The sequence below is a fragment of the Bradyrhizobium manausense genome (assembly GCF_018129685.1).
Classification (GTDB): Bacteria; Pseudomonadota; Alphaproteobacteria; order Rhizobiales; family Xanthobacteraceae; genus Bradyrhizobium; species Bradyrhizobium manausense_D.
Genome location: NZ_JAFCLG010000001.1, coordinates 1,515,746 through 1,572,256, shown reverse-complemented (window position 1 = coordinate 1,572,256; position 56,511 = coordinate 1,515,746). Strand labels below are relative to the sequence as shown.

Below are 56,511 nucleotides of genomic sequence, written 5' to 3'. Positions count from 1 at the left end.
GTCGACCATGGCAAATCGACGCTGGTCGGCCGCCTCTTGCACGAAACCGGCAGCCTGCCTGACGGCAAGCTTGAGATGCTGAAGGCCGTCAGCGCACGGCGCGGCATGCCGTTCGAATGGTCGTTCCTGCTGGATGCGCTCCAGACCGAGCGCGACCAGGGCATCACCATCGACACCACGCAGATCCGCTTCCGCACCAATTCGCGCGACATCGTCCTGATCGACGCCCCGGGCCACGCCGAATTCCTGCGCAACATGATCACAGGCGCCTCGCAGGCCGACGGCGCGGTGCTGATCATCGACGCGCTGGAGGGCGTGCGTGACCAGACCCGCCGTCACGGCTATCTCCTGCATCTGCTCGGCGTGAAACAGGTCGCGGTCGTCGTCAACAAGATGGACCGCGTCGATTTCTCGGAGCTGCGCTTCAAGGAAATCAGCGACGAGATCTCCGCCCGTCTGAGCGGCCTCGGCGTGACACCGACCGCGATCATCCCGATCTCGGCGCGCGACGGTGACGGCGTTGCCGAACGCACCGACCGCATCGGCTGGTACAAGGGTCCGACGGTGGTCGGGGCACTTGATCGGCTCGAGCCGGCGCGACCGCTGGAAGCGCTGGCGCTGCGCCTGCCGGTGCAGGCCATCTACAAGTTCGACGACCGCCGCATCGTCGCGGGCCGCATCGAATCCGGCAGCCTGATTGCCGGCGACGAGATCGTGATCATGCCGGCCGGCAAGATCGCCAAGATCAAGACGGTCGAGAGCTGGCCGGTGACGCCGGTCGCAACGCGTCAGGGCGCGGGCCGCTCGGTCGGCATCACGCTCGACCGCGAATTGTTCGTCGAGCGCGGCGACATCATCGCGCATGCGAGCGCCGCCCCGCGTGAGACGCGGCGGCTCCGCGCGCGGATATTCTGGTTGCACGACAAGCCGCTCGCCAAGGGCGACCAGATCCTGGTCCGCTCGGGGCCGAAGGAAAGCCGCGCCACCGTGGTGGCGATCGAGAAGGCGGTCGACCCCGGCGAGCTCGAGAGCCGCGAGAACAAGGCGATCGGCCGCAACCATGTCGGCGAGATCGACATCTCCCTGTCGAGCCCGATTGCTGCCGATCCCTATACGGAGAATCCGCGCACCGGCCGCCTCGTGATCGAGGTGTCCGGGCGCATCGCCGGTGGCGGCCTGGTGCTGTCGGTCGATGCCGGCCAGCGTGCCGTGCCTGTTGACATCGTACCCGTGGAATCGGCGCTGCGCCTAGATGAGCGCTCCGCGCGCTATCGCCACAACGGCGCCGTGGTCTGGCTCACCGGTCTGCCCGCCTCCGGCAAGTCCACGCTGGCGAAGGCGCTGGAGCGGCGTCTCTTCACCAATGGCGGCTCGCCGATCCTGCTCGACGGCGACACGGTGCGTGCCGGCCTCAACAGCGATCTCGGCTTCTCGGCCGCCGACCGCAGCGAGAACATCCGCCGTCTTGCGGAAGTCGCCACCCATCTCGCCCGCAACGGCCATATCGCCATCGTCGCCGCGGTCTCGCCCGCCCGCGAGGATCGCGCCATCGCGCGCCGTATCGCCGACACGGCGTTCCGCGAAATCCATGTCGCGACACCGGCGGCCGTGTGCGAGGAGCGTGACCCCAAGGGCCATTACAAGAAAGCCCGCGCCGGCGCGCTTGCCTCCTTTACGGGCATCGGCAACGACTACGAGGCACCGCAGGCAGCAGAGCTCGTGATCGACACGTCGACGCGCACGGTCGCCGAGGCGGCGGACGAGATCGAGCAGATGCTGAAGGCATCAGGCGTACTGTTCGACGAAGTCGTGGACCTCGCCGCGAATATTTGAGGCGAGCCCAGCCCCGCTGTCGTCGCCCGGCTTGACCGGGCGACCCGGTATTCCAGAGACAGCGATCGGATACGGAGAAGCCGCGGCGTACCGGATTCCCTGCTTTCGCGGGGAATGACAGCGGTGCGCTAGCCGCCCCCAACTCTCCTTGACATTTTGACAAACCTTTGGGGGTCTTCTCACCGCCCCGATTTTGAGGCTAATAGGTCTCGAGAGCCGCCCCGCGTGGGCGCATTTTGCTGCTGTCGGGTCAAAAGCAGCCAAAAACAGCCATTTCCAACAAGAAAGACCATCATGAAACGCGTTGACGCCCACGGATTGAAGATCGCCCCCGTCCTTTTCGATTTCATCGCCAAGGAAGCCGCCCCGAAAACGGGGATCGCGCCGGATGCGTTCTGGGCCGGGGTGGCCGCTCTCATCAAGGAACTGGGGCCGAAGAACCGGTCGCTGCTCGCCGTCCGTGATCAGCTGCAGGCCAAGATCGACGACTGGCACCGCGCCAATAAGGGCAAGGCGTTCGACCTCGACGCCTACACCGCTTTTCTGAAGGAGATCGGCTATCTCGTCCCCGAGCCGGCGACGCAGACAGTCGAGACCGCCAATGTCGACGAGGAGATCGGCAAGATCTGCGGACCGCAGCTCGTCGTGCCGCTGACCAATGCGCGCTACGCCCTGAACGCGGCGAATGCGCGCTGGGGCTCGCTCTACGACGCGTTCTACGGCACCGACGCGATCCCGCATGATCCCTCGGAAAGCGGCAAGGGCTACAACAAGCCGCGCGGCGACAAGGTGATCGCGAAAGCCAAGGCGTTCCTGGATGCCGCCGTGCCGCTTGCGACCGGCAGCCACACCGATGTCACCGCCTACAGCGTCGTCGCCGGCCAGCTCGCCGTGAAACTCAAGAGCGGCAACGCCACCGCGCTGAAGAACGCCGCACAATTCGCCGGCTTCGTGGGCGATGCCAGCGCGCCGAGCGCTGTGCTGCTCGTCAACAACGGCCTGCATGTCGAGGTGACGATCAACCGCAACAGCGCGATCGGCAAGGACGATCCGGCCGGCGTCGCCGACATGGTGGTGGAAGCCGCGGTCTCGACCATCCTCGACATGGAAGATTCGGTTGCCGCGGTCGATGCCGAAGACAAAGTGCTGGTCTATCGCAACACCCTCGGCCTGATGAACGGCACGCTGTCGGCGGACTTCGAAAAGGGCGGCAAGACGCTGACGCGTTCGCTCAACGCCGACCGCTCCTACAAGACGCCGGACGGCAAGGGTGAGGTGAAGCTGCACGGCCGCAGCTTGCTGCTGATGCGCAATTGCGGCCACCACATGTTCACCGATGCCGTGCTGGACGAAGCCGGCGAGGAGGTGCCTGAGGGGCTGCTCGATGCCGCCGTCTCCGGCCTTCTCGCGATCCACGACCTCAAGGGCAACTCGAAGGTCAAGAACAGCCGCACCGGCTCGGCCTATATCGTCAAGCCGAAGATGCACGGTCCGGACGAAGTCTCGTTCACCTGCGAGATCTTCGACCGCGTCGAGAAGATGCTGGGCCTGCCGGAGAATACGCTCAAGGTCGGCATCATGGATGAGGAGCGCCGCACCACCGTCAACCTCAAGGCCTGCATCCAGCGCGCCTCCAAGCGCATCATGTTCATCAACACCGGCTTTCTCGACCGCACCGGCGACGAGATCCACACCTCGATGGAAGCGGGTCCGATGATCCGCAAGAACGAGATGAAGGCGCAGGCCTGGATCAAGGCCTATGAGGACTGGAACGTCGACATGGGCCTGACCTGTGGCCTGCCCGGGCACGCCCAGATTGGCAAAGGCATGTGGGCCGCGCCGGACAAGATGGCAGACATGCTTCAACAGAAGCTTGCCCATCCGCAGGCCGGCGCCACCACCGCATGGGTGCCTTCGCCGACGGCTGCGACACTGCACGCCCTGCACTATCACCAGGTCAACGTCGTCGCGCGTCAGCAGGAGCTGACCAAAGGCGGTCCGCGCGCAAAACTCTCGGACATCCTCACCATTCCGGTGTCGAAGTCCAACTGGGCTCCTGATGACGTCAAGCAGGAGATCGACAACAACTGCCAGGGCATTCTCGGCTACGTCGTGCGCTGGATCGACCAGGGCGTGGGCTGCTCCAAGGTGCCTGACATCCACGATGTCGGCCTGATGGAAGACCGCGCCACCTTGCGCATTTCCAGCCAGCATCTCGCCAACTGGCTGCACCAGGGCGTGATCACCGAGTCGCAGGTGATGGAATCGCTCAAACGCATGGCCGTGGTCGTCGACAAGCAGAATGCAGGCGATGCGATCTACAAGCCGATGGCGCCCGCCTTCGACGGCGTCGCCTTCAAGGCCGCCTGCGACCTCATCTTCAAGGGCCGCGAGCAGCCGAACGGCTACACCGAATACATTCTCACCGCGCGCCGCCGCGAAGCCAAGGCCCTCGGTTGAAGCTGCAATTCGAACATCAAAAGCCCCGGCTCGCGCCGGGGCTTTTTGTTTGAGACTTTGCGGTCCGGCTAGAACACCGCCAGATATTTCAGCAGCGAGACGATGCCGATGATGATGACGACGACGCGCGCGATCTGCTTGGCGCGACCGTCCATGGGCAGCATGTTGATGAGATAAAGAACGAGAATGATGACGAGAAAGGTGACGAGTACGCCGACGATCATCGCAGGGCCCCTTCAGGCGAATTGCTAATGATGTCCTAACGTCCGTCTCGCGAGTCGGTTCCACCAACGCAACCCGTTGCAACTTCTAGTAAATGCGTACTTCTACCGGCAAACCCCTGCCTAAAACTTTACCCTTTTCGTTTCAGATACCGAAACAGTTCGCTCCTCGCTGCGAGCGGTATGCGATTGCCGATCCTGTCACGCCCCATTCTTCTGGATTTTGCCGGGGCGCTACTGCCGAACTTTGAAATGGGAATTGGGGGACCTCGATGTTGAATCGCCTGAGCGTATCCACGCTTTTGAAGGCCGTGATCGCGATCACATCGGTCTGCGTGGTGATCGCGCTGTCGCTCACCGCCTGGGACTCATGGGACCGCCTCAAGACCGCCAGCCGCATTTCCCAGATCGCGGACGCCTCCGCCGATCTGTTCAAGGCCATGCACAATCTGCGCACCGACCGCTCGACGACCTCGCGTCTTCTGAACGCGACCGAACCGATGGATCCCGAGATCGAGAAGTATCTTCGTGCGCTCCGTGATGCGCAGATGCCGGCAATGGCACGGGCGCTCGAGCTGCTCCCGAACATCGATTTCCCGCGAGCCGGCACGCTGGTGCCGGAGCTCGCGCGTCTCAACAAGCTGCTGATCGAGGAGCAGAAGGAATTCTGGGATAACGTCGCCAAGCCCCGAGATCAGCGCCGTGCGGGCCTGTCCAAGGACTATATGGACACGACGCAGGGCCTGCTCGACGTGCTCGACAATCTTTCGAACACGCTGGCCGCCACCGTCAACCATCAGGACGCCGAGATCGACCAGCTGCTGTCGATCAAGCAGAACGCCTGGCTCTTGCGCAATACCGCGGGCGAGGCATCGCTGATCGTTTCGATGGGGCTTGCAGCCGGCAAGATCACCCCGGAAGCACGCTACAATTACACGCAATATGTCGGCGGTACGAGCGCGATGTGGAAGGCGCTGGAGCTGTCGACTTCGGGCATGCAATTGCCGCCGGCGCTCGCCTCCGCCATGGCCGGCGCCAAGACCGGCTATTTCGAACCGCAATATCTGGCCTTGCGCGACCGTCTCGCGGACGCCCTGGTCAAAGGCGAGAAAGTCGAGATGACCGCAAACCAGTGGAGCCCGATCACGGTCGGCCGCATGGCGAGCGCGGTCGCGGTGGCCGAAGCCGCCCTCGATGCCGCCAGGACGCACACCCTCGACCAACGCGCCGCGGCGCAGCGCGCGCTGACCGTGCAGCTGGTGCTGCTGGCGCTCGCCATCGGCCTTGCCGTCGGCGCCAATCTGCTGGTGAGCCGCCGCGTCATCAATCCGCTCAAGACCATCCGCGACGCGATGCTGAAGGTGGCGGGCGGAGATCTTGCCGTCGACAGCGGCTATCTCGACCGCAAGGACGAGATCGGTGCACTCGCCGGTGCGCTCGAGACGTTCAAGCGGCAGGCCGTCGACAAGCTCAAGGCCGAGCAGCACGAGCGCGAGCTCAACGCCGACGCCGCCGCACGCCAGCGCGCGGTCGAAGCCTATGTCGGCGAGTTCGAGGGCGCGGTGCGCAAGACGCTGGGCGAACTGAACGATGCGTCGGGGCAGATGCGCAAGACGTCGGGCGATCTCTCTGCCGTTTCGCGCCAGACCAACGACCGTGTCCAGGTCGCCAGCAAGGCCTCCAATGAGGCTTCGATGAGCGTCGACAGCGTCGCGGCGGCAGCCGAAGAGCTTTCGGCCTCGATCAATGACATCAGCCAGCAGGCCGCCCATGCCGCAGGCATCGCCGGCCGTGCCGTCAACCAGGCGCGCGACACCGACGGCACGGTGCAGGGCCTGCAGAAGTCGGCGGCCCGCATCGGCGAGGTCGTCGGCCTCATCAACACCATCGCGGCGCAGACCAATCTGCTCGCGCTCAACGCCACAATCGAAGCGGCGCGCGCGGGCGAGGCGGGGCGTGGTTTTGCCGTCGTCGCCTCCGAAGTGAAATCGCTGGCGAGCCAGACGGCCAAGGCGACGGAAGAGATTTCCGAACAGATCGCCGACATCCAGAAGGTCGCGGGTGATGCCATTCACGCGATCCAGACCATCGGCGGCATCATCGGCGAGGTCAACGAGGTCGCGACCGCGATTGCGGCGGCGGTGCAGGAGCAAGGCGCGGCCACGCAGGAGATCACCCGCAGCACCCAATATGCCGCGCAGGGCACAAGAAACGTCTCGGACAATATCACCGGCGTGAAAGCCGATGCTGATGCCGCTGCGGCTGCCGCCGACAACGTGAAGAGCGCCTCCGAGATGCTCGAGGCCCAGAGCAGCCAGCTCGGCCACGAGGTCTCCGACTTCCTCGGCAAGATCCGCGCGGCTTAGGGTACGGTCGCGCTACACTCTCAGTGTCATTCCGGCGAAGGCCGGGATCCATAATCCCGGGGAGTAATTGTAGCGCGAGCCCGGTCACTCCGAGTGTTCGCCAAACCACGTCCTGTGGTGATGGGCCCGGCCTTCGCCGAGGCGACGATGAGGGCGAGACGTGCCCCAAACACCGCCTGCGCTGCAGCTAACTCTTAACACCCGCGCAACTTTGTGACAGCGCTGCTGTCTAAGTTTTTACCCTTTTCGGGCTAAATGCACGTAGCGGCTGCTGAGTGCAGGCGTGTCCAGCGCGCATCCCATTGGTTTCGAAGTTCGTGGGGGCTGCCGTGCAGGGGCCACGAACTTCGAAACGCGTACCGGGGTGTGCAATGCTCAATCGCTTGACCGTATCCACGCTGCTGAAAGCGGTGATCCTCTCCACCGCATTCGTCGTCGTCATCGGCTTCTCGGTCAGCGCATGGAATTCCTGGGCCCGGCTGCAGCAGGCCAACCGGATCGTCGCTGTCTCGGCAGCCTCGGCCGATGTCTTCAAGGCCATGGCCAACATCCGGGCCGACCGTTCCACCACCAACCGGCAATTGACCAGCGACATCAGGGTCGATGCCGACATCGAAAAATACATTCGCGGTATTCGCGACGAATTGATGCCGGCGCTGGCGCGCGCCATCGACATCCTGCCCTCGATCGACCTGCCGCAGCGCGATTCGATCGTGACCGATCTTGTCAGGCTCAACAAGGCGCTGCTGGCGCAGCAGACCGAATTCTGGACCGAAGTCGCCAAGCCCAAGGCCTCGCGCCGTGCGGCGCTCGCCACCGAATATCTCGAGAGCGAGGACGGGCTGATGGCGATCCTCGAAAAGCTCGCGCCGGTGCTGGCCGCCAGCGTCAACCACCAGGACGCCACCATCGACCAGTTGCTGATGATCAAGCAGATGGCCTGGCTGCTGCGCCAGAACGCCGGCGAATCCTCGCTCATCGTCGGCAATGCGCTGGCCAGTGGCAAGATTGCGCCCGAAACTCAGGCCGCCTTCACCAAATTCGTCGGCGCCACCGACGCCGCCTGGAGTGCGGTCGGGCTTGCCGCCACCGGCATGCAAATGCCCCCCGCGCTGTCGGCCGCGATGAGCGAGACCAAATCGATGTATTTCGATCCGCAATACACCACGACGCGCGACGGTATCATCGCGGCCATCGCCAGGGGCGAGAAGCCGTCGATGACAGCCAATCAGTGGAGCCCCTTCTCGGTCGGCCGCATGGCGATCGTCGTCAAGCTCGCCGACACCGCGCTTGCCGCCGCCAAGGATCATGCCGCCAACCAACGTGCAAGCGCGCTGCAATCCCTCCTCGTCCAGCTGGCGCTTCTGGTCACGGCCATCATCCTGACCGGCGCCGCGATGCTGGCGGTGAGCCGCCGCGTGATCACGCCGCTGCACCGGATTCGCGACGCCATGCTGAAGGTCGCTGGCGGCGACCTCGGCGTCGACAGCGGCTATCTCGACCGCAAGGACGAGATCGGCGCACTGGCCGGCGCGCTCGAGACTTTCAAGCAGCAGGCGATCGACAAGCTCAAGATCGAAGAACAGGAGCGCGAGCGCAATGCCGGCGCGGCCGCCCGGCAGCGGGCCATGGAGACCTATGTCGGCGAGTTCGAAGGCGTGGTGCGCAAGTCGCTCGGTGAGCTGAGCGATGCCTCGGCCGAGATGCGCAAGACTTCGGGCGATCTCTCCGCCGTGGCGCGCCAGACCAATGAACGCGTCGAGGTCGCGGGCAAGGCCTCCAACGACGCATCGACCAGCGTCGAGAGCGTCGCCGCAGCAGCCGAAGAGCTCTCGGCCTCGATCAACGACATTAGCCAGCAGGCTGCCCATGCCGCTGGCATCGCCAGCCGCGCGGTCAACCAGGCGCGCGACACAGACGGCACCGTTCAGGGCCTGGCACAATCCGCCGGCCGGATCGGTGAGGTGGTCGGCCTCATCAACACCATCGCGGCGCAGACCAATCTGCTCGCGCTCAACGCCACCATCGAAGCCGCCCGCGCCGGCGAAGCGGGCCGCGGCTTCGCGGTGGTGGCCTCCGAAGTGAAGTCGCTGGCGAGCCAGACCGCCAAGGCGACCGAGGAAATCTCGGAACAGATCGCCGACATCCAGAGGGTCGCGGGCGATGCCATCAACGCGATTCAGGCGATCGGCGGCATCATCGGCGAGGTCAACGAGGTCGCCACCGCGATTGCCGCCGCCGTGCAGGAGCAGGGCGCGGCGACGCAAGAGATCACCCGCAGCACGCAATATGCCGCACAGGGCACCAAGAACGTCTCCGACAACATAACGGGCGTGAAGGCTGATGCCGACATGGCAGCCGGTGCGGCGGACAACGTCAAGCACGCCTCCGAGCTGCTGGAGACCCAGAGCCGTCAGCTCGGCGAGCAGGTCAGCGAATTCCTGGGGAAGATCCGCGCGGCGTAGGGCATCCTGGCGCTACACTCCCGGTGTCGTCCTGACGAAAGAGCGCGCTACTCCTTCGCCACCACCGGAACCTGACGGAACTTCGCGCGCACCGACTCCGGCAACGGCGAGAAGTTCATCGCGACGCCGCGGCGATCGCCGGCGTTGCGATTGGCGACGACGAGGCCATCGGCGCCGGCAACGATGTCGCCCCTGCGCAAGGTCGGATCGTCCTCGGCCTTGACGGAAGCGAGACCGGCCGGGTCCTTGCCGTTACACGTGCAGCCCGCGACGATCTCGTTGCGATAGCGGAAGGCGTTCGGCAGGTCAGAGTAGGCTTTCCCCACCTCGGTCGTGGCCTCGTCGATATTGCTGCCGTAGACCAGCGAGGTTTCGGCGGCCGGGCAGAAGCTCTTGCAGGATTGTGCCTTGCTCTGGGCATCCGCGCCCTGCGCCGGAAAGTAGCGGCCGTCGCAGCCGCGCACGCAATAGGCCGTGCCGCCGCCATAGACGCGCTGGCGCGGTGCGTCGTAACGCGGCGTATCGTCGTCCCTGGGCGGCGCCTGGATTTGCGGTGGTGGCCGCCGGCCAAATCCACCGAACAGCGCCGAGAAGAAATCCTCCGCATGCGCAGGCGGCGCCAGCGCGAGGCCGAACGAAGCGACGACGACCAATGCGGCCGCGCCTCCGGCCAGTCTGCCAATCAAACGTCCCACCATGTGACCTCAAGCCGTTCGTTAGTCCACCGACGACGTCGGGATGTTCAGCGCCTGGCGCCCCGAAGGCAGCGTCGTCACTGCCGGCCGCTTGCGTACGGGATCGCCGCCGCGCGCCATCAGCGGTGCGTTCTTCGGCAACACGACGACTTTGGCGCCGACGCTGACGCGATTGAAAAGGTCGCTGACATCCTCGTTGGTCAGACGAATACAGCCGGAGGACACGAACTTGCCGATCGTCGTGGGATCGTTGGTGCCGTGGATGCGGTATTCGCTGGAGCCGAGATACATCGCGCGCGCACCGAGCGGATTGCCGGGACCGCCGGCGACGAAGCGCGGCAGATAGGGCTGGCGTGCGATCATCTCCGCCGGCGGATGCCAATCCGGCCATTCGGCCTTGCGGCTGATACTCTGCACGCCCGACCAGGTGAACCCCTCTCGGCCGACACCGACGCCGTAACGCATCGCGCGCCCGTTACCGAGCACGTAATAGAGATAGGTGTTGGCGGTATCGATGACGATCGTGCCGGCCGGCTCGTTGCGGTCGAAGCTCACGATCTGCCGTCGCAGGCGATCGGGCAGGATGGCATCCTCGTCGGCCGCCTGCGGCGCTTCGCTGGCGTAGCCCTGAGAGTAGGCCTGATCCTGCGGATAGACCTGGGGCTGCATCGGCGCGTAACCAAGCATTTGCGCCTGAGCCGCGAACGGCACGGTCAGCAAGGCTGTCGCAAAGGCACAAGCGGTGACGATTCGCGGCGAGAAGCTGCGACGGATTACCGAGAACTTTGTCATGTGCTGCCCCGTTGGATGCGTGCATCTGGTGATGCTGCTGTCCTTAGAACGCAGCAGTGCCGACTCAAGTTCCGCCGCGGCGTGCGGAAGCGCCGTCGCAGTCAAGCGAGCGCGACTTCACGAAGGCGCGATGGAACTTCGGCGCGCCAACTGCGTTGCCACTTCATTAATGGGTGCTCGGAGGCTTTCCGTGCGCGGAGAGAGATTGTGCGCGTCCTTCCCAGTGAACGACTGATCTCCGACGGCAGCGAAGGCACCCCATTTCCCGAGAGCCATAGCGAACTGCCGCCGATGATCCGGCGTACCGAGTTCGTCGCCTTCGCGCTGGCCGGCCTGCTTTTGATTGCCGTCGTCGCGGTGCTCTATGCCGCCAGGGCGTTCTTCCTGCCGGTCGTGATGGCGATGGTCGCCGGTACCATGCTTTCACCGGCCGCGACCTTCCTGGAGAAGCGTCGGGTGCCGCGTGCGCTTGGAGCGGTGCTGATCGTGATCGCGGTGACGATGGTGGTCGCCTTCGTCGTTGCACTGATCGCGGTGCCCGCGATGGAATGGAGCTCACGCCTCCCGGAGCTGGGTGCACAGTTGAAGGACAAGGCCCACGTGTTCGACCGACCGCTCGCGCTGTGGAAGGAGCTGCAAACCATGGTCGGCGGCTCCGATGGCCTGCCGACTGTCGCCCTGCCGAAAATGGAATGGGTGCAGCCGACGCTGGAATTCGTGTCGCCGACCTTCGCTGAATTCCTGCTGTTCTTCGCCACCCTGATCCTGTTCATCGCAAGCTGGCGTGATCTGAGACGGGCCATGATCATGAATTTCAGCGACCGCGACGCGCGGCTGCGCACGCTCCGGATCCTCAACGAGATCGAAGTTCATCTCGGCAACTATCTGCTGACCGTTACGGTCATCAATATCGGCGTCGGCATCGCCACAGGCATTGTCTGTGCGCTCACCCGCATGCCCAATCCGGCCGGCCTCGGCGCGCTTGCCGCCGCGCTCAACTTCATTCCGATCATCGGACCGGTCGCGATGTTCGTCGTGCTGGCCGTGGTCGGGCTGGTCGCATTCCCGACCATTGGCGGCGGCCTGATGGCGGCACTCGCTTTCGGCGGTATCACCTTCTTGGAAGGGCACTTCGTGACGCCGACCATCATCGGCCGCAGGCTATCGTTGAATGCGCTCGCCGTCTTTATCGCGCTGGCGTTCTGGACCTGGTTGTGGGGACCGATGGGCGCGTTTCTATCGTCTCCGCTTCTGATCGTGGGGCTGATTCTGAAGGAGCACTTGCTGCCGGAGGACGCGCCGCAATTGCCGCAGGGATGACGGGCACCGCAAATGGAACTTCCGCCACAACCGAACGTTTTCCGTCCGTCTCAACGCCAACAGTTCGGAGCAAGTGATGTCAATATCCGATGGCGAAGCCAGGATGAGAGACTGGACCGACAAAGCCACCGCAGAACGCCTCGAGAAGGATGTAGCAGCCGTGAAAAGCGATATCGCCGCCCTCACCGACCAGATCACCGACGCGCTCAACAATTTCGCCAACACAACGGGCAAGCAGGCCCGCCGCGGCTACAAGCAGGCGCGCCAGAACATGGATTCGACGCTCGACGATTTCTCGGAGCGCGGCAGCGCGATGATGGACGCAGCGCAGGACGCCTATGGCTCGATCGAGGAGACGCTGGAAGACGCGATCACGCAGCGGCCGCTCGCCACGGTTGGTGTTGCAGTCGGCATCGGCTTCCTGATCGGCTTTGCTTGGCGCCGCTGAGGCGCGATCGATCGAGATTCGAGGAGCTAGGCCGTGTTTCAGCGCATCATTGACGGTATCAGCGCATCGACTGGAACGACCATGCGGCTGACATCGCTGGCCGCAGGTGTGGCGTTCGCGCTGTTCATCACCACATGTTTCCTCTGCGCGGCGGCGTTCATCTCGGTCCTCGACAAATACGGCCCCGTGCAGGCCTGCCTTGCCGGTGCCGGCATCTTCTTCCTGCTGACGCTCACGGCAGCAGGGAGCTATTGGGGCTACAAGCGGGAGACGCAGAAGCGCGCCCGCATCGCCGCCGAGCGCGCAGCGAAATCCGCTGCCTCAAGCATGCTCGCTGATCCCATGCTACTGGCGACGGGTTTACAGGTCGCGCGCGCCATCGGGATCAAGCGGCTGTTGCCAATCCTGGCGATCGGCGGTGTTGCGCTCGGCATCATGGCAAGCCGTCTCGGCGCGACCGATGAGGCATCGGCCGAGCCGGCCGAGTAAGAGCGCTGCGCGATAAGAAAGTTGCGCCGCCGGTCAGGCGAGTAGCCCGATTGAAATCGAAAAGCCCTTCTCTGCGCAATATTTCATCAGGCGGAGTAAATCCGCCCTGCTTCACGCGATCGCTACTCGGATAGGCAGACGCTTGCCGCTAAAAGCATCGCCCGTGATTCCAAAAGTCATTTTCCGCGATGAAACCGTCCGTCAAGGCGAATCTTTCCGCATTTCGGCACGATGCCCGTCTCTACCTGACGCTCGGCATTGCGAACTGGTCCGTGTTCGTCGACCACATCCCGAACAACGTCGTCAACCTGCTGACGCTGCGCAATTTCGGCTTCAGCGGCGCCGCCGACCTGTTCGTGTTCGTGGTGGGTTACGGCGTTGCCATCATCTACGGCAGGATGGCGCTGGAGCGCGGCTATCTCGTCGCCGCGACGCGCATCTTCGGCCGCGTCTGGCGGCTTTATGCCGCCTATGTCGTGCTGTTCGTGATCTACATCGACGCCATCGCCTACGTCGCCTCCCAGTCGATGGCGCCGGAGATCATCAGCGACTACAACATCTCGGGTATTCTCGAGCACCCGCTGCGCATTCTGGTCCAGGGATTGGTGCTCCAGGAGGAGCCCCTCAACCTCGATCTTCTGCAGCTGATGATCCCGCTGATGGCTTTCTTCCCATTCGCATTGTGGGGCCTGCTGCGGCGTCCGAACGTGACCGTTGCCGCCTCGGTCGCGCTGTATCTCGCCGCGCGCTGGTTCGGCTGGACTTTTCACGCCTATCCCGATCTGGAATGGACCTTCAATCCGCTCTGCTGGCAGATGCTGATGGTGCTGGGCGGCTGGTTCGCCGTCACCGGCGTGTCAGGTCATGAACTTCACAGGATCTCCTGGCTTCGTGCGCTCGCGGGCGCCTACCTCGTCCTGGCGATGGCCATCACCATGATGCGCCATTCGCCGGCCCTGTCCGCCTATTTGCCTGAGTTCGTTCTCAACGGCATCTCGCCGGCCGACAAGGAAAACCTCGCGCCCTATCGCGTGATCCACTTCCTCGCGCTCGCCTTCCTTGCGACATACCTCATTCCCGCCGATCATCCAGGGCTGCAGTGGAAGCCGCTTCAGATGGTGATCAGATGCGGCGAGGAATGGCTCGCGGTGTTCTGCATCGGCGTGTTCCTGTCCTTCGCCGGCCATCTCATCCTGATCACCGGCGCCAATCTGGTCGTGATCCAGATCGGGGTGAGCCTCGCCGGTTTCGCGGCAATGACGGCGGTGGCCTATTATATTTCCTGGTCGCGGCGGCAGGACGGTCCGGCGGCCGTGCGGCAGCGAGCCTGACCGGGACCGCCACGCGAATCCACTAGGCCGGGCGCCCCACCTGCGCTATGCGGAACGAGGCGACCGGCTGCAATGGCGGCCTCTGCGCAGGAGAGACCGGCTTGGTCATGGCGAAAGGCACGAGCGTTACGGCCGAGGGCGCCCCCCGGCGCGGCAGGCCGCGTTCGATCGAGACCACCAACGCCATTCTCGAAAGTGCCTACACGCTGATGGCCAAGACCGGCCTTGCCGCCACCACGATCGATGCGGTGGCGCGCCACTCCAACGTCTCCAAGATGACGATCTACAAATGGTGGCCGTCACGGGAGGCGCTGATGATCGACGCCTTTCTCCACCACGCGGCTCAAATGCTGCCGCTGCCGCCGGCGAGCGCAGGCACGCCTGCCGTGCGCGCGCGCCGCCATGCCGTGGCCTATGCCGAAGCCCTGCAGGGCGAGTTCGGCAAGGTGCAGCTTGCCGTGATCTCCGAATGCATTTCCAAGACCGGTTCGGCGGAGCTGTTCTATGCCCGCTACCTCCAGTTTCGCCGCGACGCGCTGGTGGAGATGATCGCGACCGGCCAGCGCGACGGCAGCATCTTCGCCGAGGCGCCGGCGGCGGATCTATATGACGCGATCTATGGCAGCCTGTTCTACCGCTACATCTTTGGCATCACGCCAATCACGCCGGCCTATGCGCGGTCTTTGGTCGATCTGGTGTTGCGACCGAAGGGCTAGAGCATGATCCGGAAAAGTGTGCAGCGGTTTTCCGAAAAGATCATGCTCAAACAACAACCTAAAGCGCGATGACGATTCAACCCAATCTCATCGCGCTACAGGCATTCGATTTCTTGAGGCGTGATCCGCCATCAGCTTGCGTTGAGCTCGCGAGCGCGTCGTGGTCGTAACCCTGCGCCGACACGCGGCAAGGCCGCCATGCTTGTGCGAAGCTTGACTCGCAAACCCCTGGAAACTCCGCACGACTACGGTGTTTTGTGAGGAGAGTTGCGTCGTTGCTGGACAAGTCAAAACTTTTCCACAAAATATTCACGTCGCGTCTAAATTGATTCGTGTGCGTTGCGTCGCCTCCGTAAACTTATCCTGACGGGCTGGTTCATGACTCATCGCCAAGAGGTTGGCCAAGGCGCGGCCAGCCGTGAAATCGCGGCACGCTGGTGCGCTCTCGCCGAACAGCGGCTGGAACATCTCTCCGAAATGTTCGAGACCGGCCGCTGGCGCCGTTACCACTCCGAACTCGCATTTCTCGAGAACATCCAGGAAGCCAAGCGTGCGGTCCAGACCTGGCGCGCGCTTGCGAATGGTAGAGACGTTGCCGCGGCCGCCGCGAGCGTGACCTCCGCTTTCGGCTGGTCACCGGCGACGATGTCCCGCCCGGTTCCGAGTGAGCAGGCTCAGACCTTGCAGCCGAAGGCCGTTCACATCGCGCCCGAGACCTCCGTGCCGGTCAGGCTCGAGCCCAAGCTCGACATGCTCGCCGAAATCACGGAAGCCCCGATCGCGCCGCTTGCCGAGCCCATACCGGTCGGGGTGGCCGCTCTGATGGCGTCGTTTACAGCGCCCGCCGAGATGCCATTGCTCAAGGCGCCCGCCGCGAGGGCGCCGGGCGCCGCACCTGCCGTGAGGTCGCCGGTCGCCGCGCCGGTCGCGGCGGCCGCGACGCGCAGCGCGCCTGCCGTGAAGCCACCCGTGGCCGCCCCCGCCGCGATGGCGACGCTTCTGCCGCAGTTCACCCCGCCGGCCGAGGAGATCGTCGCCGCCCCCGAGCGCGTCGTCGAATTCACCTTCAGCCTCGACGGCCTCGAAGCAAAGTACCCGCTGCTGCGGAATTCGTTCTAGGCCCAGTGAACGCGGCGTACGCCTTCTCCAGCCGTCATCCTGAGGTGTGAGTGGCGCGATGCAAGCATAGCGCCGGGAGCCTGGAAGGATGTACAGCCCGACTGCCGCGGCGGTGCCTACTGCCGCACCGCGTTGCCGCTAACCATCACCTGCGCAAAGCGCTGGGCACCGTCGGCCGACAGGTCCGCCGTCACGGCGCGCGCGTGCTCCAGGCCGACGATGGCGCCGCGCGGAGTTTCCGAGATCATGTTGTTGTTGATGAGGGCGGTGCCGGCGCCTGATACGACGGAGACGCCGATGCCGGCCAGTGCCTTGCGGATCACGTTGCCGGTGATCGCAACGTCGCGCAGATATTTGCCCCAGCCGGCAACGATGCCGTAGGACGGTGCATTCTCGATCACATTGCCTGTCACCGAACTATCCGCCTCGATGTAAATGCCGACGCCCGCGTCATCGTCCGGCGCTGTGCCGATCGGCCGCTTCGGGATCAGATTGCGGATGATATTGCCTTGAACGACCGCAATACGTCCGCCCTCGTTGAAATTGCAGACGGAGACGCCGACGGCGGCGCCGTCGACAATGTTGTTGGCAATCACCGCGGCTTCGAATGCGAACTCGGAATAGAGTGCGACCTCGCGCACGTCGCTGACGCTGTTGCCCGATATGTGGATGTTGGAGGCCGAATTGCCCCGCACCGCAGAGTAATCGCAATTTCTGATGCGGTTGCCGCGGACGATCACGTTGCCGGCGCGGAAGGCGTTGATGGCGTTGCCATACTGTCCGGAGCCGCCGGGGCCGGCCTTGATGTCCTCGATGCGATTGTCGGCGACAATGGTGCCGTCATCCCCGATCGCGGTGCGCAGGATCTCGATGCCGTTGTCGTTGGTGCCGATGATGGTGTTGCGTGAGACGCTGAGGCCTCTGGCGTCGAACGAGACCACCGCGGTCACCGCGATGTCAGTGAAGATGTTGCCGGAGATATCGCCCGATACCTGCTCGAGCCAGATGCCGCTGCCGCCCGATGCCGTAATTCCGCAATCGGTGATACGAACGTCGCGGCCCCCGAGGACATGGATCAGCCCGCGCCGCGTCGGAAGCGGAATGCCGCCGCCATCGAAGATGATGCCAGTGAGGCCGATCGCGTCAGAGCCGTCGCTCTGGATCGCAGATGCTCCGCCAGTGAAGACAAGCTTGGTCGCCCCGCGCACGCCGATCAGTTGCGCCCTATCAGGCAGCCGCAAAAGGCCGGTGCGATAGACCCCTGGTGGCAGCGCCAGCGGTGTCTGCAGGCGCGAGGCTTCGTCAATGGCACGCTGGAGCACACGCGTCTGATCCTCGCTGCTGCCCGGCCGCACGCCGTATTGGGTCGCGTCGCGGCCAAGCAGGGAGGTCAGCGGGGCTGCGCGTGCGGCGTCGGCAGGCATCGCGAGTGCCCCGGCGATGCCGGCGGTCGAAGCTCCCAAGAGGTGACGGCGGTTGAGGTCCATGACGCGTCCTTCGGCGGACGCGGGGCGTGTCCGCGAGGATTAGGTAGCGCAGGGCGGACGGGCTCGTCGGGATTGTTCGCGGTAGGGTTAAATGTTTACCGCAAGGCCTGCGTGTTCCGCGCCTTTCTTGCCAGCTGCACCATCTCCATCAGCATCGCTTCCCCCGCATCCACCAGTTCCTCCGGCGTGATCCGGGGGGCGCCCTTGCGTCGGACTGCGCCGCTGCGCGCAAGCAGCGGAATGTGGATGAAGGCGGCTAGCTTCGGCCCGCCCGCCCTGACATTCTCGATCGCGCGCCAGCTCAGATAGTTGCAGAGATAGGCGCCGGCGTCGCGCGAAGGCCGCGCATCGATGCCGGTGCGCCGCGCGGCGCGCAACAGCTTGGCGGTGTGCGGGCCGAATGTCATGGCATCGGCATGACCGGCGATGCCGCGCTTGCTGGAGCGGGTGTTGGCCGCATCGGGCCAGAGCATGGTGACGGCGTTGCGTGCGCGGCTTTCGATGCGGAGGTAAGGTGTGCGCGCAGCGAGCCCGAACATCAGCAACGCATCGGGCTTCACCTTCGCCAGCACATCAGGCAATTGCCGGTCGACCGCGGCATAGGTCACCGGAAAGATATGGCGCGATAGCGCGACATCGTCGAGCGCCGGCCGGCGCAATTGCGCCAGCCGCGCCACGAGCGGCTGCGTCGGATTGTATGGCGCACCGGGGAACGGGCCGAAGCCGGTAAGGAGAATGCGGAGCTTGTCGCTCATTGCAGCAACTCCAATATCTGCTCGGCGGCGAGCGCCGGGGTGAGATGGCCGTCGGCAACTTCGGCCTCGATCTTCCGGACCTTGGTCCGCACGGACGTTTCGCTGCGCAGCCGCGAGAGCATGCGTTGCTCCAGCATCGACCACATCCACTTCACCTGCTGCTCGCGCCGCCGCGCCGCGAACTCGCCGGATGCGGTCATCGCCTTGCGGTGATCCAAAATCTTCTGCCAAAGCTCGGCAATGCCGGTGCCGGCCAGCGCCGAATAGGTGATGACGGGCGGATGCCAGTGTTCGGAGCGGGGGCTGAGAATATGCAGCGCGCCGCGATAGTCGGCCGCGGTGATGTTGGCGCGTTTGAGATTGTCCCCGTCGGCCTTGTTGATCGCGATCATATCGGCGAGCTCGACCAGACCCTTCTTGATGCCCTGCAATTCGTCGCCGCCGCCCGGCAGCATCAGTGCGAGGAAGAAATCGGTCATGTCGCAGACCGCGGTCTCGGACTGGCCGATGCCGACGGTCTCGACCAGCACGACGTCGAAGCCGGCGGCCTCGCACAGCAGCATCGCCTCGCGCGTCTTGGCCGCAACGCCGCCGAGCGTGCCCGACGACGGCGAGGGGCGGATGAAGGCATCGTCGGACGCTGACAGCCGCGCCATCCGCGTCTTGTCGCCGAGGATCGAGCCGCCGCTGCGCGCCGAAGACGGATCGACCGCGAGCACGGCGACCTTGTTGCCTTGCTCGATCAGATAGGTCCCGAGTGCATCGATGGTGGTGGATTTGCCGACGCCGGGCGAGCCGGTGATACCGACCCGGACCGCCTTGCCGGTGTCGGGCAGCAGCATCTGAACGAGTTCGCGCGCCTGTGCCTGGTGATCGCTTCGCCGGCTCTCCACCAGCGTGATGGCGCGCGCCAAGGCCGCACGATGGCCTGCGCGGAGCTCGCGGGCCAGCGAGGCAATATCAAGCGAAGTCTTCTTCTCAACCATGACCTGCTTTACAACGGCGGACGCGAGCAGGCGAGGGCCCTCGGGCCTGGATCAATCGGGCTTGGTCAATAGGCCTTGGTCAATCGCGCTTTGGCAGATCAGGCCTACCCCTTCTTCGGGGCTTCGGTCAGCCTGGTGGCGACGTCCGGGTTCAGTCCCTATTCCTGCTCGTCAGCCTTCGGCCGTGCTCCCCCGAAGATGCGGGCCCCTTCCGGCGAGACATAGGGCTTCAACGTCTCCCACGGAACAAAAGCGACATATTGGCCTTCTGCGTAAGCGCCGACCGCATAGGGCGGATAGTGGAAGGTGAGGCCGGAGCTCTTGCCTGTCTCGGTCGACGGCGCGAGCGTCACCGCGCCGATCTTGAGCAGGCTCGGCTCCAGGCCCTTGAACCATTCCTCGGTCGCGGTCTGGCTCGTGTCGCGCTTCTTCTTCTCGATTTTCAGCGAAGCGATCACAGCCTTTACCATCGTCTTCATGGTCGCGCCGCCATCGGCTGTCTCGGTGAAGAACGGGCGGATCGAGATGCGCTTGTTCTCGGACTTGTCCCAAAGCACCGTGTTCACATCGGTATTGGGATGGGCGCCATGGGTGTCCATGTAGTCGTCGCGAAGCACGCTGACATAGCGGTCGGCAACGACCGAGCGAATCGAATATTTGCGCTCGAAGTCCCAGCTGCCGTCCCTGAAGAATTGCGGATCTTCTTTTCGCGAGGCGGCAGCGTCAGCCGTGTTCTTGTCGAGCCACTTCCTGCCTTCGGCGAGACAATCGGCTGCGAGCGGCGCATCGGCCTTGATCTTGTCGTCGAGGAAGACGCGCGCCTCGATGTTCCTGTTCTTGACGATCGCGTCCGGCTTGGGGTCGGCGGCGAGAGCCGGGGAGGCCACGGCAATCGTTGCGACGGCGGACAGGATCGCGAGCAGCCCGGCCCGCGCGTTTGGATGATGATAGGTCACGTCAATATCCACCAATTCTGCACCCGACCGCTGTAGCGGCGCTCGGATGTCTGTATGAGCATCATGACCGCGAGATGAACCGGCGCAGAACGCGCGGCGGTCAACACCGGGACGTGAAGATTTGTCGCGGCAACAGGCCCGCCGGTTTGATGCGGGCAGCCCAACGGCGGCGGAATTACGCCGCCGCCTCGCTGTGACCGAGCCGGGCATTGAGCTTGCGGATCAGCTCCTCGGCCGCTTCCGCGATCACGGTGCCCGGCGGGAAGATCGCCTCGGCACCCGCCGCATAGAGTGCGTCGTAATCCTGCGGCGGCACCACGCCACCGACGATGATCATGATGTCCTCGCGGCCCTGCTTCTTCAGCGCGGCTTTGAGCTCCGGCACCGCCGTGAGATGGGCGGCCGCGAGCGAGGAGACGCCGAGGATGTGGACGTCGTTCTCGACCGCCTGCCGCGCCGCCTCGTCGGCCGTGGCGAACAGCGGTCCGATATCGACGTCGAAGCCGATATCGGCAAACGCGGACGCGATCACCTTCTGGCCGCGGTCATGGCCGTCCTGGCCGATCTTGGCGACGAGGATACGCGGACGACGGCCCTCTGCCTCTTCGAACGCGTCGATCAGCGCCTGAACCTTCTCGACCTGGTTGCCCATGCTGGACGCCTCCCGCTTGTAGACGCCGGTGATGGATTTGATCTCGGCGCGGTGCCGGCCGAACACCTTTTCCATCGCGTCCGAAATCTCGCCGACGGTCGCCTTGGCGCGCGCCGCGTCGATCGCGAGGGCGAGCAGATTGCCGTTGCCTTCGCCGGCCGAACGCGTGATCGCGGCAAGCGCAGCATCGACGTCCTTCTGGCTGCGCTCGGCTTTCAGCCGCGTCAGCTTGTCGATCTGCAGACGCCGGACATTGGTGTTGTCGACCTTGAGGATGTCGATCGGCGCCTCGTCCGTCGGCTTGTACTTGTTGACGCCGATCACGGCCTGCTTGCCGGCATCGATGCGAGCCTGGGTCTTGGCCGAGGCCTCTTCGATGCGCAGCTTGGGCACGCCGGCTTCGATGGCCTTGGCCATGCCGCCGAGCTCCTCGACCTCCTGGATATGGCCCCACGCCTTCGCGGCGAGATCGCGCGTCAGACGCTCGACATAATAGGATCCGCCCCAGGGATCGATGATGCGGGTGGTGCCGCTCTCCTGCTGCAGGAACAGCTGGGTGTTGCGGGCGATGCGCGCCGAGAAATCCGTCGGCAGCGCCAGGGCCTCGTCGAGCGCGTTGGTGTGCAGCGACTGGGTGTGGCCTTGCGTCGCCGCCATGGCCTCGACGGTCGTGCGCATCACGTTGTTGAACACGTCCTGCGCGGTCAGCGACCAGCCCGAGGTCTGCGAATGCGTGCGCAGCGAGAGCGAGCGCGGGTCCTTGGGATTGAAGGGCTTCAGCAGCTTCGCCCAGAGCAGACGCGCGGCGCGCAGCTTGGCGACTTCCATGAAGAAGTTCATGCCGATCGCCCAGAAGAACGACAAGCGTGGGGCAAAGCGGTCGACGTCGAGGCCTGCGGCAAGTCCGGCGCGCAAATATTCGACGCCGTCGGCGAGCGTGTAGGCGAGCTCGAGGTCCTGCGTCGCGCCCGCCTCCTGCATGTGATAGCCGGAGATCGAGATCGAATTGTATTTCGGCATCTTCTGTGAGGTATAGGCGAAGATGTCCGAGATGATCCGCATCGAGGGCGCGGGCGGATAGATGTAGGTGTTGCGCACCATGAACTCTTTCAGAATGTCGTTCTGAATGGTGCCCGACAGCTTCTCCGGCGGAACGCCCTGTTCCTCGGCGGCGGCGACGTAGAGTGCGAGGATCGGCAGCACCGCGCCGTTCATGGTCATGGACACGCTCATCTGGTCGAGCGGAATCCCCGCAAACAGCGTGCGCATGTCGTAAATGGAATCGATGGCAACGCCGGCCATGCCGACGTCGCCGCCGACGCGCGGATGGTCAGAGTCATAGCCGCGATGGGTGGCGAGATCGAACGCGACCGAGAGGCCCTTCTGTCCGGCCGCGAGGTTACGGCGGTAGAACGCGTTGGAATCCTCCGCCGTGGAGAAGCCGGCATATTGCCTGACCGTCCAGGGCTGGTTGACATACATGGTCGGGTAGGGGCCGCGCAGGAACGGCGCGATGCCCGGATAGGTGTCGAGGAAGTCGAGCCCGGCAAGATCTGCCTCGCCATAGGCTGGCTTGACCAGAATGCCCTCGGGCGTCAGCCACGGCTCGGCGCTGCCTGACGGCGCGGCGGTTGCGGTTCGCTCGAAGGCGATATCTGCGAAGTTCGGAATGCGGGTCATTTCTTGGAATCCTCAAAGCTGCGATGGTGCTCGATCAGCCTCTGCAAATTCTTCTTGTAGACTGGATCATCCAGCCGGCTCTTGGTCATTGCGCCAGATCCGCTCCACAGCATATGCGCGAAAAGTCCTCCGAACTTCACTTCCGCAAAACCGAGCAATAGTCCGCCGAGCAGCTGAAGCATGGCATAGCCTATCACTGTCTCAATCATGATCCGGATGCTGATGGCTGACGATGGTCGCCATCTTCTCCGGCCCGTAATTCTGCTGCGTGGTCTGGCTTGGCAAATTGGAGATGCCGACCACCCAGCCGAGGCGGGATTCAGTTCCGTATTGCCGCGTCGGGACCAGCCGGTCGGGCCGGTCGAAGGCGCCGGTCATGATCTCGATCCGGTCGCCGTCGATGCGACGGAAGCTCAGCGGCGTGCCGCACGCGGCGCAGAAATCGCGCATCGCGATCGAGGAGGAGCGGAACGCGGACGGCTGTCCCCTGGTCCATGCGAAATCGGTGCGGTTGACGTCAGCGAAGGAGGCGAACGGCGCGCCGCTTGCCTTCTGGCACATCCGGCAATGGCAGATCGAAACCCGGTTGGGCGTCGCCGAAATCGCAAAGCGCACCGCGCCGCATTGGCAGCCGCCGGTGAGAACGGGTTTGCTCGCGTCGGTCATGCCTGGTCCAATCGCATATAAGCATCTTGCAGCGTGGCGAGCGCGTCACACCCGGCGAAGACGAATCCTGTGACACCGGCGGCCCGCAGTGCCGCCTCGGCTTCAGCCGGGCGACCTGCCAGATAGATATGTCGCGCGCCGGCCGTTTGCAGGGCCTTCGCGGCGGCTTCGGCCTGTTCCGCATAGACCTTGTCGCTGGAACAAAGGCATGCGAGTGCGGCGCCGGACGCCCTGAAGGCATCAGCCAGCTTGGCCGGATCGCCAAACCCTTCGCCGTCGACCGCCTGGATGCCGCCCGTCTCGAAGAAGCTTTTTGCAAAGGTCGCGCGCGCGGTGAAATCGGCCGGCGTGCCGAGATTGGCCAGGAACACGCCCGGGCGTTTGCCGCGCGTCTTCAGCACAGCATCGGATTTGTCGCGCAGCGCTTCGAACGGCGCGGCGAGGCGCATCGGCACAAGCGCGTCGAACTTGCATTTGGGCTCGCCCAGGGACGTCGGCGCGGCAGGCTGCACGTCCAGCACGGTGGCGTCGGCCTCGTGCAGATTGGGAAACTCGCTGGCGCCGGTCAGCACGTCGCGGCGCTTTGCGATGTTGGCTTCGCGCGCCTTGCGCGTTGCGGCGATCTTGCCCTGGAACAGGCCCTGCTGGAGCGCGGCGAAAGCGCCGCCGGCTTTCTCGCTCTCCTGGAACAAGGCCCAGGCCGCCTCGCAGAGCTGCGCCGTCAACGTCTCGATGCCGCCGGATCCCGCCGCGGGGTCGCTGACCTTGGCAAGGTTGCTCTCTTCCAGCAGCAGGAGTTGGGTGTTGCGCGCAACGCGCCGAGCGAAGGCATCGGGCAGTCCGCGCGCCAGCGTGTGCGGCAGCACGGTGATCGCGTTGGCACCGGCAAGTCCGGCCGCGAACGTTGCCATCGTTGCACGCAGCATGTTCACGTAGGGATCGCGCTGCGTCAGCATGCGCCAGGCGGTCTCGGCTGCGATGAAAGCCGGTCGAGGTGCGAGGCCGCACGCCTGCTCGATGCGGGCCCACAGCTGCCGTAACGCCCGGAACTTGGCCATGGTCAGGAACTGATCGGCGTCGGCGCAGAGCCGGAACGAAATCGCATTGCGCGCGGCATCGAGATCGATGCCGCCGCGCTCGAGCATGCGCAGATAAGCGACGGCAAGCGACAGCGCGAACGCCAGCTCCTGGGCCTCGGAACCGCCGGAATCGTGCACGGGGCGGCCGTCGGCGAGTACGAACGGACCTTTGAAGCCGCGTCCGACCAAGCCCGACACGATGCGCACGAACGGCGTTTCGTACTCCGACCACTGCGCGAGCGCGCCGCCGCGCACGGCGAATGTGCTCAGGGCTTGATAGTTGAAGCGCACGTCAATCTTGGCGGGATCGAGCTTCCTGGCCTCGACCATATCGGCGAACAGCGTGCCGGCATCCTGCCGGCCGGCCACCGGGTTGAGCGCAATAGCGACGCCGGCATCGAGGAACACACCATCGAACAGCCGTTCCAGCGTCGCCGGATTGGCGTCGATGACACCAAAGCCGCGCGCGCCAGGCCCCCCGGCGAACTCGATCTCGAGGCCCGTGGCGCCATTCTCGAGATCCTGCAGGGCCTGCGCATTCGCTGTCGCCGCATCGGGGTGATCGACCCGCTGCATGATCAACCATGGTGCAGCGGCCGCTCGCCCCGTCGTGAGCGGCGCGCCCTTGGCGCGCGGATAGAGCGGCTCGATCTTCAATCCGTCATAAGTCTTGCCGACCAGCTTCTCGAACGGCGCGCCCTTCAGCACGCCGTCGACCAGCTTGCGCCAGTCAGCGTCCGTCGCCTTGGGAAAATCGGCCGCCAGCGGCAGATCGTCAGTTACGGAGGTCATACGGCCAAGGGCTCCCGAACATCTTGTTATGCGCAGGCGAATTTGCCACGGCGGGCCGTCCCTGCAAACGGTCGATTTTGGTTAACCGGTATCCGGAAGCCGCTCAATGCCTTGCGTTGAGACGCTGGCGAGCGCGTCACGCACACGAATGCCTGAGATCACGCGGTCCGGCGCGATTTCGGCGAGCGGCACCAGCACGAAGGCGCGCTCGAACAGCCGCGGATGCGGCAGGGTCAGGTCGGGCTTTTTCATCGCCACATCGTCATAGGCGATCATGTCGAGATCGAGCGTGCGCGGGCCCCAGCGCCGCTCCTTGTCCCTGATGCGGCCGAATTTCTGCTCGACCTTCTGCATGACGAACAAGAGCGCGTGCGGATCGAGGTCGGTCTCGATCTCGACGCAGGCATTGATGAAGGGATCCTGGTCCTCGTCGCCCCAGGGCGGCGTCGCGTAGTCCGACGAGCGCGCGATCATTGCGGCTTGCGCCATGCCGCAGACATGGGCGATCGCCTTCTTGAATGTCGCGCGGACATCGCCGACATTGCCGCCGAGGGCGATCAGTACGTTTCCCATGTCAGGGGTGCCGCGAGCGCGTGAGCATGATCCCGACGTCGTCGAAGATCGCGGCGATCGGCGCATGCGGCTTGTGCACGGTGATCTTCACCGCGCGGATGCGCGGAAAGTTCGCAAGGATGGCGTCGGCGACGGCGCCCGCTGCGCGCTCCAACAGCCTGTAATTGGTGTTTTTGAACGCCGCCGTGGTGGTCGCCACGACATCGGCATAGGAGACCGTATCGGCGAGCCGGTCGCTGCGCGCAGGCTCCGACAAATCAGTGTAGAGTTCGAGATCGATGACGAAGCGCTGGCCGACTTCGGTTTCGTGATCCATCACGCCATGGCGGGCATGGATCGACAGGCCGGTGACGAAGATCGTGTCGGTCATTGCTTGCTCTCGATTGCGTTGGCGACCCGCAGCGCCTGCACGGTCTCGGCGACGTCATGGGTCCGGATGATCCTGGCGCCCTTCTGCGCGGCGATCAGATGCGCGGCGATCGAGCCGCCGAGCCGCCCCGATGGCTCCGACGGCGACACCGAGGCGATGAAACGCTTGCGGGAGGCGCCGACCAGCACCGGCAGGCCGAACGTGTCGAGCTCGCCCAGGCGCGCCAGCGCGATCATGCTCTGCTCGGCGGTCTTGCCGAAGCCGATGCCGGGATCCAGGACGATCTTGTCGCGTGCGATTCCGGCTTTCGCCGCGATATCGAGCGAGCGCAGGAAAAATGCCTTCATGTCGGCGACGATGTCGATGGCGGAATCGACGCTCTCGCGGTTGTGCATGACGATGACGGGAGCGCCTCGTGCGGCGATCAGCGGCGCCATGCCGGCGTCGCGCTGCAACCCCCAGACGTCATTGGCGATGGCCACACCCAGATCAAGTGCGAATGCCACGACGTCCGCCTTCATGCTGTCGATCGAAACAGGCACGCCAAGCGCGACGATGTCCGATAGCACCGGTTTCAGCCGGGCCAGTTCGTCCGCGGCCGTGACCGGCTGGGCGCCCCTGTAAGGGCGGGTGGATTCGGCGCCGATATCGATGATGTCGGCGCCGGCGTCGATCATCGTCCGCGCCCTTTCGAGCGCCCGGTGCGGAGCAATGAAGTCTCCGCCGTCGGAAAAGGAATCCGGCGTCACGTTGAGCACGCCCATCACCGCCGGAAGAGGCCGTTCCAGCAGCGTCCGCAGCACGTCAGGCCCGGCGGGCGGGACGGATGGGGAGGGCGAGGCGTTCATGCGGCCCGTTTAGCGGTAGCGGAGGGGGAGTCAAGACGGGATTGGGCAGCAGCCTACGCCACTGTTTGACCGTCACCCTGAGGTGCTCGCCTCTTCGGCGAGCCTCGAAGGGCGACGCCCGGCTCTCTCCGCGTGGCGGCAGCGTGGCCGTGCATCCTTCGAGGCTCCCGGCGCGATGCTTTGCATCGCGCCACTCGCACCTCAGGATGACGGAGAGGCGGCTTGCCCTAATACGTAATCTTCGGCGGCAGCTTCCTCGCCTTGGCGATGATGTCGCCGACCGACTTTTCGGATGGCAGGATACGGACGAGCTTCTTCCGGTCGTTGACCTCGCGCATGCTTTGCGCCAGCCTTGCTGGGTTCCGATAGGCGAGCTCGCGCACGGTGGTCACGCCAGCGGCGCGGACCAGGCCCACTTTGGCCCGGCCCATGCCGGGAATACGCATGTAGTCGGAGACGTTGGCCCATTCCAGGAGCTGCTGCTCGCTGATGCCCGTCTTGGCCGAGAGCGCCTTGCGCCCCTTGGCGGTGCTCGCGGCTTCCAGCAATGCGTCGGTGGTGCGGATACCTTGCGCCTTCAGCTTGTTGGCGGCAAAGGCTGGCAGGCCCTCAATCTCGGAGATCGGATATGTCATGATACTCGATGTGAAATACGGCAGCTTCAGGCGAACTGGCTAAGGCCCGGCGTCCCTGCGATGATCTTGCCCATCTGATCCGCTCCGATTTTGTCTCGGCCGTAGCGGAATAGTTCACGTGCCACGTTCTGGATGTCGGACACGCCAAGGCCGAGACCCATCAGGCGCGTGCCGACGGCCATCAGCCCGCCGCCCATCAGCCGCGACAGTCCGCCGCCGTTCCTTGATGCTTCGATCGCGCCTTCTGCACCGGGGATGTGGTCGATCAGGGCCTGCACGCTGTCGGACGGACCTTCGCTGCGAAGGAAGCCCAAAATAATGCCGACGGTCTTTTCAGCGACAGCACTATCCATGCTGGCGTTTGTCGCCAGCCGCCCGATCAGCTCGTCCATATTGGCCCGCCCCTCAGCCGGTTCACATGCCGGAGTATTGTTTCAAAAAGTGATCTTGAGCCGGTGTGATGTGAAATACAAGCGATGAACGCACGCGACGATCCGATTCATTCTCTAAGACGCGAAGAGTGTTGCAGCGATGCAAGAGCAGAGAAGAAATTCATGAAAAATTGCCGCGCTGCGAATGCGCGCTTCCGACTTTTGGCGCATGCCGTGCGCGTTATCTCCGACAATGTCGCAAATCGATGCCGTCTTGAACGGTTTCAATCGGCTTGCGACATGCGTTAAACTACGGAACTGGTTGGGCCTGAGTTTCAATACGCGAAACCAACAGAGATAGAGAGAGTGATGGCGGCGCAGGACAATAAGCTCGGCGATACCGACGACAAGATCTTCGTCGGCAAGGGAGACGAGCTGGCCTGGCTGACATTGGCGCTTGCCAATCGCCACGGCCTCGTGACCGGCGCGACCGGAACGGGCAAGACGGTCACGCTGCAAGTGATGGCGGAGGGATTTGCGCGGGCGGGTGTTCCGGTGTTCGCCGCCGACATCAAGGGCGATCTCTCCGGCATCTCCGAGGTCGGGGAGGCAAAAGATTTCATCGTCAAGCGCGCCAGCGAGATGGGGCTGAATTTCCAGCCCGATCAGTTCTCGACGGTGTTCTGGGATGTGTTCGGCGAGCAAGGCCATCCGGTGCGCGCCACCATCACCGAGATGGGTCCGCTGCTTCTGGCCCGCATGCTCGATCTCAACGATGTGCAGGAAGGTGTGCTCAACGTCGCTTTCCGCGTTGCCGACGACAACGGCCTTGCCTTGATCGACATGAAGGATCTGCGGGCGCTGCTCGACGCGATCGTGCCCGATAGCGGCAAGAAAGGGCCTGATGCGGAGGAAGATCCGCTCGCGCCGATCCGCAAAGCCGCCCAGGGCTTTGGCAACGTCACCAGGGCGACCGTCGGCACCATCCAGCGTCAGCTGCTCGTGCTGGAGAACCAGGGTGGCGCCAAATTCTTCGGCGAGCCGGCGCTGACCCTGAAGGATTTCATGAAGACCGACCGCGACGGCCGCGGCATGGTCAACATCCTCGTCGCCGACAAGCTGATGCAGAGCCCGCGGCTTTACGCGACATTCCTGCTGTGGATGCTGTCAGAGCTGTTCGAGGAATTGCCCGAGGCCGGCGACCTGCCCAAGCCCAAGCTGGTGTTCTTCTTCGACGAGGCGCATCTGCTGTTCAACGATGCGCCGAAGGCGCTGATGGACAAGATCGAGCAGGTTGTTCGCCTGATCCGCTCCAAGGGCGTCGGCGTCTATTTCGTCACCCAAAACCCGATCGACGTGCCTGATCGCGTGCTCGGGCAGATGGGCAACCGGGTGCAGCATGCGTTGCGTGCCTTCACCCCGCGCGACCAGAAGGCGGTCGCCGCCGCCGCCCAGACCTTCCGGCCCAACCCCAAGCTCGACACGGCCAAAGTGATCATGGAGCTCGGCAAGGGCGAAGCGCTGGTGTCGTTCCTCGAAGGCAACGGCACGCCGGCGATGGTCGAGCGGGTCCTGATCCGCCCGCCTTCGGCCCGCATCGGACCCATCACGCCGGAGGAGCGCAAGGCGATCATGGATGCGAGCCCGGTCAAGGGCAAATACGACACCGCTATCGATGCCGAGTCGGCCTATGAGATCATCCAGAAGCGGCTCGCGGGCACCGCTGCGACGGCCGACGGTCAGGCCGGCGGCAGCGGCGGCGGAGTTCTCGGCCAGATCGGCGCGATGGTCGGCACCATCTTCGGTACCAATACCGGGCGCAACCGGCTGACGACGGGGCAGCGCATTGCGCGCGACGTGACGCGCACGGTCACCGACAAGGTGGTCGGCGGCGTCGTGGCTGATCTCGGCAAGTCGGTCGGCGGCCAGCTTGGCAGCTCGGTCGGCCGGGCGCTGGTCCGTGGCGCGCTCGGCGGATTGCTCCGAAGGTAGGCAGGCAAGGACGTTCTTGAAGCGGCTTTCTGCGCCGCCGCAGCTCACCCGGCGCCTGTGGGAGGGAGGGGCAGACTTGCGGCCTGTGTCTGGGTAGACATATATCGACCCACGCCCGGCCGCAGATTGAAGGCATTGTGACCCCAGCCCGTTCGCCCAACAAACCCGGCACGCTTCGATCTCTCTCGCTGCGCGCGCCGCTCGACCTGCTCTTCTTGTTCTGCTGTCTGATCCTGACCACCGATGTCCTGGGTCCCGAGATCTTTGGCCGCGGCAAGACCAAGGATTATTCGCTGTGGTACTGGGCCGGGCAGCAGGTGCTGGACGGTGCGCCGCTCTATCCAAAAGTCACCGAGACGTTTGCCTATATCTACCCGCCGCTGCCGGCGATCCTGCTGGCAATCCCGAGCTGGTTCGGCAAGATCCCGCTCTATGTCGTGCTGTCGGTCCTGAACGGGATCGCGTGGTGGTACACAGGCATTCTCTCCAATGCCATGACCGGCTCGGATCGCAAGCCCGGCCCCTGGCTCGAAGCACTGCCTGCGTTCGCGACCGTGACCTTCGTGTTCGACATGTTCGATCTGGGCCAGCCCAACCTGCTGCTGCTGGCGATGATGCTGTATGGGTTCTGGTGCCTTCGGCATCGGCAGGCCTGGTTCGCAGGCTTCATGTTCGCGCTTGCCACCGCCATCAAGGTGTTTCCGGTCGCGGTGCTGCCCTATCTGGTCTGGCGGAAGCAGTGGGCGGCGGCCGTCAGCATGCTCGCTTTCATCGGCATCCTGCTCTACGTCGTGCCGGCACCCATCCGCGGCTTCGAACGCAACGCCGCCGAGCTCGCCACCTGGTATCAGGGCATGGTCGGATCGAGCTCGGAAAAGGGCTTTGGCCAGCGCGACGAGCAGAACTGGTCATGGGTCAACCAGTCCATCATCGCCGTGACGCATCGTCTGGTCAGGCCGATCAACTATAACCAGGAGGATCCGGAGAAACCGCCGCGCACGATGAACATCATCGATGTCGATTACAGGACGGCGAACTGGATCGTGCTGGCGATATCCGTGTTGCTCGGGCTCGGCTTCGTCGCGGTGATGCCACGGCAAGCAGAGCGAACGGCGCGATCGGACGCCGAAGAGCTCGGCATCCTGTTCTGCCTGATGACGGTGGCCTCGCCGCTGGCGCGACAATACTACTTCATGTGGCTGTTCCTGCCGTTCACCGTATTGATGCATCGGGGCGCCTTCGACCCGCGGCCGCGGGTTCGGCTGGGAACCTGGCTTGCGCTTGGCGCTGCCGGCATTCTCATGCTGCTGTCGCTGCCGCCGTTTCCCAACGCCTTCCAGGCCTGGGGCAACAACCTCGCCGCGACGGCGGTCCTTGCCGTTACACTGGCCTGGCACATTCGGCATCCGCCGGATGCGGCTGGCTCGCAGGCCGCAGCGGGGCTAAAATCACAGCCCGCGTGAGACTCCAGACAATTGGGAAATGCGACCATGGCCAATGCGCAGCTTCAATCCGTGCTCGACCACATCGACAAGGACTTCGACAACAGCCTTGAGCGCCTGTTCTCGCTGCTGCGGATCAAGTCGATTTCGGCCGATCCGGCCTTTGCCGCGGACTGCAGGGCCGCGGCCGAGCATCTGGCCAAGGACATCGCGAGTCTGGGCGTTGCCACCGAGGTGAGACCGACCGCCGGTCATCCCGCGATCGTCGGCAAGACCAAGGCGGACGACAAGGCGAGCGGACGGCCCCATGTCATTTTCTACGGCCATTACGACGTGCAGCCGGTCGACCCGCTCGACCTCTGGCACCGTCCGCCGTTCGAGCCCGTCATCACCGACCATGCCGACGGCCGCAAGATCATCGTCGCGCGCGGTGCCGAGGATGACAAGGGTCAGGTGATGACCTTCGTCGAAGCCTGCCGTGCCTGGAAAACGGTGACGGGTTCATTGCCGATCGACGTCACTTTCCTGATCGAAGGCGAGGAGGAAGTCGGCTCGAAGAATTTCGTGCCCTTCATCGAAGCCAACAAGGACGAGTTTAGGGCGGACTACGTGCTGGTCTGCGATACCGGCATGTGGGACCGCAACACCCCGGCGATCACGACATCGCTGCGGGGCCTGCTCTATGAAGAGCTGAAGATCACAGCGGCCAATCGCGACCTGCATTCGGGCGTGTTCGGCGGCAGCGCGATGAACCCGATCCGGGTGCTGACCAAGATTCTCGGCAGCCTGTTCGACGACGACAACCGCATCACCATCCCCGGCTTCTACGATGGCGTGAAGGATCTCCCGCCGGACATTCTTGAGCAGTGGAAGAAGCTCAATCTCACGCCGGAGATGTTCTTGAAGCCGATCGGGCTGTCGATCCCGGCCGGCGAAAAGGGACGCTTGCTGATCGAGCAGGCCTCGTCGCGTCCGACCTGCGACGTCAACGGCATCTGGGGCGGCTATATCGGCGAAGGCTCCAAGACGGTGATTCCGTCGCATGCCTCCGCCAAGGTCTCGTTCCGCCTGGTCGAGGGCCAGGATCCGCAGAAGATCCGCAAGGCTTTTCGTGACTATGTGACGGCGCGGCTTCCCGGCGACTGCAAGGTGGAGTTCGGCGACCATTCCGCCGCGCCCGCCGTTGCGCTCGACTGGAACATGAAGCCGCTGGCCGCTGCCAGCAAGGCGCTGGCGGAGGAATGGGGCAAGGAGACGGTGCTGATGGGCTCCGGCGCCTCGATCCCGATCGTCGCCGATTTCAAGCGCACGCTTGGGCTCGACTCGCTGCTGGTCGGCTTTGGTCTCGACGACGACAACATCCACTCGCCGAACGAGAAGTACGACCTGCGCAGCTTCCAGAAAGGCATCCGCTCCTGGGCCCGCATCCTCGCCGCGCTGGCGGAGGTGAAGTAGGCACCGGTGCTGTAGGGTGGATTAGCCTTGCTGATTGCGCGAAGCGCAAACCGCTTGGCGTAATCCACCAACTTCGCTCCGCACGCGCGGATGCATGGTGGATTACGCTTCGCTAATCCACCCTACGAGACCATGCCCAAATAAAAACGCCGCCCGGGATTGGGCAGCGTTTCATTCCAAAAACATGTAGAGGTAGGTGACGCCTACCTTACACGAAATCGGCTAAATCTCAAGAGCGGTAGCCCGGCAGTTCGCGGTCGAGCTTGCGCAGCAGCGGCGGCCAGACGAGGTTGGTCGCGCGCAGCTCGGCGCGGTCGCGGTTGGCGAGCAGCTCGGTGTTCTTCTCGATCGCGATCTCCTCGACCGGGTAGACCGGCGTGCCGAGCGCGCGGGTGCGCACCTGCATCGAGCAGGCGCGCTCGAGGTGGTACATGCGCTCGAAGGCGGACGCGACCGAACGGCCGACGGTCAGCGTGCCGTGGTTGCGCAGGAGCATGTGGTTGTGGTCGCCAAGATCCTTCTGCAGTCGCGGCCGCTCGTCGTGATCGAGCGCGATGCCTTCATAGTCGTGATAGGCGAGGTCGTGAGTGACGAGCTGCGCGGTCTGGTTCAACGGCAGCAGCCCTTCGGCGCTGCTCGACACCGCGGTGCCGTCCAGCGTGTGGAGATGCAGCACGCAGATGGCGTCCTCGCGCACCTCGTGGATCGCGGAATGGATGGTGAAGCCGGCCGGGTTGATGCTGTACTCGCTCTCGCTGAGCTGGTTGCCGTGAAGATCGACCTTGACCAGGCTCGAGGCGGTGATCTCGTCGAACATCAGCCCGTAGGGGTTGATGAGGAAGTGATGATCCGGGCCGGGCACACGCGCGGAGATGTGGGTATCGACCAGATCGTCCCAGCCGTACAGTGCGACGAGGCGATAGCAGGCGGCGAGATTGACCCGTTGTTGCCACTCGGCCTCCGTCATGTTTGACGGCACTTCCTTCAGGCGGGCTTCCGCTGGCGACATGGCACATCTCTCCGAACTTCGTTGTTGCGGGGAGGGAGCCTAGTCTTGCAAACGGTTTGCAGCAAGGCGCGCCAAGCGCGGCAGTTCAGCGTAGCCCGCATGGAGCGCTTGCGGAATGCGGGGCCGGTCCCCGGATTTCGCATCCGCTCCATCCGGGCTACAAGAGAGAAATTATTACGGCGCCGGGATCGACAGCAGGCTGGAAATGCTGCGGCCACGGATATCGTAGACGCGGGCGAACACCACGTCGTCGCGCTTGATCTCGACCATGACGGGTGCGGTGAGGCCCTTGCAGTAGAATTCGCCGAGGGTCATGGCGAAATCAGCGGCATTGGAATCCCAGCCGATCGTGAAGTCGGGTCCGAGCGCGACCTGGGCCGGGCGCTGCGGGCCGCACACCGCGACCTTCCATTTGCGATTGCGCGGCGGCACTTCCTGGCGCTCGACCAGCTGCTCGCGCAGTTCGTCCGAGGCCTGCTTCAGCGCGAGGCCCCAATAGTCCAGCATGAAGCGGTCGTCGGCGGCGCGCACCGTGCCGGCGATGTGGTTGAAGTGGGTGTACTGATAGGGATGCAGCCGGATCATCTCGGCGAGCGGCAGCGCGAGGCCGAAGCAGAACACGGCCAGCATGGCGGGCTGCCAGGCGCGATGGTTGGCGCGCAGGCGCTCCATGGTCCAGGCAAAGGCGACGCCGCCGAGCACCGCCATCGGCGGGATCACGAAGACGAAATGGCGGATGCCGTTGTAGAGCGCCGGCCGCTTCACCATCGCGATCACGAGCGGCAGGGTGGCCGCCAGCGTCAGCATCAAAAGGATGGTCTTGCGGCGTGCCGGAACCTCGCGCCGCGGCAGCATGGCGACGGTGCTGAACACGGCACCGGCCGTCAGCACCAGCATCACTTCGGGCAGCTGCAGCGCGAACAGCGTCGGCAGATACGACCAGGGCATGTCGGGCACGGACACGATCGCGCCGTCGAACATCTCCTTCCAGGGCTTCTCGAAGAAGTGCGAGAAGTAGGTCAGCGCCTCGAAGGGATTGCCGGGCTCCATGATCGACCACGGCCAGATCAGACCCATCACGAGATAGCCGAGCGCAAGACCGGGCAGCAGCACGTAGACGACATGGACGAAACGCCTGATGGCCTCGCGCGCGCCCTCGCTGCGCAGTTCCTCCAGGAACAGCGGCATGAAGCCGATCATGGCATAGACGAGCGAAAGGCCGCCGAGAATGCGCGTGCCGAGCGAGAGGCCCGAACCCAGGCCGACGATCAGGATCGTGCGCGGTGAGGGATTTGGATATTCCTCGGCAAGCCGCACCAGGCCCAGCATCAGGATGATCATCGCCACCGCGAAGGGCGCATCCTTCGGGTTCATGAACATGTGGCCGTAGAAGATCGGGCAAAGCGCGAGCAGCAGGAGCGCAGCGAGGCCGGCAAGTGGTCCGCCGACGCGGCGGCCGAGCCGCCAGGTCACTGCAAGTCCGATCACGCCGACGACCGCGCCGACCAGGCGTCGCGTTTCGAACAGCTCGAGCGGCAGAACCTTGTGCAAGAGGGCTGCGACCATGTCGAAGCCACCGCCATACATATAGAGGTTGGCGAAGGAGAGGGCGGCGGTGTCCCTGAAACCGGAGCCGTACATGCGCAGCAGCAGGTCGGCATATTCGGCGTGGGTGTAGTCGTCCCAGCCGAGCCCGTAGTCGCGGAAGGTCAAGCCCGCGATGACGGCGACGACAGCCAGCACCAGCATGGCAAGATCGTCGCAAGTCCGTTCAACCGAGCGCCGTTGAGGCGTGTCGATCGCCGAAGTCGTGATGGATGTCATGGCTATTGGTGACCCGGAATCCCCTCATGGCCCTGCTGGCGCGCGCGGGCCTGTTCCCCGGAATCCCTATAGCGCAGTTCCATTACCAAGTAATTGGGCATTATGGCTAAATTCCTGATGCGACGCAGCAATTTCGGATCAATCCGGTGCACATGACAGCTAGCGGACCGTAGCTGAAGGGAATGTGAATAAGTCGCTGATATCCTTCCCTTTGGGAACGGTGGCGGCAATTGGTCGTTGGCGAGGAACGCAGTATGACGGTATCGTGGCGTAGCGGGTGCCGCGCGTGGATGCGCGGCCGGGGGTGTGTTCGATGAGTATGGCTTTGTTGATCGCCGGGATTTTCGCCGTGGTGGCGGGCCTCCTTGCGGTCGCCTTTGGCTATTCCATCCGGGATTTCAGCCTCGGCAGCACGCTCTTAACGAGCGGAACGATCGGCGTCTGCTCCGGTATGTTACTGATAGGCCTGTACGTCGTGCTGCTCGAGCTGCAAGCCATCGCACGCCGGCTGGCCGGGACCGCGGCGCCGTCCGACGTTCGCGTGCGGCCGGTGCTGCCGCCGGGCCTCGCAGCACCCGGTACGCCTGCGGCAGAGCCCGCGCCTGTCCCATCCATGCGGGTCGAGCCGCAGCCCTCGCCCGCCGCGGCGCCCTGGCAGGCCGAAGTGCCCGCGCGCCCGCGGACCGAGGCACCGGCAGAGCCGGAAGCACCGCCGCCGCCAGCGGCCCCGGAACCGCCGCGCCGCCGCAACCTGTTGTTTGCCTCGAGCTCGCGCAAGGAGCGCGAGCGCGCGGAGGCGAAGGCGTCCGAGGGCCCGCCGCAGCAACTACACGACGAACCTACTGATGTCGCTGCGCCTGACGTCCCGCCCGCCAGCTTCGACGACGCCTGGCCGAAGCCCGACCGCGTTCGGCCGCCGGAGCCGCCCGCGGCGCGTCGTCCTCAGCCGCCGCCTCCACCGCCGCCGCGCCCGGCATCGACCTTCGAGCCTGCGGGACCCCAGCCTGCCGCGCCCCCGCCCGCACCCGAGCCGCGGCCGGTGGAGCAGCCGCCGGTGACGGTGCTCAAATCCGGCATCGTCGACGGCATGGCCTATTCGCTCTATTCCGATGGCTCGATCGAGGCGCAGATGCCGGAGGGCATGATGCGCTTTGCCTCGATCGACGAGCTGCGCTCCCACCTCGACCAGCGCGGTGGCTGAAGACCTCTCGCACTCAAGTAAATCCTCGCAGCAGATGTCGCGAGATCAGTAATCGGTCCATATTTGCAAGTCGTCGTATTTCGGCCAAACGTATTGTTGACAAAGAATACTTCCCCGCCGCCGATGCAGCGCGACGGAGCCGGATTGGAGAGAGGTTGCGCCCATGTCGGATGCCGGGGCTAAGAATTTCATCGAGCTGACGGCGAGCATCGTCTCCGCCTATGTCGGCAACAACCCGACGCCGGCTGCGGAGATTCCGAACCTGATCAGCCAGGTGCACGGGGCATTGACGCGGGTGTCGTCTGGCCGCATCGAGGTGCCGCTCGAGCCGGTAAAGCCCGCGGTCTCGCTGAAGAAGTCGATCGCGCCGGACTATCTGGTGTGTCTGGAAGACGGCAAGCGCTTCAAGTCGCTGAAGCGCCATCTGCGCACCCAGTACAACATGACGCCCGAGCAATATCGCGAGAAATGGGGCCTTCCGGCCGATTATCCCATGGTCGCGCCGAACTACGCGGTGGCGCGCTCGCAGTTGGCCAAGAAGATGGGATTGGGACAGCAGCAGCGGAAGAAGGGGAAGTAGCGTCTCACGACGCTTCTGCGAGCGCTTCCCTCGCATCGGTCTTGATGCGTTCGACCATCGAGCGCAGGCCGTTCGAGCGCTGCGGCGTCAGATGGTCGCGGAAGCCGAACTCGTCGAACACGGCAATCGCGTCGGTGGCGAGAATTTCCTGCGGCGTGCGGCCGGAATAGAGCGTGAGCACGATCGCGACCAGCCCGCGCACGATATGCGCATCGCTGTCGCCGCGATATCTCAGGATCGGCGCACCGCCGTCGCGATCGACCAGCTTTTGCAGCCAGACTTGGCTGACGCAGCCATTCACCTTGTTCTCGGCCGAATGCTCTTCCTCGGGCATCGGCTCCAGGGTGCGGCCGAGCTCGATGACGTACCGGTAGCGGTCGTCCCAGTCCTCGAGGAGCTCGAAATTATCTCTGATTTCGTCGATATCAGTCATGCTGGCCCGTGGGTTCCCGTTCAGGCCAATATAGGGACGTGAAACGTCGAAATCGATAGGATTCGCGGCCTAATTCGCCGTCTCAGGTCCGTGCCATTCCAGCGCGAGATCGTCCTGGGTCAGCGTGTCGCGCGGCGCCTCGGTGGCTGCCGCGTCGCCTTCACCGGCGACCGCGATCGAACCGGTGTGGTCGGGCGCCTTCTTGCCGTCGTTCTTCTCGAGCTGCTCCTTCTTGTCGTTGATGATCTGGTAGATCTTGCGCGCGCCGTCCTGTGCCCGCTGGCCGATGATGGTCGCGGCCTGTCCGCCGACCTCGCATGCGGCTGGCTGGCGCTTGCAGAACTGGCTCATGTCGGAGACGGCCGCGGTTGCGGCCTGAACCGCGTCGGCGGCGCCGATGTTCGGCAGCTTGTCCGATTCGGGTGTCTTGTCCCGCGGCAGGAGCACCAGCACCAGCCCGAGCCAGAATGTGATGCGGAGCAGAAAGCGCATCTTGCTATCGACCTGTACGTTAGATCTGGCCCACGGCGGTCTCCGCGAGGCATCCGGACCTAGCAACTCTCGATAAATCGCAAGTGATTGCCTTCCGCTTAATTCGCGGAAAATTGACGCAAAAATCTTCGCTTCTGGAGCCCTCGTAAATTTTCGATTGATGCGGGCCACCGTGTTTGCCCGGACCGCATATCCACCAATTCGAAACCATGAACGCGACGGCGAAACCCCGTGTTCACCATCCCCGATGATGACATCGCCAAATCGCCTAAAAATCTCTGCGATCACATGCTGTTCGGTGGCAGGTCGATCCGCCTTAGCACTCGTTTAAGGTCGCTCTGACACGGTGGCTCAACGACAAGGAGGCGTTCCGGCGCGTCTTTTGACGAGTGAGCCGAAGCGCGAGACCCGTGACAGTTTTGAGTATCATCCGCGATTGTCTCGATGCGCTGCTGCATCCCTCCGCGCGTTACGATGCGCTGACGCGTGCGCGCCATCGGGCCTTCATGGCGCCCCGGCTGCTCGGAAGCCTGGCTGCCTTTGCCGCATTTCCTGTTTATCTGGTCCTGCGTGGCGCGCCGAGCGCGATCGAGGTCGCGGCGTTCGCGTGGCTGATCGCGCCGATCCTGTTGTCCTGGTTCCTGTCGCGCACCGGGCGCTATGAAGGCGCCCATGTGTTGTCGTCGCTGGCGCTCGCCGGCCTGATCATGGCGATTGCGGCCACGACCGGCGGTATCGAATCATTCGCCGCGGTCTGGCTGGTGGTGGTTCCACTGGAGGCGGCGTTGTCGGCCTCGCGCCGCGTCGCAGCCTTTGCCGCGCTGCTCGCGCTGTCCTGCGCCGCGATTCTGATCCTGCTCGGCCAGCTCGGCTGGTTGCCTTCCGGAGAGCTCAGCGCCGCCGAACACAGCGCGATGATGGCGTTCGGCGTTGCCTCGGCGACGCTCTATGCCGCGGGCCTCGCCTTCGGCGCCGAGTCGCTTGCGCGAACCAGCGTGACGCTGCTCTCGCGCGAGGAGGAGCGCTATCGCCTGCTCGCGCGCAACATGAGCGATGTGATCTCCCGGCACCGGCGCAACGGCGCTGTGCAGTTCATCTCGCCGGCGGCAGAAGCCATGCTCGGCATGCCGGTTGCGCAGCTGCACGGCCACGGCCTGTTCGACCGCGTCCACGTTGCTGACCGTCCGGCCTATCTCACGGCGCTGTCGGATGCCGCGCGCGGCGGCGTGCGCAGCGTGGAGTTCCGGGTCCGGCGCGAGCCTGTCGGTTCCGAGCGCGGCCAGATCGATTTCATCTGGGTCGAGATGCGTTGCCGGCCGCTTGATCAGGACCAGCGCCGCGAGATGACCGCCGAGCTCGAGGTCGTCGCGGTGATGCGCGACGTCACCGATCGCAAGCTGTCCGAGCAGGCGCTCGACCAGGCGCGTAGCGCGGCCGAAGCGGCCGATGCCGCCAAGACGCGCTTCCTCGCCACCATGAGCCACGAGTTGCGCACGCCGCTCAACGCCATCATCGGCTTCTCCGAGATGATGGCGCAGGAGCAGACCCTGATGCTGGCAGCTCACCAGCGCAAGGAATATGCCGAGCTGATCAACGATTCCGGCAAGCACCTGCTGTCGGTGGTCAACGGCATCCTCGACATGTCGAAGATGGAATCGGGCAATTTCGAGATTGCGTCGGAGCCGTTCGCGCCGCGCGCTTCGCTGATGCATTGCTGCAATCTGCTCGCGCTCAAGGCGCGCGAGAACGGCGTCGATCTCATCACCGACGCGCCGCAGGATCTGCCCGTCATGACCGGCGATCCCAGGGCGTTCAAGCAGATCGTGCTCAATCTCGTCGCCAACGCCGTCAAGTTCACCGAGCGCGGCGGCCAGGTGACCGTGTCCGCGTCGGCTTCCGCCTCGCAGCTGACCTTGCGCATCAGCGATACCGGTGTCGGCATTGCGCCCGACGATCTCAAACGCATTGGCGCGCCGTTCTTCCAGTGCGGCAAGACCTATGAGCGCCGTCACGAAGGCACGGGCCTCGGCCTTTCGATCGTGAAGAATCTCGTAGCGTTGCATCTCGGCGAATTGGCGGTACAAAGCAAGCTCGGCGAGGGCACCGCCGTCACCGTCAAGCTGCCGCTGGTCTACACGCCGCCGCAAGTGAAGCCGGCCGAGAGCAAGATCGCGACGCTGACGCCGGTGCTCCGTCATGATGTTCAGGACCAACCTGCTCTGGTGAAGAAAAGTGCCTAGAAAGTCTGCCAACGACGAAGCCGCTCCGCGCCGCCGGGGCGCCAAGGATGGCGCCAAGGGTGGCGCCAAGACTGCGGTCGTGGATGTCGAGACCGAGCGCAATCTCTTGATGCGCGTGCTCTTGCACAGCCCCAAGGACACGCTGGCCGGCCTCATCGCTGCCGCGGCCGTCAGCGCCATCGTGGCCAACGCGCTGTTCCTGCAGACCGGCCGGCATCCGGCGCCGATGTTCGGCACCGTGATCAATCTTCCCGCGCCGTCGCCGGTGTCCTTGTCGAATCCCTTGCCGCGCCCGCGTCCCGTCGGCGCTGATACCTCGCCGCTCGAGCCAAGGGCAACCGAGTTTCGCGTCGAGCCGAAACCGGCCGAGAGGGCGCAGGAGAGGCCTGCCGAGACGACCGCCTCGACGCCGCGCGCGGGCGATCCCATGACCAATCTGGTGATCAAGGCCACGACACCCACGCCGTCACCGTCTGCGGTCGCCGTTGCGCGGCCGCCGGCGCCGATCCCGCTGCAGCAAAGCCCGGCGGCGCGTCGCCTCGCCGGCGTGCAGCGCGCGCTGTCCGAATACGGCTATGGGAATTTGAAGATCACGGGCACGATGAGCGGCGAGACCCAGTCGGCGATCCAGACATTCGAGCGCCAGCACAAGTTGCCCGTCACCGGCCAGGTGTCGGACCGCCTGCTGCGCGAGCTTGCCGCCGCGATCGGTCACCCCGTCGAATGACCGTCCTGCGGCACTTAAGTTCTTGTCGCCCTCGCGCGGCGAGGGCCAATCACAATTGACTTCAGGTTATTTTGTAGTTACAAAATAATATTGTGAAAATCGTTTGGGACGAGCCAAAGCGCCGAGCCAATCTCGACAAGCACGGGATGGATTTCGCTGATCTCAACGAAGCCTTCTTCGACAATGCCTTGGTTTTGGCCACCTATGGCCACCTATGGCCACCTATGGCCACCTATGGCAACCGATGGCGCGCGATCGGCATCACGATCCGTGGCGTCGTCTCGGTCATCTTTGCGACCCGGGGATCCGAGGGCGTCAGCATCATCAGCATGCGCGCTGCCAGCAAGAAGGAAAGGAAGCTCTATGAGGAAAACCGTCGCTAAGAAGCGCTACACTGCACGTGACATGCGTGCGGTGAGTGACAATCCGGAATGGACTAAGGACGACTTTGTCAGGGCAAAGACTTTCGATGAGGTCTTTCCGACCATGCGGAAAGGCCGCGGTCCCAACAGAGCCCCGACAAAGCAACAAGTGACTTTACGTCTGAGTCCTGACGTCGTCGACTATTTCAAGGCGGAAGGCCCGGGTTGGCAGAGCCGTATTGATGAAACCCTCGTCAAGATAGTGAAGCGCAAGCGCAGTTCTGACACTGGTTAGTCGATGCGATTGAAATCGAACATCTGGGTCTCTGCCTATTTGCGCCGGTGCCAGACCGAAGGCGTCTTCGGCGCGGTGCGCCATCGCGGCGCCGAGGAGGCGGGCGCGGTGTTCGTCAAGGTGTCGCTGCTCGACGGCAACGCGATGCTCTACGTGCCGGCGCCGCAGACCTCTTATGACGACGACCGCCCGGTCGACCGCTTCTTCGTGCCGATGGCGCCGCAGCCGGTGCCTGAGCCCGCTGTCGAAGAGCGCCTGACCAAGGAGCTCCGCTTCGATCCGGACGCTTGGATCGTCGAGACCGAGGACCGGGCCGGGCGGCATTTCCTGGAACTGGCGAAGCCCTAGCGCTCCGACGACCCGCCGCTGCCCGTGCGCACGGCCGGCATCGAGCCTGGCTGCACGCTCGGCCGCGTCTGGCTTGCACTCGCGCGGGCGCGCTGTCGGTCGCTGTCGTGCAGCGAGGGCTGATACTTGGCGCGCGTGACGGCGAGCGTCGAGCCGCGCCAGGCCGCCAGCATCACCAGCGCGGAGCGCTCGCTGAGGCGGTCATAGAGCCGCGACAGCCGGTAGACCGCATCCACGGAGTTGCCGATCTCCGGCTTGAAGAACAGCAGGATGCGCTGGAAGTTCGGGCTCGGCATGTCGAGCGCGCGCGCCGCGACCGCAAGCGCCTCGCCGCCGGCATCGTCGACGATCTCGGTGGCGACGCGCGAGGGCAGGATCAGGGTGTCGCCGAGCTCGTAAGTGAAACTGTCGACATCGCCCGCAATCGCGGCCATCTCGAGGATCTGGATCGCGCGCTTGGTGTGCACGGTCGGAATCCGCGGAGCCGCCTTCAGCGGCGTCTGCGCCAGATTGTGCAGGATCAGCGCGCGCTGGTTTGCATCGGCGCGGAAGAACATGTCGTGGATTTCGGCCGCCTCCTTCGGCTGCATCGCCATGTTCGCGGCCATGCGCGCTTCCGCCTCGGTCGGCGCGCGGGCAGGTGAGGGAGCGGGCGCAGGACGCGGGATTTCGCGCGCGAGCGGCACCCGGCGGCCTTCTTGCGCCGCGACGAGGCCGAGCTTCTGCAGGACCGGGACCGGCGTGTGCGGATAGATCGCAAGCTTTGCCTTGACGGACGCGCGTGTCGCGTCGTCGACCTGGTCGATCAGCCGCGTCGCAAGCTCGATGAATTGCCGCTGCTCGTCCTCGCTGTGGGTGGGCGCCTGGACGTAGAGATCGGTCAGCACGCGCAGCAGGGTGGGGCGAACATCCACGCCCTCGCGGCGGGAGAGCGTCATCAGCCCGTCGAATCCGGGAAACAGCGACTTGGTCATGGAGGCGTACGCAACTCGGGAAGAACTGTTGTCTCAGCCTATCAGCGCTTCCTTTAAAGGCTCGTTAAGGAAAACGAGATGTGAAGCAGACCAGCCCTTTTCAAGCGGTCTCGTGTCGTTGCGGGACGACCCCGGGTCGGCCCGTGCGGCTACGGTTCAAAGGGCGTGTTTACACCCCGTTAACCATAAACTGATCCTAATGCTCGCATGTTGCAGGGGCGCGTTCGGTCGCGCGGCAATCGAGAGAGCTGACATAGAGAGCTGACATGGGGACCATCATCGAATTTCCGGCCGGTCGCCGGGTGGGCTCGTCGGGGGACGTCACACCGCGCGCGGACATGGGAACGATCCTGATCCTTCCCGTCATCCGGATCGAGCGCGAGGCGGACGAAACCAGCGGCGATCGTGGACCGGAGGCGGGCACTGCGCCGGGGCGCCGTCGTCGTCGCCGCTAAGTCCCGGCATTTGCAATGCCGGATTCCATCCGCCAGATTCGCAAGCTCGTAACGGCCATCCTGCTGACGCTGACGGGCGCATCGCTCGCCGCCTGCAGCGGCGGTGATTTCGGCCGCACCCGTGCCGACATGCGCAGCGACGACATGCATCGCTGGCTCGGCACGGAAGTCACCGGCAGTCTTGGCCTGAAGGCCTCCCAATTCCAGCTCACCGACGAGGAGCGCCAGCTTCGCGACCTCGCTTATCCCATGATCGAGCCGCCGCTGTCGCGTCCGGCCTGGAAGAGCGTGTTCGGCGATTACAGAGCCTTGCCGTCGCCGTGGCATCAGAAGGTCGTGTTCGACCGCACCATGTACGGGCGCACGCTGATCGACGAGCCGCACCGCTCGCATTCCTCGCGCTATGCGCAGCTGATCGAGGACGTGCGCAACGACATCACGCGGTTCGAACCGTTCTTCGGCTGCGCCATCCGGGTCATCGATCTCGACAGGAAGCGCGAGGCCAGCATGGCGCGCGTCTCCGAGCTCTCGCCGCGCGAGAAGGCCGACGCCGTCGCGCGCATGCAGGAGAACGCGCTGATCGTCCAGTGGGTGCAGCAATCGCTCGAGCAGCGCGTCTCGTCCTATCGCTGGGCGCTGGAGCGGCTGGTGATCCAGGCGCCCGACAGCATGGCGGCCGACGCCGATCGCCTGATCGGCGAGCTCGCGGCCCAGACCGCCAATCCGCCGGTTCAGTCGCAGCCCCCTTACGGCCGCGCGGTCGTCTCGAAGGGCTGAGCGCCAGCCGCTACGGCCGTCCGGGCATGGTCCGGTCAAGAAACTCGAACAGCCTGCGCCGGGAATCGTCGGTCACGTCCTGACGGAAATGATATTCGACGTGATCGCCGCGCACGTCGATCTTGTCGAGGCCGTCGAGGTGCTGACAGTCCCAGCAGTGCGTCGCGCCGGCATAGAGATGCCATTCGACGGGAGCGCCGCTTCGCTTGAGGACTTCGAGCCTGGCGATGCATTGCTGCGCAGGCGTCTCGGTGTCTGCATCGCCCATCAAGACCAGAAGCGGTCGTGAAACATCCGGATTGACCAGGTCGTATGGCGGTCGTTCTTGCGGCGTGATGCGGAAACAGCCGGGATAAAAGCTGGCGACAGCCGCAAATCCCGGGCCCGACTTCAACGCATCGACGTAGTGGGGGCTGGCGGCCAGCAAGCCCACCATCGCGCCCCACGAAAAGCCGACGAGCGCAATTCGTTGCGGATCGACATCGGGCATTCGTCGCAGGTGATCGGCCGCTTGCAGCGCATCCCGCGCGCCCCGAAAGAAATTCACGCCGTTTTGGGGACCGAAGCAGACGCTCTTGACGTTGCGCGGGGCGAGGCTGTCGACAAGCAGGACGACATAGCCGTGCGAGGCGGCGGCCCGAGCCCACGCCGCAACCGCAACGTTCAGCCCGCCGCACTGGTGCATGAGGACGATGGCCGGAAACCGGCCGGAGCCGGCTGGCTTGATCAACGCCATCCGTGGCGTCGCAAGCCGGTCGACCGTCTCGACGACGTCGGGAAGAACGAGGTCCGGTGCTATCGTTGCTCCGCGGTAGATCGCCTCGGGCTCCCAGACCGCGGCCTTCCATTCCGGCCCGTCCGCTGCACGTGCGAGATCGCAGCCGGCGACCAGCCCGGCGGCGAGCGCGATCAGCCCGTGCAGGCCCGCGCGGAACCGGTGCCAGCCGTAGCCGCCAACCCTCCTGATCATATTCCGACACCGCCCTGATTGGTGCTTGTCCTCCCGAGCTATAGGGGTAGGATTGTCGCGTTTCTTCAAGTCATTTCAGCCGAAGGTCCTCCGCGATGAGCTTGGACGCCACGAGTCCGTTTAAGAGCCGTCTGGATGTCACCCTGCCGCGACACCTGCTTCTCCTTGCCGTTCTGCTCGGATCGACCGGCTCGGCGGCCGCGCTGACCCAGGAGGCCGCGCGCGAGAACTGCCGGATGACGGTCGGCAAGCCGATCGTGCAAGCCTGCATGCAGGCCCAGGGCGGTCGCAAGGCCGGTGCCGATGTCGAGGGGTGCCGCGCCAAGGCCAAGCCACAGGTCCATGCTTGTGTGCTCGCCGCGCTCAATGCCGCGAACGGACGCGCCAATGTTGCCGTCGAGGTGCCGAAGGAAGAGGCGCCCAAGCTGGCGCCGGGGACCGCACTGCCCAAGGACTTCGTCGCGCCGCCGCGCACCATCTCCGACATCACCGCGATCCTCGACAGCGAAAAGCCGAACGAGAAGCTGATTGCGGAACTGAAGGCGGACGCGGATTCGACGCCCACGGGCAAGGAGTCCCGCGAGGATCTCGCCCAGTTCTATTTCGATCGTGCCAATGCGCGCGCCCAGCTCGGACGGCTCGCCGAATCCATCGCCGACGCCAACAAGGCCGTCGAGGTGGGACGCGGCGCCATCAGCGCAAATATGATGGGCCGGTTGACACAGCTTGCCGCCATCCAATATTCGGCCGTCGGCGATCCAAGGCGCGCGCTCGAGATCATGCAGAGGCAGTTGCGCGAGGTCGCCACCGTGCCGGGCGCAAAGGGGTATCTCTTCAACGCCAATCGCTCGATTGCCGGCATTCTCATTCAAATGGGCGATATTCCGCAGGCCGAGGGCTATCTGCGCCGCAGCCTGGCGGGCATCCAGGAGGCTCGCACCAGCGGCCTTCCCGGATGGCGCGCCAACTACGCGAAGATGGGACAGAATTGGGAGGCGGAAATCGAAGGTACCCGCGCCATGATTTTCGAGGCGCGCGGGCAATTCAAGGAAGGCGAAGCCTCCTATCGCCTGGCCGAGCAGCGCAAGCGCGCAGGCATGAAGGCCGTGATGGAGTCGGACAATCCTCCCGCTGAAACCGTTATGTTGCAGGCAATCGACTATATGGTTCTGAGCCAGGCGCGCATGAAGGCGCGGCAGGGCAGGCTTGCCGAAGCCGAGGTCGATGCGCGCCGGGCGCTGTTGTCGCGCCTGAAGGACACCGGCAAGTACAACCCGGTGACGCCGCGTTACGTAATGGGATTGGCCGGAATTCTGGTCGACGAGGGCCGTTACGACGAAGCCGAACAGCTCGGCCGCGTCGCGCTCGAGATCAACAAGACGGTCGGCGTACCCGAGGATTCGCAGTCGACCGTGCAGCTGCTCGCGCAGCTTGCCGGTATTCTGAATCTCCAGCGCAAGAATGCCGAAGCCAACGAGATGTTCGCGCGGATCGACAAGGCGGTCGCCAATTGGGATCCACAGCGCCGCCAGGTGATCGAGCTCAATCCGGCGCGCATTCTCGCGCTCTACAATTCCGGGCAGCTCGAGGCCGGCATCGCCGCCGCAGAGCAACTGGTCAAGAAGCAGATCGGGCGGGTCGGCGAGAACCATTTCGATGCGGCGTCGGCGCGCGGCACCCTGGCGATCGGATTGATGCGCGCAAGGCGCGATGCCGACGCGATCCGCGAGTTCAAGGCCGCCATTCCGGTCATGATGGCGAATGCGAACGAGAATGCCGACGACGAGAACACGACCGTGGTGGCGGCGCGCAGCCAGCGGCTACAGGCCATCGTCGAGAGCTATCTGCTGCTGCTCGCGCGGGCCGAGGGCACCGGCGGCGGCGTCGGCGAGGAGACCTTCAGTCTGGCGGATGCCATCCGCGGCCGCTCCGTGCAGCAGGCGCTGGCGGCCTCCAGCGCACGAGCCGCCGCCAAGGATCCCGCGCTGGCCGAGCTCGTGCGCAAGGAGCAGGATCTCACCAAGCAGGTCAACGCCCAGCTCGGCACGCTCAACAACGTTCTCGCCATTCCCTCTGCGGAGCGCGACGAGAAGGGAGCGCAGCAGATCCAGGCTTCGATCACGGCGTTGCGTGGTGAACGCGACAAGGCGCGCCAGGAGATCAAGCAGAAGTTTCCGTCCTACGCCGATCTGGTCTCGCCGAAGCCTCCGAGCGTCGCCGAGATCCGGGCGACGCTGTCGGACAATGAAGCGATGTTGTCGTTCTATTTCGGCCAGAATGGCAGCTTCGTCTGGGCTGTGCCGAAGTCGGGCCCGGTGGCGTTCGCCGCCGTCAAGGCCAGCGTCGGCGATATCGAAACCAAGATCCGCAAGCTGCGCGAGGCGCTCGAGCCGCAGGCGGCAATGATCTCGGACATTCCGCCGTTCGATCTGAAGCTCGGTTACGAGCTCTATGAGCTGTTGTTGAAGCCGGTCGAGGGCGGATGGAAGCCAGCGAAGAACCTGATCGTGGTGACCAACGGCGCACTGGGGCTGTTGCCGCTGTCGCTGTTGCCGACGGCACAGGCCGAGGTGGCGGCGGACGAGGATCCGCTGTTCGTCGGCTATCGCAACGTGCCGTGGCTGGCGCGGACCCATGCCGTGTCGACGGTGCCGTCGGCTGCGGCCTTGCGCACGCTGCGGCAGCTGCCGCCGGGCAAGCCCGGCCGCGGTGACCTCGTGGCGTTCGGCGATCCCTATTTCAACAAGGATCAGCAGGCCGAGGCAGAAAGCGCCGACGGCAAGGTGCAGGTTGCCGATGTCGGCGGCAACGTCACCCGCGGCATGCCGCTCAAGCGTCGCAGCAGTCCGAAGCTCGAAGGCGTCGACAGCGCCGAGCTCGGTCTGTTGCCTCGTCTCCCTGATACGGCCGACGAGCTCAAATCGATCGCACTGGCCTTGCAGGCAGATCCCTCGAAGGTGCTGTTCCTTGGCAAGAATGCGACCGAGAGCGCCGTGAAGACGATGAATCTCTCCGGGTTCCGGATTCTGGCGTTTGCCACGCACGGCCTTGTGCCGGGCGAGCTCAACGGTCTGACGCAGCCGGCTCTCGCCTTGTCGTCGCCGGCGGTGACGGGTGACAGCGGAGATGGTCTCCTCACCATGGAGGAAATTCTCGGCCTCAAGCTCGACGCCGATTGGGTGATCCTGTCCGCCTGCAACACCGGTGCGGGCGCCGGCGCCGGCGCCGAGGCAGCCTCCGGTCTTGGCCGCGCGTTCTTCTACGCGGGAACGCGGGCCTTGCTCGTGACCAACTGGTCGGTGCATTCGCAATCGGCGCGGCAATTGGTGACGGATCTGTTCAAGCGGCAGGCCGACGACCCAAGACTGTCGCGCAGCGAAGCACTGCGGCAGGCCATGATGGCGCTGGTCGATGGTCCCGGTTACCTGAACGGCGAAGGAAAGACCGAGTTCGCCTACGCGCATCCGCTGTTCTGGGCGCCGTATACGATCATCGGCGATGGCGGCGTGCGCTAGGCGATTGAGAAGATTGGAATGACAATGACGTGGAAGATTGTTCTCGGACTTGCCGCAGCAGGTCTCCTGTGTTCGGGAGCGTCGCGGGCAACGCAATTGATTACCGAAGAGGAGGCCAAGCTGCCGCCGCCCAAGGGCGCGGTCGCGGCCGACAGGCGCGGAATCCTGCGCGGCCCCAAGGTGGAGTTCGTCTCGCCTGGCGATTCGGTCGCCTCTCCGTTGAAGCTCCAATTGAAATTCGAGTCGTTCGGTGGCGCCAAGATCGATCCTGAGTCGGTCAAGGTGATCTTCCTCCGTACGCCGAACGTCGATCTGACGCCCCGGGTCAAGCCGTTTGTCAAGGCTGACGGCATCGACATGCAGGACGCAGAACTGCCACCCGGCGATTACACCGTAAGGGTCGACATCAAGGACAGCGACGGGCGGCCGGGCACGGCCATCTTCACCCTCAAGGTCGCGCCCAAGTGATGTGTCCTTACTGCCAGGCCGAAAATGCGGAGCGCGCGCTGGTTTGCGCGTCCTGTTCGCGGGACATCGCCGTGCCCGCGACGCTGATTGCGGAGCGTAACGATCTCTTGCGCAAGCGTGACCAGCTGCGCGATGAGCTGGCGCGGGCCAGAGACGAGATCGAGACCATCATGCGGCGCAGGACGTCGCGCTGACGATGGAGTGTCCGTTCTGCGCCGAGACGATCAAGGATGAAGCCATCGCGTGCAAGCACTGCTCGCGCGATCTGCGCGTGGTGCGACCGACGCTTCTGGAGATCGATGACATCGTTGCCGAGCTGGACAGGCTCAGGCGCGATCTCGACCGCGTCAATGTCCGGCTCGAGCGCTACAAGAATCCGTTGCGCTATTTCGGGACGCATGCCGTTCTCTACGTCGTCATTCCCTCGGTCCTGCTGACGCTCGCGCATGTTCTGGTCACGATCACCTTCAATCTCTCGCCAATCCCGCTGCGCATCGCCTCGATCGTCATCCCGCTGCTGTTCGGTTTTGCGGCCTATCCTCTGCACCGGGTCTCCGCCTTGGGGGCGTTCGTGCTGGCGCTCTTGCTCGCCAGCCTCAGCATCCAGGCGATGCTGACCGTGACGGGTCTCCACGATCATGTTCCGATCCTTCCGGAGGTGTGGGTCGAGTGGCGCGAAGTGTTCGAATACGGAGCCAGTATCCTGCTCGCCTTCGTGTCCGGAAACATCCTGGGCGTCGTGATCTTCCAGGTCCTGCCGCGCGTCCTGGGCCAGGGCGGGAAGCCCAATGCCTTTGCTTTCCGCGTCGCGCGCCTGCTCGGACAGCACGTCGGCGAGGAACAGCTGCGCCGTCGCGCCCGTCTGATTCAGGATTTGATGCAGACTATCGGCCCGCTGGCCGGCGTCGCCGCGACGGCCGTGGGCTCGATCTATGCCGGCCTGAAGGGCTTGCTCGGATAGCCTATTGCTGGTCGCGCCCGCGGCTGGATTTTGTTGCGTCCGGAGAGCCGTCCCGTTGCATCGGCGAGAAGCGGAAATTGCAGTGGCTGGCGCCACCGGCCAGCGTCTGCGTCCGTTCCAGATGGATGCCGAGCGTCGCATAGGCGTCGAAATCGAGGCCGCATATGCTCGGCAGAATGTCCTTGTCGCCATGACGGCTTGCGAATTTGCAGAAGCCGCAGGCCCGGTAATTGATGCCGAATTCGAAATCGTCATTCGGGCCGGGCTCGACGAAATCGTAGACGAAATCATCCGGAAATTCGGCCTGGTGTTTATCCGTCGTGCTTATTGCCGCCTGCTCGCGCAGCACGGCCCGGTTCTCCGGCGACATGAATTTGTCTCCGGCGGCGAGACGCTTGGCCTCGGGCGTCGCGAGCAATTGCGCCTTGTAGCTCTCCCGCTCGATCTCGCGGATGTCGGGCAGCGGCACGCCATGTCGCCGCAGCACGCGACTCGTCGCCATGAATCCTGTGAGGCGCACGAAGACATCGCTCATGCGGCTCGAAGCACCGCCCACATAAGGCATCTGGGTGAGCACGATGGCAAACTCGTCCATCACCTCCCGCCTGATCCTGTCGATGTCGGTGAGATCAGTACGTTCGCGCAGTATCGGTTCGGCGAGGTCGAGCCGATGGCGCATCGCGGCCTCCATGGCATCGCGATGTTGTTCGTAGAACGGATGAATGAGCTCAGCCATGAGGATGTCCTGATGTTGCGGCCCGACCGTAGGCGGGGAGGCCGGGGCCGCGCAAGGCATCTTTCCTGCGGCCAAGCGCAAGAAAATCTATTGCAAGACCGTCGCCCACCAGTGTCAAACTCCGCCGCGATGACCTACGCCCTTCCGCCGCTCAATGCTCTCCGCGCCTTCGAGGCCGCCGCGCGGCATCTCAGCTTCAAGCTGGCTGCGCACGAACTTCACGTGACGCCCGCGGCCGTCGGGCAGCAGGTCAAGGCGCTGGAAGCGCGCCTCGGCGTGCAACTGTTCGAGCGGCTCCACAAGCAGCTCATCCTGACCGCGGCAGGACAGGCCTATCTGCCCGGTGTGTCCAAAGGCTTTCGCCACATCGCGGATGCGACCTCGCAATTGAAGCCGGCAGGGACCGTGCTGCTGCAATTGGGCGTTTACGGCAGCCTCGATCTACGTCGCCTTGATCTGGCAGCTTTTCGTCATTCGCATGCGGAGGTTGGTTTGCGCGTGCTGCAACCCGCCGGCCTGCACGAACTGGTCGAAGGCAAGATCGACGTGCTGATCGCCCGTGCTCTCGGTCATCATCCGGGCTATCGCTGCGACCGCCTCACGGAGGGATCGGGTCTCGGCGACTGGCTGATCGCGCCGGAGGGCAGCGCGGATTGCCCTGAGATCGTCAGCTTTCGCACATGGCTCCGCGCCCAGGCGGCGGAGAACCCACGCGCGAACCGCCGCCCGCGACTGGTCGGCGGCATCAGGAGTTGAGGCCAGCGCCAGGCGGAAGGTGTCGGTTCGGGCTATTCGATCACCTCGTCGGCGCGGCCCAGCAGCGACAGCGGCAAGGCGAGGCCGAGGGCCTTGGCCGTCTTCAGGTTGACGTTCAACTCGACCTTGGTGCCCTGCATGACGGGCAGATCGCCTGGCTTCTCGCCCTTGAGAATTCGTGCAACGTAAAGCCCCGCAAGGCGATGCGTCTCGACAATGTTTCCGCCATAGCTCATCAGGCCGCCGAGCGCAGCATACTGAGGGTTCACGAAGATCGACGGCATGGCGTGATCGAGCGCAAGGTCTGCGATCTCCTTGATGCGGCTGTTGGCGAAAGGATCGGCGACGATGAGGAGCCCGCCGGCCCGCTTCTGCTGCATGGTCTCGAAGGCGCTCGTCAGCGTGCGATCATCGCTCGCATCCAGCACCAGCAATTGCAGTCCAAGCTGCGGCGCCGTCGCCTCGAGGTCCTTGACCTGGCGTCCCACCACAACGCCCGCCCGCTGGTTCACCAGCACAGCAATGAGCTTGGCTGACGGAAGCGCCTCATGCAGGATTGCAAGTCGCTTGGGACCGGTCTCGAAGGTGAGGGCCGCAACGCCGGTGACGTTGCCACCGGGGTGGTTCATGCTCGTGACCAGACCGGCCTCGATCGGATCGGCGCCGGTCTCGAACACGATCGGGATCGTTGTCGTGGCTCGTTTGGCTGCAACGGCAGCCGGTGCGCTGCCCGGCGTCACCAGCACCGAGACCTTGCGGCGCACGAGGTCATCCACGAGTTCGGGCAATTTGTCGAGTTTACCGTTCGCCCAGCGAAATTCGATTGCGATATTGCGGCCTTCGTCGAAGCCTGCCTCGTGCAATCCCGCACGGAATGCCTCCAGCCGGCTCGCCCAGGCGTCTGCTGACGCGCTGCCGAGATAGCCGATCACCGGAACGGGTTGCTGCGCGCACGCCATGAACGGCCAGGCGATGCCACCTGCGGCCATGGCCAAAAGATCCCGGCGCCTCATGTGTGTTTCGCGCCCCCGTTCGCGCGCGGCAGAGTGATCGTGAACTCGGTGAACGCGCCGGCCTCGGTCCGAATGTCGATCCTGCCGCCATGCTGCTTGACGATGATGTCGTGGGTCATCGACAGGCCAAGGCCGGTCCCTTCGCCGGTCGGCTTGGTCGTGAAGAAGGGATTGAAGATCTTTTCCCTGATCTCGGCGGGAATGCCCGTTCCGTTGTCACGGATTCGAATTTCGACGGTATTGCCGGCATTTCTGGTTGCCGCGCTGAGCACGGGCTCGAAGGTCGCACCGTTGGCCGCCTTCTTGCGGCTGATCGCCGCGTAGAAGCCGTTGGAAAACAGGTTGAGCAGGGCCCGGGTGATGTCCTGCGGATACATCTCCACCGCGCCGGCGTCGGGATCGAGATCCTGCTCCAGCGTGATGTTGAAGTCGGATCGTTCGGCGCGCGCGCCGTGATAGGCAAGGTTCAGGCTCTCGCTGACCAGGGCGTTGAGATCCTGCGAACGACGCTCGCCGGAGCCTTCGCGCGAATGCAGCAGCATGTTCTTGACGATGGAATCGGCCCGCTTGCCGTGCTGCACGACCTTGCCGAGGTTGTCCTTGAGAAGTCCCGTCAGCTCGTCGACTTGCTCGCGGCCGGGCTCGGTCAGGCTCTCGCCGGCCAGCACCTCCCTCAGCTCGTCGGTCAGTTCGGTCGACAGAGCCGAGAAATTGTTGACGAAATTGAGCGGGTTCTTGATCTCGTGCGCGATGCCGGCGGTAAGCTGGCCGAGTGAGGCCAGCTTCTCGGTCTGCACCAGGCGGTCCTGTGCCGTCCGGAGGTCTTCGAGCGACTTCGAAAGCTCCTGCGTGCGCGCCTGCACCTCGTCGAACAGCCGCACGTTCTCGATCGCGATCACTGCCTGGTCGGCGAATGTCCTTAGCAACTGCACGTGATTATCTGCGAACCGGCCGGGTTCGACCCGCGTCACCACGATCAGGCCGATCGACACGCCCTTGTTCATCAGCGGGGCGAACAGCATGCTGCGAAAGCCCCTCGCGCGCGCGATGTCCTTGATCTGGTCCGTCATGGCCTCGATGTCGGCAATTTGCGTAACCTCGCCGGACTGAGCCATGAGGAAGGGCGCAAAGTCCGCGGCCGGCATGGGGAAGGTCGATGTCAAGACGTCATCCGCCTCGGGCGTCGTCGGCGTGAACGCTTCGAGATGCGCCTGTCCATCGATGAAGCGAAACACCGTGCTGGAGAATCCGCCGACGAGGTCTTTGGCCCTGGCCGCGATCGCCTCGAACACCGGCCGTGTGTCTGTCGGCGAACTCGCAATCACGTTCAGAATGTCCGACGTCGCGGTCTGCCGCTCCAGCGCCTCCCGGGTCTCGTTGAATAGTCTGGCATTCTGGATCGCGATCACGGCCTGGTCGGCAAACGTCGACAGCAACTCGATCTGCTTGTCCTTGAACGGACGTACCTCTGTCCGGCGCAGCAGGATCGCGCCGATACTCTCGTTGCCGCGCAGCAGCGGCACCGACAGAACGGTCCGAACCGACGCGCCGGTGGCTTGCCCCATTTCCCTCGCATCCGGAAACTCGGCGCCCTCGTCGGAGAGCATGTCGTGGACATGCACGGGCGTCTGGTCGACGAACGCGCGACCCGCCGTCCAGTTGCGGCTGATCGGCCGTTTGCCGACCCTTAAGGCGATCGGGCCGGCGTGTGCGCTGAAGCGAAGGCTCTCACCCTCTTTCAAGAGAGCGACCGCATCGTCTGACTCGCAGAGCTCGCGAGCGCTTTCGACGATCGCCTCGAGCACCGGATTGATATCGGTGGGCGACGAAGCAATCACTTTGAGAACATTGCCGCTCCCGGTCTGGTAGGCCAGCGCTTCGGTGAGATCGCGCGTCTTGGCCTGCACCTCGTCGAACAGGCGGGCGTTCTCGATTGCGATCAGGGCCTGGTCGCGGAATGATTCGGCCAGCAGGATGTCTTTGGCGGCGAAAGCGTTGGCGCGCGTTCCCGCCATTGCCAGCAGGCCGATGCATTCGCCCTGGCGCAGCAACGGCAGGTAGAGCGCGGACCGGATTCCCAATCTGTCCTGGATTGCGCGCTCGAACTCCGGCAATTCGATTGCCGACCAATCCGGCAGGTGCAGGGTTTTCTTCGCGACGATCGCACGTGAGGGAAAATTGGCCGCCGGATCGATCGGAACGGGCGAACTGTTGAGGATCGGCATCTGTCCATCCGGGCCGCACCAGGACACGGTCCAGAAACTCGTCTCGTTGCACCGTTGAATGAAAGCTCTGTCACACCCGAGCAAGCGAACGGCCGTCTGCGCGATGGCTTCGAAGACCGGTTGTACATCCGTCGGCGACTGACTTATCACACGCAGGATGTCAGACGTCGCAGTCTGCCGCTCGAGCGCCTCCTTCGTTTCGTTGAACAGCCGCGCGTTCTCGATCGCGATCACGGCCTGGTCGGCGAAGGTGGTGACGAGCTCGATCTGCTTCTCGGTGAATGCGCCTGGCTGGCTGCGGTTCAGGGATAGCGCGCCGATCAATCGGCCATCGCGCAACAGCGGCACCGCGAGCGTCGCCCGATAACGCGCCCGGCTCTGCTCGCCGGTCAGGCCATAGCTCGGATCGGCCAGCACGTCCGGAATGCAGACGGGCTTCAGCGAAGCGCCGGCGCGTCCGATCGCGGAGGGATGGCCGGGCATCAGCGGGCGGCGTTCGAGCATTTCGTGAACTTCGGGCGGGAAGTTCCAGCTTGCGAGGATGCGAAACACGGCGCCATCATAGCGGAAGAACATCGTCTGCTCGGATCCGCACAGCCGTGCAGCCGTATCGGAGATGGCCTCGAGCACGGGATTGAGGTCCGATGGCGAACGGCTGATGACCGCGAGGACTTCGCTGGTGGCGGTCTGTTGCTCCAGCGTCTCGCTGAGGTCGCGCGTCCTGGCCTGCACTTCCTCGAACAGCCGCGCGTTCTCGATCGCGATCACGGCCTGGTCGGCGAAGGTCTGGATCAACCCGATCTCTGCTGCCGTGAAGGGCTTCTTTGGCTGCCGCGTGACGACGAGCGAACCGATGCCGCTGTCGTGGGAGATCATGGGGGCATATAACACGGTCATGCCGCCGATCTCTCTCAAGCGCGTCCTCTTGTCCTCCGGCAGGTCCGCCTTGTCAGCGAGATCCGGAAAGTGCAACGGTCGGCGCTGCGCGATCGCCATGCCGGTCGAACTGCCCTCGAGCGGCATCGTGTCCGTTCCCCATTCTCCCTCTCCGGTGCCACGCCTCGCGACGCCCCTGACACTGTCGCCTTCCACCAGATAGACGGCTGTGTCGTAAGGTTTGAACAGGCGTTGGCAGGATTCCAGGATCGTGTCGAAC

52 protein-coding genes (2 of these 52 only partly in view) are annotated in these 56,511 nt (G+C 64.5%); 27 read left to right on the top strand and 25 right to left on the bottom strand.

Annotation, left to right across the window (positions count from 1 at the left end):
* On the top strand, positions 1-1,833 hold the 3' portion of the coding sequence (gene cysC / locus JQ621_RS07570) for an adenylyl-sulfate kinase (RefSeq protein ID WP_212233740.1). It extends 105 nt beyond the left edge of the window; 1,833 of the gene's 1,938 nt are visible here — the last part of the coding sequence; the start codon falls outside the window, past its left edge; the stop codon is at positions 1,831-1,833.
* Positions 1,834-2,127: 294 nt separating this feature from the next.
* The gene (locus JQ621_RS07565; RefSeq protein WP_212233739.1) at positions 2,128-4,293 is read left to right on the top strand and encodes a malate synthase G; all 2,166 of its coding nucleotides are present in this window, start codon (positions 2,128-2,130) and stop codon (positions 4,291-4,293) included.
* A gap of 68 nt (positions 4,294-4,361) precedes the next feature.
* Here JQ621_RS07565 and JQ621_RS07560 read toward each other — a convergent pair whose 3' ends face one another.
* On the bottom strand, positions 4,362-4,517 hold the full coding sequence (locus JQ621_RS07560; protein ID WP_212233738.1) for a Thivi_2564 family membrane protein: 156 nt from the start codon (positions 4,515-4,517) through the stop codon (positions 4,362-4,364).
* 269 nt (positions 4,518-4,786) lie between these two features.
* Here JQ621_RS07560 and JQ621_RS07555 point away from each other — a divergent pair, with 269 nt between their 5' ends.
* Both JQ621_RS07555 and JQ621_RS07550 read left to right on the top strand, forming a co-directional pair.
* Positions 4,787-6,880: a methyl-accepting chemotaxis protein gene (locus JQ621_RS07555; RefSeq protein WP_212233737.1), complete on the top strand. Its 2,094-nt coding sequence runs from the start codon at positions 4,787-4,789 to the stop codon at positions 6,878-6,880.
* 371 nt (positions 6,881-7,251) lie between these two features.
* A complete protein-coding gene (locus JQ621_RS07550; protein ID WP_212233736.1) occupies positions 7,252-9,345 on the top strand; it encodes a methyl-accepting chemotaxis protein in 2,094 nt (697 codons plus the stop codon).
* 47 nt (positions 9,346-9,392) lie between these two features.
* Here JQ621_RS07550 and JQ621_RS07545 read toward each other — a convergent pair whose 3' ends face one another.
* Positions 9,393-10,043, bottom strand: a complete 651-nt coding sequence (locus JQ621_RS07545; protein ID WP_212233735.1) for a DUF2865 domain-containing protein — start codon at positions 10,041-10,043, stop codon at positions 9,393-9,395.
* An 18-nt stretch (positions 10,044-10,061) separates the two neighbouring features.
* On the bottom strand, positions 10,062-10,832 hold the full coding sequence (locus JQ621_RS07540) for a L,D-transpeptidase (protein ID WP_212233734.1): 771 nt from the start codon (positions 10,830-10,832) through the stop codon (positions 10,062-10,064).
* A 207-nt stretch (positions 10,833-11,039) separates the two neighbouring features.
* Between JQ621_RS07540 and JQ621_RS07535 the strand changes: the two genes are divergently transcribed.
* From JQ621_RS07535 to JQ621_RS07510, 6 genes are all read left to right on the top strand, one after another.
* Positions 11,040-12,152, top strand: a complete 1,113-nt coding sequence (locus JQ621_RS07535; RefSeq protein WP_212233733.1) for an AI-2E family transporter — start codon at positions 11,040-11,042, stop codon at positions 12,150-12,152.
* Between the two features lie 76 nt (positions 12,153-12,228).
* Entirely contained in the window at positions 12,229-12,600 is a 372-nt protein-coding gene (locus JQ621_RS07530; protein ID WP_212233732.1) for an ElaB/YgaM/YqjD family protein, read from the top strand.
* 33 nt (positions 12,601-12,633) lie between these two features.
* Positions 12,634-13,089 (top strand): hypothetical protein, encoded by a 456-nt coding sequence (locus JQ621_RS07525; protein WP_212233731.1) that lies wholly within the window; start codon positions 12,634-12,636, stop codon positions 13,087-13,089.
* Between the two features lie 188 nt (positions 13,090-13,277).
* On the top strand, positions 13,278-14,420 hold the full coding sequence (locus JQ621_RS07520; protein WP_212233730.1) for an OpgC domain-containing protein: 1,143 nt from the start codon (positions 13,278-13,280) through the stop codon (positions 14,418-14,420).
* Positions 14,421-14,527: 107 nt separating this feature from the next.
* Positions 14,528-15,136: a TetR/AcrR family transcriptional regulator gene (locus JQ621_RS07515; RefSeq protein WP_212233729.1), complete on the top strand. Its 609-nt coding sequence runs from the start codon at positions 14,528-14,530 to the stop codon at positions 15,134-15,136.
* 378 nt (positions 15,137-15,514) lie between these two features.
* A complete protein-coding gene (locus JQ621_RS07510; RefSeq protein ID WP_212233728.1) occupies positions 15,515-16,255 on the top strand; it encodes a TIGR03809 family protein in 741 nt (246 codons plus the stop codon).
* Between the two features lie 116 nt (positions 16,256-16,371).
* Here JQ621_RS07510 and JQ621_RS07505 read toward each other — a convergent pair whose 3' ends face one another.
* From JQ621_RS07505 to JQ621_RS07445, 13 genes are all read right to left on the bottom strand, one after another.
* Positions 16,372-17,742 (bottom strand): TIGR03808 family TAT-translocated repetitive protein, encoded by a 1,371-nt coding sequence (locus tag JQ621_RS07505; RefSeq protein WP_212233727.1) that lies wholly within the window; start codon positions 17,740-17,742, stop codon positions 16,372-16,374.
* A gap of 95 nt (positions 17,743-17,837) precedes the next feature.
* Entirely contained in the window at positions 17,838-18,497 is a 660-nt protein-coding gene (locus JQ621_RS07500) for a pyroglutamyl-peptidase I (RefSeq protein WP_212233726.1), read from the bottom strand.
* Positions 18,494-19,483: a methylmalonyl Co-A mutase-associated GTPase MeaB gene (gene meaB / locus JQ621_RS07495; protein WP_212233725.1), complete on the bottom strand. Its 990-nt coding sequence runs from the start codon at positions 19,481-19,483 to the stop codon at positions 18,494-18,496. The genes JQ621_RS07500 and meaB overlap by 4 nt, the downstream gene beginning before the upstream one ends.
* Before the next feature lie 158 nt (positions 19,484-19,641).
* Positions 19,642-20,406: a DUF3298 and DUF4163 domain-containing protein gene (locus JQ621_RS07490; protein ID WP_212233837.1), complete on the bottom strand. Its 765-nt coding sequence runs from the start codon at positions 20,404-20,406 to the stop codon at positions 19,642-19,644.
* Positions 20,407-20,614: 208 nt separating this feature from the next.
* Positions 20,615-22,771, bottom strand: a complete 2,157-nt coding sequence (gene scpA, locus JQ621_RS07485; protein WP_212233724.1) for a methylmalonyl-CoA mutase — start codon at positions 22,769-22,771, stop codon at positions 20,615-20,617.
* Complete coding sequence (locus JQ621_RS07480) at positions 22,768-22,980, bottom strand: hypothetical protein (protein ID WP_249124713.1); 213 nt, start codon at positions 22,978-22,980, stop codon at positions 22,768-22,770. The genes scpA and JQ621_RS07480 overlap by 4 nt, the downstream gene beginning before the upstream one ends.
* Positions 22,973-23,437: a GFA family protein gene (locus JQ621_RS07475; protein WP_212233723.1), complete on the bottom strand. Its 465-nt coding sequence runs from the start codon at positions 23,435-23,437 to the stop codon at positions 22,973-22,975. The genes JQ621_RS07480 and JQ621_RS07475 overlap by 8 nt, the downstream gene beginning before the upstream one ends.
* Positions 23,434-25,308: a methylmalonyl-CoA mutase family protein gene (locus JQ621_RS07470; protein WP_212233722.1), complete on the bottom strand. Its 1,875-nt coding sequence runs from the start codon at positions 25,306-25,308 to the stop codon at positions 23,434-23,436. The genes JQ621_RS07475 and JQ621_RS07470 overlap by 4 nt, the downstream gene beginning before the upstream one ends.
* A gap of 81 nt (positions 25,309-25,389) precedes the next feature.
* The gene (gene folK / locus JQ621_RS07465; protein WP_212233721.1) at positions 25,390-25,881 is read right to left on the bottom strand and encodes a 2-amino-4-hydroxy-6-hydroxymethyldihydropteridine diphosphokinase; all 492 of its coding nucleotides are present in this window, start codon (positions 25,879-25,881) and stop codon (positions 25,390-25,392) included.
* Between the two features lies 1 nt (position 25,882).
* Positions 25,883-26,251: a dihydroneopterin aldolase gene (gene folB / locus JQ621_RS07460; RefSeq protein WP_212233720.1), complete on the bottom strand. Its 369-nt coding sequence runs from the start codon at positions 26,249-26,251 to the stop codon at positions 25,883-25,885.
* Positions 26,248-27,099: a dihydropteroate synthase gene (folP, locus tag JQ621_RS07455; protein WP_212233719.1), complete on the bottom strand. Its 852-nt coding sequence runs from the start codon at positions 27,097-27,099 to the stop codon at positions 26,248-26,250. The genes folB and folP overlap by 4 nt, the downstream gene beginning before the upstream one ends.
* A gap of 227 nt (positions 27,100-27,326) precedes the next feature.
* Entirely contained in the window at positions 27,327-27,734 is a 408-nt protein-coding gene (locus tag JQ621_RS07450; RefSeq protein ID WP_212233718.1) for a DUF4332 domain-containing protein, read from the bottom strand.
* A 26-nt stretch (positions 27,735-27,760) separates the two neighbouring features.
* Positions 27,761-28,126 (bottom strand): DUF2267 domain-containing protein, encoded by a 366-nt coding sequence (locus JQ621_RS07445; RefSeq protein WP_212233717.1) that lies wholly within the window; start codon positions 28,124-28,126, stop codon positions 27,761-27,763.
* Positions 28,127-28,474: 348 nt separating this feature from the next.
* On the opposite strand from JQ621_RS07445, the gene JQ621_RS07440 reads away from it, so the two are divergent.
* The 3 genes from JQ621_RS07440 to JQ621_RS07430 all read left to right on the top strand — a co-directional run bounded on the left by JQ621_RS07440 (position 28,475) and on the right by JQ621_RS07430 (position 32,994).
* Complete coding sequence (locus JQ621_RS07440; protein WP_212233716.1) at positions 28,475-30,097, top strand: helicase HerA-like domain-containing protein; 1,623 nt, start codon at positions 28,475-28,477, stop codon at positions 30,095-30,097.
* A 137-nt stretch (positions 30,098-30,234) separates the two neighbouring features.
* Entirely contained in the window at positions 30,235-31,560 is a 1,326-nt protein-coding gene (locus JQ621_RS07435; protein WP_212233715.1) for a glycosyltransferase family 87 protein, read from the top strand.
* 27 nt (positions 31,561-31,587) lie between these two features.
* A complete protein-coding gene (locus tag JQ621_RS07430; protein WP_212233714.1) occupies positions 31,588-32,994 on the top strand; it encodes a M20/M25/M40 family metallo-hydrolase in 1,407 nt (468 codons plus the stop codon).
* A 229-nt stretch (positions 32,995-33,223) separates the two neighbouring features.
* Here the strand turns inward: JQ621_RS07430 and JQ621_RS07425 are convergent, their stop codons facing one another.
* Both JQ621_RS07425 and JQ621_RS07420 read right to left on the bottom strand, forming a co-directional pair.
* A complete protein-coding gene (locus JQ621_RS07425; RefSeq protein WP_145663372.1) occupies positions 33,224-34,003 on the bottom strand; it encodes a class II aldolase/adducin family protein in 780 nt (259 codons plus the stop codon).
* Between the two features lie 174 nt (positions 34,004-34,177).
* Positions 34,178-35,827: a glycosyltransferase family 39 protein gene (locus JQ621_RS07420; protein WP_212233713.1), complete on the bottom strand. Its 1,650-nt coding sequence runs from the start codon at positions 35,825-35,827 to the stop codon at positions 34,178-34,180.
* Positions 35,828-36,140: 313 nt separating this feature from the next.
* On the opposite strand from JQ621_RS07420, the gene JQ621_RS07415 reads away from it, so the two are divergent.
* Together JQ621_RS07415 and JQ621_RS07410 are read left to right on the top strand one after the other, a co-directional pair.
* Entirely contained in the window at positions 36,141-37,028 is an 888-nt protein-coding gene (locus JQ621_RS07415) for a DUF308 domain-containing protein (RefSeq protein WP_212233712.1), read from the top strand.
* Between the two features lie 163 nt (positions 37,029-37,191).
* Entirely contained in the window at positions 37,192-37,608 is a 417-nt protein-coding gene (locus JQ621_RS07410; protein WP_212233711.1) for a Ros/MucR family transcriptional regulator, read from the top strand.
* A 4-nt stretch (positions 37,609-37,612) separates the two neighbouring features.
* Here the strand turns inward: JQ621_RS07410 and JQ621_RS07405 are convergent, their stop codons facing one another.
* Both JQ621_RS07405 and JQ621_RS07400 read right to left on the bottom strand, forming a co-directional pair.
* Positions 37,613-38,041, bottom strand: a complete 429-nt coding sequence (locus JQ621_RS07405) for a SufE family protein (protein ID WP_212233710.1) — start codon at positions 38,039-38,041, stop codon at positions 37,613-37,615.
* A gap of 69 nt (positions 38,042-38,110) precedes the next feature.
* The gene (locus tag JQ621_RS07400; RefSeq protein WP_212233709.1) at positions 38,111-38,533 is read right to left on the bottom strand and encodes a DUF5330 domain-containing protein; all 423 of its coding nucleotides are present in this window, start codon (positions 38,531-38,533) and stop codon (positions 38,111-38,113) included.
* 410 nt (positions 38,534-38,943) lie between these two features.
* On the opposite strand from JQ621_RS07400, the gene JQ621_RS07395 reads away from it, so the two are divergent.
* The 5 genes from JQ621_RS07395 to JQ621_RS07375 all read left to right on the top strand — a co-directional run bounded on the left by JQ621_RS07395 (position 38,944) and on the right by JQ621_RS07375 (position 42,505).
* Complete coding sequence (locus JQ621_RS07395) at positions 38,944-40,773, top strand: sensor histidine kinase (protein WP_212233708.1); 1,830 nt, start codon at positions 38,944-38,946, stop codon at positions 40,771-40,773.
* Positions 40,766-41,500, top strand: a complete 735-nt coding sequence (locus tag JQ621_RS07390) for a peptidoglycan-binding domain-containing protein (protein ID WP_212233707.1) — start codon at positions 40,766-40,768, stop codon at positions 41,498-41,500. The genes JQ621_RS07395 and JQ621_RS07390 overlap by 8 nt, the downstream gene beginning before the upstream one ends.
* Before the next feature lie 146 nt (positions 41,501-41,646).
* The gene (locus JQ621_RS07385; RefSeq protein WP_249124711.1) at positions 41,647-41,883 is read left to right on the top strand and encodes a BrnT family toxin; all 237 of its coding nucleotides are present in this window, start codon (positions 41,647-41,649) and stop codon (positions 41,881-41,883) included.
* Positions 41,864-42,157: a BrnA antitoxin family protein gene (locus tag JQ621_RS07380; RefSeq protein WP_212233705.1), complete on the top strand. Its 294-nt coding sequence runs from the start codon at positions 41,864-41,866 to the stop codon at positions 42,155-42,157. Before JQ621_RS07385 ends, JQ621_RS07380 begins: the two co-directional genes overlap by 20 nt.
* A gap of 3 nt (positions 42,158-42,160) precedes the next feature.
* Positions 42,161-42,505, top strand: a complete 345-nt coding sequence (locus JQ621_RS07375; RefSeq protein WP_212233704.1) for a DUF1491 family protein — start codon at positions 42,161-42,163, stop codon at positions 42,503-42,505.
* On the opposite strand, the gene JQ621_RS07370 is transcribed toward JQ621_RS07375, so the two are convergent.
* Positions 42,502-43,479 (bottom strand): DUF2336 domain-containing protein, encoded by a 978-nt coding sequence (locus tag JQ621_RS07370; RefSeq protein WP_212233703.1) that lies wholly within the window; start codon positions 43,477-43,479, stop codon positions 42,502-42,504. The two genes, JQ621_RS07375 and JQ621_RS07370, sit on opposite strands and share 4 nt — an antisense overlap.
* A 266-nt stretch (positions 43,480-43,745) precedes the next feature.
* Here JQ621_RS07370 and JQ621_RS07365 point away from each other — a divergent pair, with 266 nt between their 5' ends.
* On the top strand, positions 43,746-43,934 hold the full coding sequence (locus JQ621_RS07365) for a hypothetical protein (RefSeq protein WP_027531082.1): 189 nt from the start codon (positions 43,746-43,748) through the stop codon (positions 43,932-43,934).
* A gap of 15 nt (positions 43,935-43,949) precedes the next feature.
* Positions 43,950-44,711 carry a hypothetical protein gene (locus JQ621_RS07360; RefSeq protein ID WP_212233702.1) on the top strand — a complete coding sequence of 254 codons (762 nt, stop codon included), beginning with the start codon at positions 43,950-43,952 and terminating at the stop codon, positions 44,709-44,711.
* 10 nt (positions 44,712-44,721) lie between these two features.
* On the opposite strand, the gene JQ621_RS07355 is transcribed toward JQ621_RS07360, so the two are convergent.
* Positions 44,722-45,681: a dienelactone hydrolase family protein gene (locus tag JQ621_RS07355; protein ID WP_212233701.1), complete on the bottom strand. Its 960-nt coding sequence runs from the start codon at positions 45,679-45,681 to the stop codon at positions 44,722-44,724.
* Positions 45,682-45,776: 95 nt separating this feature from the next.
* On the opposite strand from JQ621_RS07355, the gene JQ621_RS07350 reads away from it, so the two are divergent.
* The 4 genes from JQ621_RS07350 (at position 45,777) to JQ621_RS07335 (ending at position 50,625) form a co-directional block, all read left to right on the top strand.
* Complete coding sequence (locus JQ621_RS07350) at positions 45,777-49,196, top strand: CHAT domain-containing tetratricopeptide repeat protein (RefSeq protein WP_212233700.1); 3,420 nt, start codon at positions 45,777-45,779, stop codon at positions 49,194-49,196.
* Between the two features lie 24 nt (positions 49,197-49,220).
* Positions 49,221-49,664, top strand: coding sequence for a hypothetical protein (locus JQ621_RS07345; RefSeq protein WP_212233699.1), 444 nt, complete (start codon positions 49,221-49,223; stop codon positions 49,662-49,664).
* A gap of 71 nt (positions 49,665-49,735) precedes the next feature.
* Positions 49,736-49,858 (top strand): hypothetical protein, encoded by a 123-nt coding sequence (locus JQ621_RS35735; RefSeq protein WP_283813149.1) that lies wholly within the window; start codon positions 49,736-49,738, stop codon positions 49,856-49,858.
* Between the two features lie 2 nt (positions 49,859-49,860).
* Positions 49,861-50,625, top strand: a complete 765-nt coding sequence (locus tag JQ621_RS07335; protein ID WP_212233698.1) for a hypothetical protein — start codon at positions 49,861-49,863, stop codon at positions 50,623-50,625.
* A 1-nt stretch (position 50,626) separates the two neighbouring features.
* Here the strand turns inward: JQ621_RS07335 and JQ621_RS07330 are convergent, their stop codons facing one another.
* On the bottom strand, positions 50,627-51,361 hold the full coding sequence (locus tag JQ621_RS07330) for an L-2-amino-thiazoline-4-carboxylic acid hydrolase (RefSeq protein ID WP_212233697.1): 735 nt from the start codon (positions 51,359-51,361) through the stop codon (positions 50,627-50,629).
* A 129-nt stretch (positions 51,362-51,490) separates the two neighbouring features.
* On the opposite strand from JQ621_RS07330, the gene JQ621_RS07325 reads away from it, so the two are divergent.
* Positions 51,491-52,117, top strand: a complete 627-nt coding sequence (locus JQ621_RS07325; protein ID WP_212233834.1) for a LysR family transcriptional regulator — start codon at positions 51,491-51,493, stop codon at positions 52,115-52,117.
* A gap of 32 nt (positions 52,118-52,149) precedes the next feature.
* Here the strand turns inward: JQ621_RS07325 and JQ621_RS07320 are convergent, their stop codons facing one another.
* Positions 52,150-53,106, bottom strand: coding sequence for an ABC transporter substrate-binding protein (locus JQ621_RS07320; protein ID WP_249124710.1), 957 nt, complete (start codon positions 53,104-53,106; stop codon positions 52,150-52,152).
* A 20-nt stretch (positions 53,107-53,126) separates the two neighbouring features.
* On the bottom strand, positions 53,127-56,511 hold the 3' portion of the coding sequence (locus JQ621_RS07315; RefSeq protein WP_212233695.1) for a GAF domain-containing protein. Its footprint extends 1,745 nt past the window's final position; 3,385 of the gene's 5,130 nt are visible here — the last part of the coding sequence; its start codon lies beyond the right edge, outside the window — the gene reads right to left on this strand; its stop codon occupies positions 53,127-53,129.

Excerpts from the sequence above, each read along its gene's own strand:
- JQ621_RS07565 (WP_212233739.1), top strand. The coding sequence starts at position 2,128 with ATGAAACGCGTTGACGCCCACGGATTGAAGATCGCCCCCGTCCTTTTC.
- JQ621_RS07560 (WP_212233738.1), bottom strand. The coding sequence starts at position 4,517 with ATGATCGTCGGCGTACTCGTCACCTTTCTCGTCATCATTCTCGTTCTT.
- JQ621_RS07555 (WP_212233737.1), top strand. The coding sequence starts at position 4,787 with ATGTTGAATCGCCTGAGCGTATCCACGCTTTTGAAGGCCGTGATCGCG.
- JQ621_RS07550 (WP_212233736.1), top strand. The coding sequence starts at position 7,252 with ATGCTCAATCGCTTGACCGTATCCACGCTGCTGAAAGCGGTGATCCTC.
- JQ621_RS07545 (WP_212233735.1), bottom strand. The coding sequence starts at position 10,043 with ATGGTGGGACGTTTGATTGGCAGACTGGCCGGAGGCGCGGCCGCATTG.
- JQ621_RS07540 (WP_212233734.1), bottom strand. The coding sequence starts at position 10,832 with ATGACAAAGTTCTCGGTAATCCGTCGCAGCTTCTCGCCGCGAATCGTC.
- JQ621_RS07530 (WP_212233732.1), top strand. The coding sequence starts at position 12,229 with ATGTCAATATCCGATGGCGAAGCCAGGATGAGAGACTGGACCGACAAA.
- JQ621_RS07520 (WP_212233730.1), top strand. The coding sequence starts at position 13,278 with ATGAAACCGTCCGTCAAGGCGAATCTTTCCGCATTTCGGCACGATGCC.
- JQ621_RS07515 (WP_212233729.1), top strand. The coding sequence starts at position 14,528 with ATGGCGAAAGGCACGAGCGTTACGGCCGAGGGCGCCCCCCGGCGCGGC.
- JQ621_RS07510 (WP_212233728.1), top strand. The coding sequence starts at position 15,515 with ATGACTCATCGCCAAGAGGTTGGCCAAGGCGCGGCCAGCCGTGAAATC.
- JQ621_RS07505 (WP_212233727.1), bottom strand. The coding sequence starts at position 17,742 with ATGGACCTCAACCGCCGTCACCTCTTGGGAGCTTCGACCGCCGGCATC.
- JQ621_RS07500 (WP_212233726.1), bottom strand. The coding sequence starts at position 18,497 with ATGAGCGACAAGCTCCGCATTCTCCTTACCGGCTTCGGCCCGTTCCCC.
- meaB (WP_212233725.1), bottom strand. The coding sequence starts at position 19,483 with ATGGTTGAGAAGAAGACTTCGCTTGATATTGCCTCGCTGGCCCGCGAG.
- scpA (WP_212233724.1), bottom strand. The coding sequence starts at position 22,771 with ATGACCCGCATTCCGAACTTCGCAGATATCGCCTTCGAGCGAACCGCA.
- JQ621_RS07480 (WP_249124713.1), bottom strand. The coding sequence starts at position 22,980 with ATGATTGAGACAGTGATAGGCTATGCCATGCTTCAGCTGCTCGGCGGA.
- JQ621_RS07475 (WP_212233723.1), bottom strand. The coding sequence starts at position 23,437 with ATGACCGACGCGAGCAAACCCGTTCTCACCGGCGGCTGCCAATGCGGC.
- JQ621_RS07470 (WP_212233722.1), bottom strand. The coding sequence starts at position 25,308 with ATGACCTCCGTAACTGACGATCTGCCGCTGGCGGCCGATTTTCCCAAG.
- folK (WP_212233721.1), bottom strand. The coding sequence starts at position 25,881 with ATGGGAAACGTACTGATCGCCCTCGGCGGCAATGTCGGCGATGTCCGC.
- folB (WP_212233720.1), bottom strand. The coding sequence starts at position 26,251 with ATGACCGACACGATCTTCGTCACCGGCCTGTCGATCCATGCCCGCCAT.
- folP (WP_212233719.1), bottom strand. The coding sequence starts at position 27,099 with ATGAACGCCTCGCCCTCCCCATCCGTCCCGCCCGCCGGGCCTGACGTG.
- JQ621_RS07450 (WP_212233718.1), bottom strand. The coding sequence starts at position 27,734 with ATGACATATCCGATCTCCGAGATTGAGGGCCTGCCAGCCTTTGCCGCC.
- JQ621_RS07445 (WP_212233717.1), bottom strand. The coding sequence starts at position 28,126 with ATGGACGAGCTGATCGGGCGGCTGGCGACAAACGCCAGCATGGATAGT.
- JQ621_RS07440 (WP_212233716.1), top strand. The coding sequence starts at position 28,475 with ATGGCGGCGCAGGACAATAAGCTCGGCGATACCGACGACAAGATCTTC.
- JQ621_RS07430 (WP_212233714.1), top strand. The coding sequence starts at position 31,588 with ATGGCCAATGCGCAGCTTCAATCCGTGCTCGACCACATCGACAAGGAC.
- JQ621_RS07425 (WP_145663372.1), bottom strand. The coding sequence starts at position 34,003 with ATGTCGCCAGCGGAAGCCCGCCTGAAGGAAGTGCCGTCAAACATGACG.
- JQ621_RS07420 (WP_212233713.1), bottom strand. The coding sequence starts at position 35,827 with ATGACATCCATCACGACTTCGGCGATCGACACGCCTCAACGGCGCTCG.
- JQ621_RS07415 (WP_212233712.1), top strand. The coding sequence starts at position 36,141 with ATGAGTATGGCTTTGTTGATCGCCGGGATTTTCGCCGTGGTGGCGGGC.
- JQ621_RS07410 (WP_212233711.1), top strand. The coding sequence starts at position 37,192 with ATGTCGGATGCCGGGGCTAAGAATTTCATCGAGCTGACGGCGAGCATC.
- JQ621_RS07405 (WP_212233710.1), bottom strand. The coding sequence starts at position 38,041 with ATGACTGATATCGACGAAATCAGAGATAATTTCGAGCTCCTCGAGGAC.
- JQ621_RS07400 (WP_212233709.1), bottom strand. The coding sequence starts at position 38,533 with ATGCGCTTTCTGCTCCGCATCACATTCTGGCTCGGGCTGGTGCTGGTG.
- JQ621_RS07385 (WP_249124711.1), top strand. The coding sequence starts at position 41,647 with ATGGATTTCGCTGATCTCAACGAAGCCTTCTTCGACAATGCCTTGGTT.
- JQ621_RS07380 (WP_212233705.1), top strand. The coding sequence starts at position 41,864 with ATGAGGAAAACCGTCGCTAAGAAGCGCTACACTGCACGTGACATGCGT.
- JQ621_RS07375 (WP_212233704.1), top strand. The coding sequence starts at position 42,161 with ATGCGATTGAAATCGAACATCTGGGTCTCTGCCTATTTGCGCCGGTGC.
- JQ621_RS07370 (WP_212233703.1), bottom strand. The coding sequence starts at position 43,479 with ATGACCAAGTCGCTGTTTCCCGGATTCGACGGGCTGATGACGCTCTCC.
- JQ621_RS07365 (WP_027531082.1), top strand. The coding sequence starts at position 43,746 with ATGGGGACCATCATCGAATTTCCGGCCGGTCGCCGGGTGGGCTCGTCG.
- JQ621_RS07360 (WP_212233702.1), top strand. The coding sequence starts at position 43,950 with ATGCCGGATTCCATCCGCCAGATTCGCAAGCTCGTAACGGCCATCCTG.
- JQ621_RS07355 (WP_212233701.1), bottom strand. The coding sequence starts at position 45,681 with ATGATCAGGAGGGTTGGCGGCTACGGCTGGCACCGGTTCCGCGCGGGC.
- JQ621_RS07350 (WP_212233700.1), top strand. The coding sequence starts at position 45,777 with ATGAGCTTGGACGCCACGAGTCCGTTTAAGAGCCGTCTGGATGTCACC.
- JQ621_RS07345 (WP_212233699.1), top strand. The coding sequence starts at position 49,221 with ATGACGTGGAAGATTGTTCTCGGACTTGCCGCAGCAGGTCTCCTGTGT.
- JQ621_RS07335 (WP_212233698.1), top strand. The coding sequence starts at position 49,861 with ATGGAGTGTCCGTTCTGCGCCGAGACGATCAAGGATGAAGCCATCGCG.
- JQ621_RS07330 (WP_212233697.1), bottom strand. The coding sequence starts at position 51,361 with ATGGCTGAGCTCATTCATCCGTTCTACGAACAACATCGCGATGCCATG.
- JQ621_RS07325 (WP_212233834.1), top strand. The coding sequence starts at position 51,491 with ATGACCTACGCCCTTCCGCCGCTCAATGCTCTCCGCGCCTTCGAGGCC.
- JQ621_RS07320 (WP_249124710.1), bottom strand. The coding sequence starts at position 53,106 with ATGGCCGCAGGTGGCATCGCCTGGCCGTTCATGGCGTGCGCGCAGCAA.